The organism is Chryseobacterium sp., assembly GCF_008831505.1.
Lineage (GTDB): Bacteria > Bacteroidota > Bacteroidia > Flavobacteriales > Weeksellaceae > Marnyiella.
Map to the genome: position 1 here is coordinate 634,388 of NZ_CP044507.1, position 57,378 is coordinate 691,765.

Consider the following 57,378-nt stretch of genomic DNA (forward strand, 5'->3'; position numbering starts at 1 on the left):
AAAGCTGTTTCACACCCCTTTTTCCCAGAATCCGAAGTCCCAGAATAATAATCAGGAACATGATGACGGTTCTCAGGATGACTTCCGGCAGGAACGACCAGTCTTCGGACCCAAGTAACAGGTCCTTCCAGTCTATAACGGCAATTGTGTTCATAGAGTAGTGTTTCGGAACCTATAGCCAAAAGAATGCCTATTTGGAAAACACCGCTTGCGGATTAGGCAAAATGATTTCCGGGCAGCCGCTTTAACAAAGAAATCCTCCTGAACTTTGAAATTCAGGAGGATTTTATTGGAAATTATAAACTTGTTCAGCCAGTTATTTTTTAATGAAGTTAAGCGTTCTTGCTTCCACCGTTGGGCCACTTATCTCCAGAAAATAAACGCCTGCCGGCAAATCGGATACTTCCACCTTACCCTCTTTTATTACACGTGACCTGACCAGTTTTCCGTCCGCTGCGAAAATCTTAGCAGATGAATACCTGCTGATCTCTCCGGTGAGATGAATAATTTCCTGTGCCGGATTCGGGAAAATCTGCAGTTTTGATGCTGGGTCAGCATTAACTGTGCTCAGAAACACCTCGTTAAGAGCCTGTGCACCGGTGGTAGTCTGGTTAATGCCCAGCAGCGGAACACTTATATTGGCGCTGGTGTAGGAAAGTATAGGGAACTTGCGCACATTATCATAATAAGTGTAGGTAGTGTTCGTTACCGTACCTATCGGTACCAGGAAAAGGATATCACTGCTTTGGTGAAGGTTCAGATTCTGCACAGATTTCAGGCGCAGTACATTCGGATAGGTTTGGGATCCCAAAATCAGCGTGCCGGCAGCATCTGCAGTATTGGTGATGGTACCTTTAAAGATTCCTGACGCTGCAGACGAGGTGAAAGTCCCCTGAGCCTGATCTGTCTCATTATAACCAAAGGCGGCCGGATACGTGATCACTGTTCCGTTGTTCACTGAAAAGTTCAGCGTAGCATCGGGTGTAATAAGTCCCGTAATTTCCAGCTTGGTAGCTGTTTGCTTGTAAAGTACCGTATTTCCAAGGCCGTTCATCTTAATGGTGCTGCCCGGGAAAGTGGTAAGTTCCGACGCACTGGGCGCTGTGTAGGTGGTTGCCGCAGCTGCTCCCTGAGTAAGGCTGCCGTTCTGGAAAGTTACACCTGCGCCGGTAGCGGAATTATCTACAGTACCGTTCACGGTTACATAATTCACCGTTTCGCCCACAACAGGATCATTAAATGCTTTAGTTATGGTGGTTTGAGCGGAAACCATACCTGTAAACGCTGTAATAAGCAGTATTGATTTTTTCATCGAATATTTTTTGCAAATATAGACAAAAACTAAAATTAAGTTTGTAGTTTATCGATAATGTATAATATTATAAACTTAGGATGTGAAAAAGCCTGGCTGCATACGCGGACCTCTGACTTAGGAAACGGAGGCGTATAGAAATTGTGATGAATTTCCGTTAAAAAATTTCCATTGTTTGAGTGGCGGCGAGAAAAGAAATTTTGCAGCATTAGTGTATTTCCGCCCGAGTTTGGAAATTTTAGGAAATTCATTACAATTTTAGCCGAGTTTCCAGTCTTGAATTTTTGGTTCTTTTGTTTCAAGACTAAAGAACAACTATGTTTCTTCTACCAATAATACATAAAGAATCCTGGCGGTGTTGTATAAAGTGCCTTCTTACAAAATCATACTCAGCTGCACGCGCTTCCTTGCCTCATCAACCTCAGTCACCTTTACCTGCACATGCTGGTGCAGTTTCACCACCTCATTTACATCCGACACAAATCCCTCTTTCAGCTGTGATATGTGAACCAGGCCGCTTTCCTTGATGCCCAGGTCCACAAAGCAGCCAAAAGCCGTAATATTGTTCACGATTCCGGGCAAAATCATGCCTGGTTTTAAATCCTTAATGCCTTTCACTCCTGGGTCGAACTCAAAGACTTTCGCGGCTTTTCGCGGGTCCAGACCCGGCTTTTCCAGTTCTTTCAGGATATCTCTGATTCCCAGGATCCCGACTGTTTCAGTAATATAGTTCTCAGGATTAATTTGCACGATCTTCTCTTTGTTGGCAATAAGGTCTGCAGTTTTGAGGCCCAAATCTCTAGCCATCTTTTCAACAATGGGGTAGGCCTCCGGATGGACCGCCGAATTGTCCAGCGGATTCTTCCCGTTGGCAATCCTTACAAAAGCTGCCGCCTGCTGATAAGCTTTTTCGCCAAGCCTTGGAACTTTTTTAAGCTGCTTCCGGTCTTCAAAAGCACCGTTTTCCGCACGGAAATTCACAATGTTTTCGGCCATCTTTTCGCCGATTCCCGAAACGTAGCTCAGCAAAGATTTGCTGGCGGTATTCAGGTTAATGCCCACCGCATTCACGCAACTCATGACAGTGGAATCGAGGTCATTTTTCAGTTGGGTCTGGTCCACATCGTGCTGATACTGGCCCACACCAATGGATTTTGCATCGATTTTCACAAGTTCTGCCAGGGGGTCCGAAAGTCTTCTTCCGATAGAAATGGCACCACGCACGGTGACGTCGAAGGACGGGAATTCTTCCCGCGCAATCTTGCTCGCAGAGTAAACGGAGGCCCCCGCTTCCGAGACTACAAAGACCTGCGGCGGTTTATCGAAGGCAATTTTTCTGATGAAGAATTCCGTTTCGCGGCTGGCTGTACCGTTGCCGATGGATATTGCCTGAATATTATAGGCATTCACCATCGAGCGGATTTTCTTCATGGCCATGCCCGTTTCGTTCTGCGGTGCATGCGGATAGATGGTTTCGTTGTGCAGTAAATCGCCTTTCTCATCCAGACAAACCACCTTGCAGCCGCTTCGGTAGCCGGGGTCTATAGCCAGTATTCGTTTTTCACCCAATGGCGCTGCCAGAAGCAGTTGCCTTAGGTTTTCTGAAAATATGGAAATTGCTTTTTCATCGGCTTTTTCTTTTGCCTCCTGCAGCGTTTCATTGGCAAGTGCGGGTTCCTGCAGCCTTTTGTAACTGTCCTTTATGGCCAGCCTGATCTGCTCCGTACATTCGTTATGTGATTTAATGATGGCCTGTTCAATAAGGTTAATGGCTTCATCCTTATCAGTCTCAACTTTGGTCTTCACAAAACCTTCAGTTTCCGCTCTCAGCATGGCCAAAAGCCGGTGCGAGGGAATGCGGTTCAGGCTTTCTTCCCACTCGAAATACTGACTGTACTTTTGGGCGGCTTGTTCGTCTTTTTTGGTTTTCACTACCCTGGACGAAATCATGGCTTTCCTTTGGAAAAGCCGGCGCAGGTTTTTTCTCACATAACCGTTTTCATTGATCCATTCGGCCATAATATCACGGGCGCCCTGCAGTGCTTCCTCTTCTGTATTGACTTCTGAATTCAGATATTTCAGAGCCAGCGACTGCAGGCCATTTGCCTTCTGACTCATTATGATTTTGGCTAAAGGTTCCAGTCCCTTCTCCTTCGCCGCGTCGGCTTTGGTTTTGCGGCGTTTTTTATAAGGAAGGTAAAGGTCTTCCAGTTCCTGAAGGTTAAAACTGCTGTCAATGCGCTGTTTAAGTTCAGAAGTTAATGCGTCCTGTTCTGTAATGGATTTCAGGATGCTTTCTTTCCTTTTAATGATTTCTTCAAACTGCGTATTCAGTTTCGCGATCTGTTCAATCTGCACTTCATCCAGGTTTCCTGTAGCATCCTTTCGGTAGCGCGAAATAAAGGGAACAGTGCAGTCTTCCGCAAGCAGTTTTAGTGTTGCATTAATGTATTTATCAGAAATTTGAAGGGATTGTTGGATAAAACCGGTGGATGTCATTAGCAATTTTTGGAAATGCTAAAATAGGGATTTTAGTGATGTAAATCATCCGTGTGAGGTGTGCCTGCGTATTGATTTTACTTTTATTCCGAGAAGAATAGGGCGGGGACAATGAAATATGGATCAGCTGAAAATGTCAAAAAAAAATCACTACATTTGGATTAACTGATAATCTAATGCTCCACATCTGCATTGTCGAATATGGATTATAAGGTTATCACATCTGTTTCCAAATACAAAGCCAATACACAATGAAAAAGATATTTACCACTGTTTCAATATTCTGCGGATTGATCTCTGCTTTTGCGCAGAATTATACTCCGTCTAAAACCAAGAATGAACGCAAAGCCGATTATTCTGTTTCTGTTAAATCGGCTGAAGTTGATAACATCGACTGGAAGTCCATTAAGGATTTTTTCGCTGATAAAAAGGAGAATGATTCTGTTAAAATTTCAGTTAGAGTTATTGAGCCACAAATGACCAACCTGAAAACTGAAAAGAAATATACCACACAGGGAATAGTAAAAAATATTAATGAGCTGATTTCGGTTCTAAAAAATATGCTGAAATAGTTTGCAGCAACTAATCGTGAAGCCCGTTTTGTCGCAGAGCATAAAGTGAAAGATGCGCCCAAATTGCTTATCTGCTGCGGCTTTTATTAAAAATCTTTACTACTTAATCCAAAAAAACCGTTCCCACATCTGCGGGAACGGTTATCTTATATTTTATACTTCTATTTCTTAATAAATCTGCTGTTCAATACAGTTTCCTCTTTATCTTCAATGGTGATAAAGTAAACACCGGCTGAAAGCTCAGACACATCAACAGTTCCTCTTTTGGAAACTTCTCCTTTTTTTATCAAACGCCCGGCAGGGTCGTGAACTGAATATGCCGCATCAGCAGAAACTTTGGTTATGTGGAGAACGTCGGTTACTGGATTCGGATAAATTTTCAAGCCATTTTCTGCGCCTACTTCCGTGGTGGCCATGGCATTGTCCATATCGAAGCCCATAGTGGCCAACCTGTGCTGAACTGTACCGCTGGCATTATTCATATTGCCGAAGACCGTTCGCGAATTCACGTTTATGGAGCCCTGCATAATCTGAAATCCCGGTGAGTATCCCTCCTGCGAAAGCTCTACCATCAGGTTCTGTGTAGGATCATACGGGAAAGGCGTCTGAAGCGATATTTTGATATAATTACCGCTTATCACCGGCGTGTTATAATTGACGGAATACACGGTCTGTAGGCCTGTAATAAAAGTGGAAGTCGGGAAAATAGTCATTGTGGTCGTGCCCATCTTAACTTTCAGGTTGGTAATATTGGGCGACGCTGCCGTTGAGGCTTTAAGATAGATCGCGACAATATTTCCTGCCGGTGCGGTCGGGAAATCACTTGGGTAATATATGGATTGCCTGAAGTTACTTGATGAGTTCGCAAAGGGAATGGTATTGGCAATTTCAGTGGTCCCGGTGTACATATACTGCTGCGCAAAACCCTGTACAGCCATCGCAGCGACTAAAAAAAGGAAGTTGATTTTTTTCATAGCTAATTATTTTGAGGTTTGAAGTTATGAATTCAGAGACCATTATTCACTGTCTTAGATAGAGGTCTTTAACAAATCTACTTATTTTATAAGTATGTTGTACAGTAAAGGCTTTTATTTTTTTGATGTATTTAGTGTTTTACAATATATGTTGAATAAACTGTAAATAAATTTTGAAGAAGTGCGAAAAGACCTAGTTGGAAAAAGTCACCGGAATCTAGGAATTGGCATCATGGGTTGACGCTCTTTACTTTTACATTTATCCAATGACTGAAACTCAAAAGCAAATCCTGGAAGAAATTTCAGGATATGAAGCAAAATCCTGGACAGCGTTTTGCGCAGGTACTGTTTAACCTGGATATTACGCAGTTTAAACCCAGCTCCGGTGAAGTCCGGGACATCTTTTACGATAGGGATGAGGTAGTATTGGAAAGAATTAGAGAAAGGATTGTGCAGTTTAAGGAACCAAAATAGTAAGACACCCGGTTGTCATTCCAAAGGAACTTTGCAATACGCAGCAATTGTGAGGAAGCTGCACAATTTCAGTGTTGCTGGTTCTGTATGGATCAGTTGCACTTCAGGAAGTCGTCTAAGGTCTTTACCCATTAGGCATTCCAGCATTACTTATACTCCGGTCTCGCCTGAAAAATATTGATAGCGGCCTTCTTGGATTATTGTAGCGGCAGCGTAGAGTGGAGCGGGACTTGAATAAGGCCAAAGCTTCACATTTGGCGAAATCTGCTTCAGTATCCCGTTTTAAAAAAAGATTTACGAAAATATATTTTCCAGTTACGGTACATTGGGGGCATTATTGCATGAGCAGTAAAAGAAATTCGGTAGAGACTTTATCATCCTAATTATCAGGCAGCCGTAATCTCGGTAGCAGTCAATATAAATAGGATCCGTCAGGCTGGTAATCCTTTGAAACGAAATACGTCTGTTGGTACAATATTTCAGCGAGAATTCAGGAACAGAATCAGAAACCTTTTTACCACAACATTTATATCACTATAATGAAAAAAAGTCTTTTAGAATCAGTAGGCAGTTGGTCTTCGGAATGTGAGATTTGCTATGGCAACGAATCAGAGACTGTTCAGTTTGGTTGTGTACAGGGAAGAAATATATGTTTAACCTGCATTCAGAAATATGAGTTAAAAAATTCGGACAGGACCCTTAATGAAGAACGCTCCCAGGTGCTAGAGAAAATCAGGGAGGAAATAAATGAAGTGATGGACGGGCAACATGTTCTCCGCGAAAATTTAAACAGTTGTGACAGTGAAAAGCTGTCCAAGATGATCGAATATTTAAACATAATCTGTGAGACCAAAATTAAACTGTCGGAAATGATTGCAGTAGCTTCGGTGTTGGAAGAAGATATTCTGAAGTTAAGGCATTCAGCGCATACTGATCCTATGAGTTTAAGCCATAAGGTAAGCCGGCAAAAGGATATAGAAGCAAATCTTATCACACAGAAACAATTGCTGGATAAAGTTTTAATACTGGGAGTATGCGAAGGATTAAATTATTACAGATCGTCCCAAATCTGATTTCCGGTTTAATTCCGTTCTATATTCCGGCTAGACTAACAAATATTTAAGTTGGAGGCAAAGTCCGCGGAACTGTAGGCTGTCAGCCTCGGTTCAGCATACCTTTTCTTATTTTAAATCAGCCTGATGAAAGTATTTAGAGCGATTTTTTCCTTAAGATGCGTCCATTCCCTTTCCTCAGCCTGATTACAAAGCAAGACCTCCATCGTCTGTTCAGATGTTATAAACCCGAAGTGGGGGAAGCTGGAATTGCTGCTTCATTTTTGCCTCGCTGTTTCCGGAACTGGATATAAAGAACCGTTCCCGCGATAATTTCAACTGAAGCGCCGGCCAGAGTGGAGTAGAAGGCGCCGGCCTGGAGGGGAAAAAGTACAAAAGCTGCCGCTCCCAGCAGCGAACCCATCAGCCAGTAGACTTTCAGGCCGTATAGCGTGGTGAATGTAAGGTATCGTCCGCCAATGATCATGAAACCGGAACTAAATCCCACATTTTCCCTACTTTTGCCGCATGGATCACCAAACCACCTTTAACTACTTAAAGCGCTTTCTTACCGACGAAAGGCTGGCCAAAATTGAGCATTATGCGCCCGAAAGTTCGGATTTTGTGCTGCCCGTGATGGAGGATATTTTTCAGTTCCGGAATGCGGCGGCCATTGTAAGGTCGGTGGAGGCCTGTGGTTTCCACAAAATTGTGGCCATGGAAAGCATTAATGAGTTCAGCCCCAATCCCAAGGTGACCAAAGGTGCCGAAACCTGGGTGGAGGTACAAAAAATGCCGCATAACCTGGATTCACTGCAGAAAATTAAGGACAGTGGCTATAAAATCCTGGCCGTTTCGCCGGAGAATAATTCCACAATGCTCCCGGATTACGAACTGACGGCTCCTGTAGCGCTGGTGTTCGGCACCGAGAAAGAAGGCGTCACCGACGAAATCCTGAATTTTGCGGATGAAACGCTGGCCATTCCCATGTACGGTTTTACCAAAAGCTTCAATGTTTCGGTGGCGGCCGCCATCTGCTTTTATGAGCTCAAACAGAAGCTCATCAGGTCGGGCACGGACTACAAACTCTCCGGCGAGAAACTCTGGGAACTCAAGGTGCGCTGGGCCCGGAATTCCATTCCGCGCGGCCAGGAAGTCCTGGACAATTACCTGAAGTCATTGGAAAGCCAGATATAACCTTAAGCTTTTCATCATAAATACAAATGCTCCGAAGCCTGAACTCCGGAGCATTTTTGTGGACAAACACCTCTTATTTCATTTGGTAAAGGGTGTTGCTGCCGCTGCCCAAAACGGTGGTCGGCATTACGCCGTCCCATTTCAGCACGCGCTGGTATTCCACATAGGTAGAGGTGATTTCCTGCTGCTTCAGGCTGATGGCCTTGGCATCGGCCTGTGCACGGATCACGATGGAGGCGGAGTCACCTTTGGCCAGCTGGATTTTCCTTTGCGCATCGGCCTGGGCTACACGCGCCTGGGCTTCGGCTTTGATGGCATCGGCATCAGCGGTGGCCTTGTCTTCAATGGACTGGCGGATGGCTTTGGGCGGCTGGATATTGGTCTTCAGCTGGGATACCAGGAACCATTTTCCGATTCTTTTGTTCACCTCAGATAAAATCTCGGCTTCGTAAGTTTCCCTGTTATTGAAAAGGTAATCGATGGAGTGTCTGTTGGCCACATCATTGATCGCCCCGATGATGGCGTTGTTCAGCCAGCCTTCCTGTATGGCTTCCAGTCCGCCCTTGGTGTAGGTGGAACGCAGGTTGGTAAACATATCAGCGGCCGTACTTTCCTTCACCGAATAGTTGAAGGAAGGTTTGATGGGGCAGGGGAAACCGCCTTTGGCCACAATAATGGATTCCGGGTATTCGATATGACGCTGGTCCAGCGGGATTTCCTGGATTTCCTGGGTGTATTTATTGTAGAACACGACTCCTGAAACTTCCTCGGTGTAAGACACTCCACGCTTGTCGCCCAGCAGGTTGATGAGCAGTCCTTTGTGTCCTACGCTGATGACATCGTAGTTCATAGGTTGGAGCAGTGCGGCCACTATGGCTACAAAAATGAAAGTGGCGGGTTTCCACTTCATCCCTGTGGGTGTGCGCCGGCCGTTTTTGTCCGGCTCGGAGTAGGTGAGGAGATCCAGTTTGCGGGTGAAAATCCCGATAATGACAATGAGTGCAATAAGCAGCAATAGTAAAAATGTTAACGACATATAAATAGTTTTTAATGGTTTTGATTAATAATAAGGAAATTTTATGAAAAATCCAAGTATTTATATCAATAAACTATTAAAATGTGTTAATTCTATATCAATTAATTTACGATGATGATTTATGCTGCTTGTATTCAGGTCTTTAGGGGTTGGCCGTAGAGTCGGTCAGTAAATTGTTAAATTTAAGCTTCAAGTCTGGCTTCTTTGTCCAAATAAAAAACGCTCCTGAAAAGGAGCGCAGATGTTTTTATGTGGCTGTTCTTAAAAGTTCATAAACAGTTTGGGGTTAACCGGTGTATTGTTCTTGTGAACCTCGTAGTGAAGGTGTGGTCCGGTGGAGCGGCCGCTGTTTCCTGATTTGGCTATCACATGATTTACTTTTACCTTGTCATTGGTGCGTACCAGGATATCGGAGAGGTGCGCGTAAAGTGTGGCGAGTCCGTTTCCATGCGAAACAATCACACAGTTGCCGTAACCGCCTTTCTGGCCGGCAAAGATAACGGTACCCGCGGCAGTACATCGTACGTCGCTGCCATAAGACACAGCGAAATCCATCCCCTTATGAAACTGGATCTGGTCCGGTTCTGCCGGAGCGTTATTGACCTCGCGAACAGTCGATTTCTTAGCCGAAGCAGGAGCGCTGATAGTGGCTGAGGCAGCTGCTGAGGCAGGAACCGTAACATTGGCGTATACAGGTACTGTTTTCTTGCTGATATTACCGAGGCTGTCTTTTTCCTCCACTATCTTCACAGATACCACCTTGCGCTCCACAGTTGTGGTGGGCACAGCTGCTACAGGTGCGCTGGCCCTTGCGGTCGGCGTTTTTACAGAAGCAAGTACGGTGCGGAAAGGAATGGGGTTTTTCCTTTTGCCAAAATTAGAGGAGATATAACCGTCGGTGGGCATTCCCAGGGGCACCTGCATCAGTTTGTTCTGCAAATCCATAAGGTATTGGCTGTAACGGTTGGATTGTTTGGCCAGATAAACAGAACTTGCCAGACTGTCCTGATCCAGCTGTTCCACTTTCAGGTTGGAAACATTTCTGGACGCGAGAAAGGAATTGAGGTCGCGCACCGTATTGTCTACCTGAAGCAGGTCATTCTTCATTCTGGCATAATCCACACTGTCTTTCTGGGTGTTGATTTTTACAAGATTGACTTCATAATTCCGGTCGTCCCTGGTGGTCCACAGTTTGGCAATAATGAGTGACTGTGCAAAGATTACCGCGAGGAACCCGCCCAGCAGCAGCCTCATTTTCCTCTTTTTTGTAAATAACTTTTTCATTGTAAGAAATTGCGTGCTGTATGTTTTAAATAACAGTCGGCAAAATTAAAAAAAAATGAACATGACTGTCATTTTTTAACAGAACTTTAGTTTAGAGTAGTTTAAACGCAGAAAAAATGATTAAATTGTATAATCAGGCGTGTTTCGTTACATTAATCATAAAGAGACCACTCCGGCCTTTTGCCTATCTTTGCAAACTCGAATTGTGTTATGGTAAATAAAAATACAGCAGCAGAAAATTTGGCATCAGCCGCGCAGAAAGGATCTGCCGGCATACGCGTGGGGGTTGTCGGAAGCGGCAGTTTTGCTACTGCCATTGTAAAGATGCTGGTGGAGAACTGTGATAAGGTGCACTGGTGTGTACGCAGTGAGTTTGTGAAAGGTGCGGTTGAACTTCGCGGTCACAATCCCACTTACCTTACTTCGGTAAGTTTTGACCTCAATAAGCTCAATATTACTACAGACATCAACGAACTGGTAAGCGCCTGTGATATTATCGTACTGGCCACGCCGTCCATTTATCTTTCCGATGCGATGGACAGGCTGCAGGTAGACTATTCGGATAGGATATTCGTATCTGCGATCAAAGGTATTGTACCAAAGGTGAATGATGTGGTGGCACATTACCTTAGACAGGAATTCAACATCGGCTTCCGCAACCAGGCGGTGCTGGCAGGTCCCTGCCATGCCGAAGAGGTAGGGATGGAGAGGCTTTCTTATCTCACCATCGCCACCGTGGAAGATGAGGTTTCAGAGAAACTGAACAGCATCTTTGCCTCGTCATTTATCAAGGTGACTGCCAGCAAGGATGTCCTGGGCAATGAGTACAGCGCCATCCTTAAAAATATTTACGCGGTGGGAGCCGGTATCGCAAGTGGTCTGGGTTACGGCGATAACTTTACCGCTGTATTTGTGTCCAATGCGGTACGCGAGATGGAAACCTTTCTGGAGGCTATTTATGAGGCACCCCGCGACGTTAATGACAGTGCTTATCTCGGCGACCTCCTGGTTACTGCCTACTCACTTTTCTCCAGGAACCGAAGCCTGGGGAATCTGATCGGCAAAGGCTATACGGTAAAATCGGCGATTCAGTCTATGAATATGGTGGCCGAGGGCTACTATGCCGCCGACTCGATTTATGCCACAGCCAAGGAGAAGAACGTGAAGACACCCATCATAGATGCGATTTACAGAATACTGTATAATGAGGAAAACGCTGAAAATGTTTTTGCCGAACTTACGGCAGAACTGAATTAGGATTTCTTCTGAATATTATAATCAGGTTATCAATGAACGGTTCCGACACCATTACCGTACCCCGGCCCACAGTTGCACCTGAACTTTTGGAGCAGCTGCAAAACCTCACCGAAGTGGAGCGGCAGGTCATCGTGCATTGCTGTTTTCCGGCTACGCCCTTCTGGGGCAGCTTAATCCGCATCTGGCCCACCACTTATCTCATAGATGATGCGAGTGGCACCCGCAGCCAGCTCGTACATTCAGAAAATATCTCAATGGCACCGTACTGGACCGAAGTTCCGCCAATGAAAGATTTCTGGTTTACACTGATTTTTTCGGGCTTGCCAAAATCCTGTACCCAGTTCGACCTTAAAGAGCTGATTGCCGAAGAGGGCGGTTTCTGTGTGAGGAATATCAGGAGAAATGCTACTGATGTGTACCGTGTTAAAATTGAATAGATTTTTGCCAGATTGTCCCTTAACCGGCTTTTTGTTTTGAATGAAAAAATTAAGTTTACTGCTGCTCCTTTTTTCACAGTTTGTATTTTCACAATCGGTGGAAGAGCATGCAGTTGAAATCCTGAAATTCCAGGCCGAACTTAACCGTGAATACCGTGACGTGCGGGAGACCCCTTTGCGTGGGGTCAATTTCAAAAATTTTAAGGAACATCCTTTCTTCGCTGTTGATTTTAATTATAGAATTGCAGCAAAATTTAAAAGGATCGAAAATGCGCTGCCGTTTGAGATTTCTACATCGTCCGGGCATACAAAACCATACGTCGAGTTTGGAGAGGCAACTTTTGCTGTTGATGGTAAGAATTTTATGCTTAAGATTTACCAAAGTGTGCATCTTGTTCAGAAGCCGGAATATAAGAACCATCTCTTTCTGCCGTTTCACGATGCTACCAACGGAAAGGAAACTTACGGCGGCGGCAGATATCTTGATCTGGAGATACCTTCCGGTGATACGGTGGTCCTGGATTTCAACAAGGCATATCAGCCTTATTGTGCATACAACGCTTATGACTACAGTTGCCCCATCGTTCCCACAGAAAACACTTTGCCAGTGGCGGTTAAGGCAGGAGTAAGGTATGAGGACGTTTATTTTATTCATTAAACGATCCTGAAAATTTATGAAAAAGATGTTTATTTCCAGATTTGGAATCCTGAATATGAAAACATTTCTGTTTTTCAGTTCCATAGTCTTAGTTGCTAAAATAGGCTACAGCCTGATCATGGGCTTCCCCGGCGGCACCTTTGAGGATTGGAATATCGCAAAGAATCTTGCAGAACACGGGGCCTATGCGGAATTTACTGAAGTAGGTCCTACTGCCTATAAGTTGCCAGCCTATTCCTTTTTTCTGTCCGTCTACATTTATATTTTCGGAGAATTTGGTAAAGAAGCTGCGGTCATCGCTCAACATATCCTGTTCTTCCTGGTACCGCTGCAGATCATCAACATTTTCAGGATCTTCAACAAGACCAAGGCAGGAATATTGGCTGGCTATTTCTTTATTTTTTCACCGGTTTACTTTTACTATTCCAATGTCCTGGAGATCACCAATATTTTTATACCACTTTTCCTGTTGTGGATCCGGCAGTTTGTCATAATATACCGTTCAACCGAGGCTTCCCGCAAGAACATCATACTTTTGGGAATCATAACCGGTGTGCTTTTTCTTACCCAGGTCATTGTGGTACCGTTGGTATTGGTGCTGATCTTTGCACTGGTTTATCAAAAAAAGCTAAGGTTCTCAGGATTTGTGCTTCTGTTTGGACTGGCCTCCGTGCTGTACTCCCCGTGGATCATTCGAAATTATGTTGTTTTTGATAAAATTATCCTCACCAAAACTCCTTTCTGGCAAAATATCTATCTGAGCTTTATCCCTCTGGTGAATGTTTGCGACACGGTTAAACTAATCCCGGCAGAACATGACCTGTATACCTTTCATTTGAGAAAAACGGTTAATGAGTTTGAAATGGAAAAGATATACAAATCCAAGGTGGTGGAGGTGCTCCGGGGGAAGGAAGAGATGTTCGTCTTGAAAGCCATTCAGAATGCAGGAATTCTATGGTATGTGCCTTCACGCTATTTTTACGATAAACCAACCGCAATGTTTGGCCGGCAGATTTTTGTGATCTTGTTGAATATACTGACGCTGTTTGCCCTGATTTACTTTTTCAGGAGGAACAGGCTACTTTTATATGTTTCCCTGCTGCTTTTTGCAGCCTTTACCGCGCCCTATATGATAGGACATGCAGCGAATATGAGGTTTAAACTTGATTTCGAATGGTACCAGTATACACTGATTGCTCTCTTTCTGTATGAACGTTTCAGTTTCTTCCGGCTCAATGACCATCCGTCTGAAATAGTTGCTGCACAATCTCCAGCGAAGCCGGAATCCGGAAATCACTGAAATGATAATGGTTATACACCAAAATGCTGTCCATAAAAGCTTTGCGCTGCTGCGGCGCGATGGCAACAGTATATGGCGCAGTGCCGGATAATATTTCTTTCCAGATAGCGGACAGCTCAGCATCAAAAAGATCATGCACTTTATTTTCGGTAAAACTGCCGCTTTCAGGATCCAGAAAAGCGCCTGGACCAACCAGGGGCTGAACGCCTGAGATTTCAAGAAATCTTACCATAAAGATAAGGTGTGCACGGAAATTATTACCGTTCAGCTCTTCCAGGAAATGCGCCGTTTCAGCATAGATCCCCGGGTTCACGCCTTCGTTCCTGAGTACCTGATTCAGGAAATCGGCCACGAAGAATATGACCGAATTGGCCTTGATATTATGCGGAACCTTTGAGCCCTGAACCGGTTCCAGCCTGGAGACGGGTAACATGCTGCCAGCCACCGGGTTTTTGTACATGGTAAAGGATAGCTCCGCCAGCGGGTGCAGGTAAGCTTTCCGTTTGCTCTTTTTTCCGTAAACACCTTTCACGAAAAGACTTTGGTAACCTTTTTCACCTGTAAAACAGTGAAGCACACAGTCATTGTCGCCGTATTTCAGATAGGAAAGCAGGAAACCGTTAAGGTGCAGCATATTTTAATTTACCACCGCAATTTTGGCGGTTGCTTTATCTGTACCGTCGGCGTTGGTCATAAGCACAAAGTAAACTCCGGAGGCTACACGTTTTCCGCGCTGATTGTTGAGGTCCCACTGGTGAAAACCTCCGCGAGCAACAGCCTGATGAACCAGATTTCCGGCCGCGTCTACAATGCGGATATTTGTTCTTTCGGCCAGACCGCGGATGGTGACAAATCCCTTGAAATTTGCTGTTACCACCGGGTTGGGATATACCACCACATTTCCGAAGTTTGAAGTGACATCCACCACATCACCCTGATAAACCACAATTCCGTCAAAGGTCACAAAATAAACTTTACCTGTCCTGTTATCCACTTTAATGTCCGTGATACTGTTGGTAGGTATAGGCGAATTTTCGCGTGTAAACTGCAGCAAAGTCCTTTCACCGTTGGCACTCAGCAAATAGGCGCCACCACCGTCTACCGAAACCCATTTATAGTTTCCGGAGTCTACTTCAACCTGCAGTATGGCTCCGTCGCGGAAGAGTTCTTCCGGAATACCGTTCTGCTCAATAATAACGGGCTCAAGCTGTGGACTGTTCTTCACCTCGGTGGGTGCCGAGGGCAGGATCCTTAAACCGGTATCGGTTCCTATCCAGGCATCATCATTTTTATCGAAAGCGATGGAAATCGTACCTTCTGAGTTTGTGGGCAGTCCATTTTGGTCAGTGATATTGTACGGCACATCGTCCGAAAAGTTCAGCGGTGAATTTTTATAGTCATAGGCCATTAGGTCGGTGGTACGTGGCAGGGGAATCCACATCAGGTCGCCGTAAAAAACCGGTTTCTGCGTGGAGAAGCTTACGGGAAGATTTCTGGTCAGGAAGGTATCCGCGGCTTTGTCGTAGGCCATGATTCCGGCTGAAAATGAGTTGGTGGCATCGTTGAAAAGAAAACCTATGGTTCCCATCAGATTATTGTTGCCGTCGAAGGCCAGTCCCGTAGGCCGGTTATAGGAATGGATGGTGGAGGTGGGGTAGAATTTCTGAAGACTGAAATCCTTTGATGAAGCCTCGTATTTCATTCTGTAAATGCCCTGTCCGGGTTTTTCCGTGTGATTTGCAAAGAAAACTTCGTCAGTATCCGCGGGGTTGGTTACCACATCCATTACATTATATACGGTATCCGTATTGTCAATGAACATGGTGGGATATACCCACTGCATACCGTCAAAATGATAGAAACCAAGGTTGGCCGGGTCGGGCTGTGAACCGTTGTAACGGTCTTTACGCGCGCCCGAAGATACCCAGAGTTTGTTATTCCTGATTTCAATCTTATAGGACCTGTTGTTAAAGGGCCCGTCGGGCTTTATGGAACTTTTGGCGGCATTCATGATGCCTGAACGCTGAGTTCCGGCAAAGACCTGTCCGCCTATGTAAGTCCCCGTATTACAGGGCTGTGCAAATCCGGCACTGTTTACCGCCGCTCCGGCGGTCGTGAATACATAAATGCGCTCATTGTCTGTTACGGTGATGTGCTGATCAGTGACAACAACATCTGAAATTTTACCAAAAGCCTGTGTCAGTTGGGAAAAGGAGGTGCCGTTACCGTAATAAACGTTGTTGGCGGTGGCGTATACCGTTGTGTTTTCAGAATCTGCATGAATGAAATTACCGGCTGTCTGGGTATTCCAGGTGGAGTACACCGGGAAGGTTACATCAATCTCGTGTGTTTTTAGTCCGGTAGCGGTAGCGGCGTAAACGGTATTGTCCTTTATAGTGGCCTCATTGGCCGCTTCAAAACCGGTACCTGTGGTAAAGAAGGCCGATTGGGCAAATTCTTTTTTCTTAAGGTCAAATATGGAAACTCCGTAGCCAACGGAGATTACGGCCCTGTCACCGCTGATAGAAATATGGTTGATGCGCTTATCACCATTATAACCGGTAGCAATGGGAATATCCACCACATAGGTGATTCCCCCGGGTGTAATTACGTCCATGGAACCGTTTCTGTAGCCCACCAGGCCTATTCCGGTCTGAGGATTATAGTCGAATGCTGAGATCTTTACTTCGTGCAGGCCATTTGCCTTTGAAAGTTTGGTGATCTCGCCGGAGGAAAGGTTATAGTAAAAGATACCGTTCTCGGTGGCGGCCACGAGTTTTCCGTTATCCTCTTTTATGGCCAGCACATTGTTATATGAAAACAGGTCGCTCCATTTTTTTGATGAGATGGTTTGCCCGGTTACTAGGCTGCCGGCAGAAATTAGTACGGAAAACAGTATTGCTTTTTTCATTTGTATTTTTTTTTAAGCAGGGAGCTGCGCGTTGATGGGCTGGTTAAGCCAGGTGATTTTCTGTACCTTCCGCAGACGGTCAAATTCAAAATCAATTCTGCCAAGTAACAATCCGGCCCAGCCTACCTGGTTTACCAGCACTGTTTTGCCGGCTTTGTTCACGAGTTGTTGCGGCTCGGGCAGGAAGGTGTGCGTATGTCCGCCCAGGATAAGGTCTATTCCTTCGGTCCCGGCGGCCAGGATTCGGTCCGAAACCTTATTCGGATTGTCACGGTAATCGTAGCCTATATGGGAAAGACAGATTACCAGATCGCATTTTTTTTCTTCGCGCAGGATGCGGGTATATTCCTGAGCAGTTTCTATAGGATTCAGGTATACCGTTTCACCATAATGTGTTTTTCCTACCAGTCCCGCCAGTTCGATGCCTACGCCGAAAACACCTACTTTAATTCCGTCTTTTCTGAATATCCTGTATTTTTCTGTGTGGCCCTCCAGAATGGTGTTGCTGAAATCGTAATTGGAGCATATAAATGGAAATTTTGCATGCGGAAGTGCCTTCTTAAAACCTTCAAGTCTGTTGTCGAACTCGTGATTTCCCATGGTAGAGGCGTCGTATCCCATCATGGACATCAGTTTGAATTCCAGTTCGCCGCCAAAAAAATTGAAGTAGGGAGTTCCCTGAAAAACGTCGCCGGAATCAAGCAGCAAAACATTTTTTTCTTCGGAACGTATCTTCTGAATCAATGTTGCGCGTCTGGCAAAACCTCCCTGGTTGGGATTCCGGACATAGGAAGCGTCAAATGGTTCGATGCGGCTGTGCTGGTCATTGGTATGGAGTATTGTAAGACGTGTCCCGCCTTCCGGAACTGCCAGCTCAGAACCGCCTGCGAGCAGGAGCTGTGGTGCAAGTGTGAGTGCCAGGGTACCGCCTCCCAGGGTTTTTATAAAGTTCTTTCTATTCATTTTGGGTTCCGTTGGATTTGTTTTTAAACTGAAGCCGCAAGTCTTTAGGAGCAACTACCTGAGGCGTTGCTCTGAATTTCTCTATGAAAAGGTCGCGCATCTTAATTCCGGTAGGTATAAGTTCTGCTCCCGCGAAAAACTGCATATTATCTCCGCCACCGGCCAGATAGTCTGAAGTGGCTATGTAATAGGTTCTGTTTTTGTCGAATAATTCACCATTGATCCTGCTGGAGATCAGTTTGCTTCCGTCGGTTTCAATAAAAAGACCAGAAACAGGGTTGTTTTTCTGATACTTCCGGTAGAATTCAAAGAGATCCGCCATTCTTTTGCCGTCCAGTTTCATGATTACCACCTCATTTTCAAAAGGCATCACTTCGTAAATATGCCGTGTCAGGATATCACCTTTCCCTATGGAAGTCCGAATACCGCCAATGTTGATAACCGCGGCATCTACGGGCGGGCGGCCATTGCTGTTTGCCCATTCGGCGGCTCCCTGCAGGGTGAAGTCTGCCAGAAGGTTGCCCAGATTGCTGTTATCGCCCTGTTTGTTAAGATCTACAGAAGTGAAAGACAGGCGCGTGTTCATTTTGCTGTCCAGATCTTTTTTGTAAGGTGCTATTACAGCCATGTAATCTGCGTCCGGGGTGAGCGCATCGGTGATGGAAATGTTTTTCTGCGTCTGTACACCACTTATTGCCAGTGGTGCCCGACAGGCAGTAAGGGCGAGCAGCACCAGGGCTGAACTCCAGTATTTATGATTCATTATTTTTTTGGATATCACCTACAAATATATGATTTGAAAGCAAATTTTCACTTTATTTAACGAAAATTATTGCCTGAAAGGTGTAAATTTGAGACATTAAAATTTTAAAGCATGAGCAAACTAAAAGGAGTTGGGGTGGCATTGGTAACACCGTTCAATGAAGATTTATCAGTAGATTTTGATTCGCTTACCAAGCTTGTAGATTTCAATATTGACAACGGGACTTCCTTCCTGGTTGTATTGGGAACCACGGCTGAAGCCGCCACCCTGAGTGAGGAGGAAAAGCAGCAGGTCATCAGTCATGTTGTAAAAACGAACCGTAAAAGAGTACCGCTCGTGCTCGGTATTGGCGGTAATAATACTATGGAAGTGAAAAGGCAGATTGAAGAGGCCGACCTCACTGAATTTGAAGCGGTACTTTCGGTATCTCCCTATTATAACAAACCCAGCCAGGAAGGTCTGTATCAGCATTTTAAGATGCTGGCTGAAACCGGTAAACAGATTATCATCTATAATGTTCCTTCACGGACCGGCCAAAATATTGAGGCCTCAACCACACTTCGTCTGGCCAATGAGTTTCCGAATCTGTTCATGATTAAAGAAGCGGCGCCAAATATCCTGCAGTATTTTGATATCCTGAGACAGAAGCCGGATGGTTTCGGGTTGCTTTCAGGTGACGATGAATTTACCCTGCCGGTCACCCTCGCCGGTGGAGTGGGTGTAATTTCGGTGATCGGACAGGCATATCCTAAGGAATTCTCTACCATGGTGCAGCTGGCCTTTGACGGCAGAGTGAAAGAGGCTTATGAGATTCATAACCGTCTTGTAAATATAACGCGGCTTATTTTTGCTGAAGGAAACCCGTGTGGCATCAAGGCCGTACTCGCTGAAATGGGAATTGTGAAAAACCATCTGCGTTTACCCCTCATACCGGCGTCCGATGATTTGCATCACCGCATAAAAGCCGAAATGAAAAATATCTAGACTGAGAAATGGGCTCCGGCCCATTTTTTATTTGCAGCATCATGATAAAAATTTCAAAAGCATCACAAACTGATATTCAAACAATCCGGAAATTGGCAGAAGCCTCGTGGCGGGATAATTACCGAAATCTTCTAAGTCCTGACCAGATAGAGTACATGCTTAAAATGATGTATTCCGAAGAAGAACTTCAGAACCATTTCTCGCAGACCACCTACCCCTACTATATAATCCGGGACTCAGGCAAGCCGGTGGGTTTTTTGGGATTCGAATATGATTTTGAACCCGGCACCACCAAACTGCACCGGATCTATCTTCTGCAGGAATGCAAAGGCCTGGGATTCGGCAAACGGGCGCTTGACTTCTTAAAAGAAAAAGTGCGTAGCTACGGAAATTCACGTATCATACTGAATGTAAACAAAGGCAATCCCGCCCGCGGTTTTTACACGACCCAAGGATTTACCGTCTTCGATGATGGGGTTTTTGATATCGGCAACGGATTCGTTATGGATGATGTACTGATGGAATTTTTTGTTTAAATTTAGTTAATGAAAAGAAACCTTATCCTGCTCTGCTGGCTGAGCTTCCTGCCGCTGAATGCGCAGATACAGAAGGCCGTTACTGAATCCGGAAAAGAAGTTGTTCTTTTGGATGACAGGACATGGCGTTTCGTCCATGAGTCCGACAGTACTGCGCTCGAAACAATTGTACAGAATAAGGCTGAATTTACCCGCGATGCCAAAGCAACGTTTTCAGTACAGAGTGCCAACCTGAATGTTGCGGTGTACCATGATCCCAAAAAATGGAAAACTGCGGCCAGCGGTCTTCAGAATATTGAGTATCTGTTTATAGGTCCCGACCATATTTTTGCAACACTGACTGCCGACCGCTCCAGGATTCCCAACCTTCGGATTGTGAAGGATGTTGTGATTTCCAACGTCAGGCAGGCAACCGATTATTTCCGGCTGAAGGAATCCGAATACCGTACAGTAAACGGCAGGAGGATGCTTTATCTGCGCTATATAGCCAACCTTAAAGGTTTGGATTTTGAATATGCCGGTTATTATTTTATAAATGATTCGGGTTTTGCGATGGTGGTAGCTTACACCATGCAGCAGGATTTCGAAGCGAAATTTCCGGAAATACAGAAATTTCTGAATGGTTTTACGGAAATCAGTTATCAGCCGCCGCCACCTCCTATGAGAGTCCCCAAACTTTAATATTATAAAAGGCGCTTATAATTCTGTAAAGACCTGCTGTTCATAATTACGCATTTTTGTAAGGTAATTGTTTAACAGAAGAACGAATGAACAGGTTAGAAGTTTTTGAAGATTATTTTGTTTCACTGTACAAGAAATTTGGTATCGCAAAGGTGAACTATGACCGGGAACTGCACCTTGATGAAAAGGATATCCACAGGATGGTATTCTCATCTGACGATTTCAACCGTGATTACAGCCGCCTGAAATCCCACTGTAAAAAAGTTTATAAACTGCTCAAACGCCGTTACCACATTACTGTCCGTAAAGATTATGGCGATAATTATTATGTCACTGTCGATTAAAAAAACTCAAATTACTTTTCTTTTTTATCTATCGTTGGTTTCCTGCAGAAGAATCTGTGGGAAACCTTATTTTGAAGCCTGGTTCTCATAGCATTCGCGCAGCCATTTAAGCTTAAATTTGTTATCTTTACCCATATAAATAGTTCCTCATACAATGAAAATCTATCTCAAATTTGATTTTAATACCATCTGCAAATCCGTACTGGATCAAAAACTTGGCGAAAAAGGATGGAAGTACCGTATACTGAGTTTTGGCGAAGTGGAGTTTCTGGAACAGATTCCAAAGGAGCAGATGAAGGAGCTTACGGAATCGTTAAATGAGTATGGTATTGAGATTATTGAAAACCAGAAATCAGCCCTGGTGCAGAAAATCAAGGATGTGATCTACGACATGGTTTTTTCCGAGAAAGATGTTCATGTGAAGGCTTCGGTTTATCTGGCAGAGAAGCTGAACCACAGTTACGGTTATCTCTCCAATCTTTTTTCCGAGGTTACCTACACTTCCATAGAGAACTTCATTATTATGCAGAAAATCGATTATGCCAAACAGCTGATAGTGAACGATAAACTTACACTTACGGAAATTGCTTACCGACTGAATTATTCCAGTGTGGCTCACCTAAGTACCCAATTCAAGAATACCACCGGCATTACGCCTTCCCAGTTCCAGAAAATCATTGCCAAGAGGCGCGAACTGGCCAACTTAAAATAAATACAACAGAAATGGTTAAAGAATATATGCACATCATCCTGGCGGATGACGATGAAGATGACAGGCTTTTTTTTACGGATGCATTTGAAGAACTCAAGATAAATACGAAAGTCCGCACGTATAACGATGGCGCTGAACTCATGGATTATCTGAACGGCGATGATGCGGTTCTGCCCGAAATTCTATTTCTGGACCTTAATATGCCGAAGAAAAACGGTATCGAGTGCCTGGAAGAGATTAAAAACAACCCTAAACTGTCCAATATTGCCATTGCCATTTATTCCACATCTTCCTCGGAAGAGCATATTGAGGAGACATTTGTAAAAGGAGCCAATATTTACATCAAGAAACCCAGCGATTTCGGAGCCCTTAAGAAAGTGCTTTCCGATGTCGTAACCATTAACTGGCAGTATCAGACTTCGGGACTTAACAAAGACAATTTCCTGCTCAGAATGTGAAGATGAACAAACTCTTCCGGACGCGGTCCTCCTTCCTGCTCACAGTAATATTTATTGTGGCAACCGCCCTTATGTTTTTTCTGATGGCTGTAACTTATAAGCATCTCGAACGTCAGTCTGAAAACTCGGACTGGATGACGGACAGTTATGAAGTGTCGGTTAAACTGGAAAGGATCTACTCCAACCTGAAAGACATTGAAACAGAAAGGCGCAATTTTATCCTGACCGATGATCCCACCTCACGGCAAACGGTCTCGGCCAAAATGAAGGAAATAAACACTTTGCTTGCTGATCTGGATACTTTTTTCCGTGAGCACCCGGGACAGCGTGAAAATATGGACAGTCTGAAACTGATGATCAGGTACAAATATGATATTGTATCCGAAAGTTTCGACACCCATCTTTCCTATGACGAAATGGACGCGCTGAAGGAATCACTTATGACCGGCCAGCGCGTAATGGCCAGTATCAATGACAAAATAGAACAGATGCTGCAGGATGAAAAACACCTGCTCGAAAGCCGTAAAGCCGCTTTCATGTTCAGCCAGAAATCGACCCCGTTCTATCTTTACCTTATTTCACTTTTCGCGTTGGGTCTTCTTATTTTTATCTTTTATAAGGTTAATGCAGATATCAAGAACCAGCGAAAACTCAATTATGACCTTCAGGTCAGCCTGGATACGGCTCAGCTTGCGGAAAAAGTGGGCGGATACGGAATCTGGATTCTGGATTATCAAAGCGATTCCTATTATTATTCTGATAACCAATACCGTCTTTTAGGGTATGAACCGCAGGCTTTCAAGGCAGATTACGGCAGTTTTATGACCAATGTTCATCGGGATGACCTGCAAATGGTACGCACCAAATATGCGGAAATGGTACAGAACGGTAATATGGCACCCTTCCGCTACCGTATTGTAAGGGAAGATGGTGTGGTGAAGTACCTTCACGTGGTGGGGAAATCGGTACTGTCGCCTAATGACGAAAAAATTCTGCTGGGCATCACCATGGATGTGAGCAGTGAGATTGAAAATCAGCTGCAGCTTGAAAAAGTGAATGCCATCCTTACCGACAGGAATATCAATCTCAATGTGGCCAACAAAACCTTTGAGGAGGCGGAAAAGATTGGTATGTTCGGCACGCTGCAGTGGATTCTGGAAGACAACCGGTTTGTTTTTTCTGATAATCTGGTACGTCTCTTCGGTTTTGAAGCCGAGGATTTTGACCATCACCCACGTTCCTTTCTTAAAACCGTACATCCACAGGATATCAGGATGGTTGAAGACCGTATTGCAGCTATAGCTGAACTTCAGCATATCTCACCTTTTACCTTTCGTATTCTGCGCAATACCGATAAGAAGCTGCTTTATATTGATGTGACCTGTAAAATCATCCGTGATTCGGAGCTTGGCGATTATTTCCTTTTTATACTACAGGACGCAACAGAGGAAGTATTGGCCAAGAATGACATTGAAGAAAAAAACAGGATACTGGAAGCCAAAAATACAGAACTTCAGGCCTTTAACTATTTTGCGAGTCATGACCTGCAGGAGCCGCTTCGCAAGATTCAAACCTTTATAAGCCGGCTGAAAGACAAGGAATATGACCGTCTTTCCGATACAGGTAAGCAGTATCTGGAGCGGATTGAGTCCTCCTCGGGCCGTATGCGTTTGTTAATTAAGGACCTGCTGCAGTTCTCCCGCACCACAAGCGCCGAACAGGTATTTGAGACTGCGGACCTGAACCAACTTATGTATAATGCGCTGGAAGAACTTCATCATCCTATTGAGGAAAAGAAAGCGGTAATTAAAACAGAAAGCCTGCCTGTGTTGAGTGTGGTTCCTTTTCAAATCCAGCAGCTTTTCATCAACCTTATCAGTAACTCATTAAAATATTCGCGCGAAAATGTTACACCGGAAATAAAGGTGACTGTGGGACGTGTAGAATCCGGCGATGAGGGACTGCCCGTAAAGGCCGGAAATTATTTTTATAAAATGGTATTCAGCGATAACGGGATTGGTTTTGAACAGCAGTACGCCGAGAAGATTTTCACCCTGTTCAGCCGCCTGCACGGTAAACTGGAATATGAGGGTACCGGAATCGGACTGGCCATTTGTAAGAAAATTGCTGAAAATCACAGCGGTTTCATCAAAGCTGACGGCACACCGGGAGAAGGTTCCGTATTCACAGTTTATTTACCTGTACAGTAACACATTCCTTATATTCTGCAAGCTTTACGCTTCATGATGTAATATTTAGCCCACGACTCCTTGCGATATTTGTTCATTGAAGGTGAGACAACTGTTATTGGTACTTAAGCACCAAACTGTATAAACATATAATCTAATTTTATAATATCATGCTTCAAACTTTCAGGCATATTTGCACTGGACAATATATATAAAATGAAAGATAATATACTGTATATAATGGCGGCGGTTTTATTTTTCAGCTGGATGATTGGTTACATGCTGTTTGACATTGGAGGAGTATTTCACTTCATGTTTCTCTTCTCAGTGTTGGCTGTTCTTCTAAAACTGGTAAAAGACTATTCACGTTAATCTCAATTATAACCTAAAAATAAACTATTATGACAAAATTTCCTTTATTTACAAAAGTGCAGTTATTCGTTTACTCACTGTTCTTTTCAGCAATTGCATTCGCACAGAATTCCAGCCCGGACCTGGATGTAGATGTTGACGTATCAAAACCGGGTGATGCTATGGGTGGCGACTGGATGTCTAATCCATTGGTATGGGTGATAGGCGCACTGGTACTTATCGTAATTATCGCTTTGGTAGCCAGAGGAAATAACAATAACAGAGCTTAGTTTCTGCTACACCAAATCACAGAATGAGCTGCCTGCCGCGTGCAGGCAGCTTTTTTTATGATGCAGGAAAAGTGATGTAAGGCGACTTCCGTTCAGGACTCAGGAAATTTTCCCCCAACTTGTTTTACTGCGGAAATGAAGCAGGTAATAATTTTTTAGATTTTGGTGCTCAGGCAAGGCCAGGAACGGATCTTGCTGAAGAATGGCCGCCACGGCGTCCTTGGATGCCTGTATAATATTTGCATCTGTAGTAAGGTCCAGTTTCTTAAAGTCAAGGATTCCACTCTGCTGTGTACCCAGCAGATCACCGGGGCCCCTGAGCTGCATATCCACTTCCGAGATTTTAAAACCGTCATTTGTTTCCGTCATAGTTTTTATGCGGGTCCTGCTTTCCTTTGTCAGTTTGTCTGATGTCATCAGGATGCAGAAACTCTGTTCAGCCCCGCGTCCCACACGACCGCGCAACTGATGAAGCTGCGAAAGTCCGAACCTTTCCGCACTTTCTATGATCATTACCGAAGCATTAGGCACATTTACCCCCACTTCTATTACCGTGGTGGCTACCATGATCTGCGCCTTGCCGGAGGCAAAATACTGCATGGCCTCTTCCTTTTCATTAGGCTTCATTCTGCCGTGGAGCATTGTGACATTGCATTCCTCAAAAAACTGCATGATATGGTCGAAATTCTCCATCAGGTTTTTATAGTCCAGGGTTTCGGATTCCTCAATCAGAGGATAAACGAAATACACCTGACGCCCTTTCGCAATCTCTTCGCGGGCGAAACGGAAGACACTTAACCGGTCTTTTTCGCGGCGGTGTGCCGTGATAATTGGTTTCCTGCCTAACGGCATTTCGTCGATCACCGATACATCCAAGTCACTGTAGAAACTCATTGCCAGGGTCCGAGGTATGGGCGTGGCGGTCATTACCAGAATATGCGGCGGAATCCGGTTTTTGGCCCATAAACGTGCCCGCTGTGCCACACCGAAGCGGTGCTGTTCGTCTATGATGGCCAACCCCAGGTTTTTAAACTTTACGACATCCTCCAGAACTGCGTGTGTGCCTACCAAAATGGAAAGTTCCCCGCTGAGCAGGGAGTCATGAATCAATATTCGGTCTGACTTTTTTGTTGATCCTGTAAGCAAACTGATACGGATTCCGGCAGGTTCGGTAAGTTCTTTTAGCGAATTGAAATGCTGTTGGGCCAGAATTTCGGTAGGTGCCATCATCACACTTTGGAAGCCATTGTCCATGGCAATAAGCATGGCTAAAAGTGCCACGATGGTTTTTCCGGAGCCCACATCACCCTGTAGCAAACGGTTCATCTGTACAGGTCTCCGCATATCCATCCTGATTTCCCTGACGACTCTTTTCTGCGCATTGGTGAGGGGGAAGGGCAGGTAGTGCTTGTAAAATGTGGTAAAATAGTCTCCCACCAGCGTAAATGGATTTCCCACAGCATTGGCCTGATGGTGCTGCTTCTTAAGCGCATAACTCAGCTGGAAAAAAAAGGCCTCCTCAAATTTGATCCTGCGGCTTGCCTGCTCACAGATTCGGTGGTTGGCCGGAAAATGAATATTCAGGTAAGCGTCGGCGCGGGAAAGCAGTTTCAGTCTCTGGCGTAAAGAGTCGGGGATATTCTCGCTCAGAAGCAGGGGAATTTGCGAACAGAGGCCGCGCAGAATATTCTGAAAGAACTTTTGATTCAGGCCCCGCTTGCTCAGTTTTTCCGAGCCTGGATAGATCGGTACCACTGCGGAAGTCCTCTCTTTGATGTCCTCAGTTTCAATCTCCGGATGGGACATGGAGAATTGGCTGTTAAATAAATTTACTTTGCCAAATATAAAAACAGTTCGGTTTACCGGCAGTTGTTCTCTGAGCCATTTCGAATATTTAAACCACACAAGTTCCATAGTGCCTGTCTCGTCCTGAAACTTTGCAGAAAGTCTTTTGCTGCGGCCCTCGCCCAGTTCTCGTACCTCTATGATACGCCCTTTCAGCTGAACTTCAGGCAAATTGTCGGTAAGATCCGTTATACGGTACACTTTGCTTTTGTCCAGATAGCGCAGCGGAAAAAAGTTCAGGAAATCCGCAACTGTCGCAATGCCTAAAACATTCCGGATCAGTTTCGCACGTTCCGGACCTATACTTTTCAGATATTCTACAGGGGTATCTAAGGACAGCTGATTCATGGTGATGGCCAGACAATTTCCGAAAAAAAGAAAAGACTTCCAAAAAAATGGAAAGCCTTTCTTATTTAGCAAGTTTTCATCGATGTCTGTGGGGACTTTAGTCTTTTATTTTTGACTTAAATTTTTTCTGATAATTCTCCCATTCTTCTCGGGTCTTGATTTTCAGATGTTCATCGTTCGCAAAGAAGTAAATATAGGGTTCCAGTTCCTGGGCGGTAAGCGCACCCTGAAGCATCGTAATAGGGTTGGCCTGCTCGTCCAGAAATACAACGCTGGGTACCGCGTTTACATTCATGTACTGCGTAAGTTCGTGCATGGCATTGCGCCGTTTTTTATTGCCGAAATCCGGATTACTGAAGGTGCGCCCGTACATTTTAATTTTCTGATTTCCTTCCGCATCAAATTTCACAGGATAGTAATTCTGGTTCAGATATTCGGCAATCTGCGGATGGTTATAGGTTTTCTTCTCCATCACTTTGCAGGGGCCACACCAGTCGGCATAAAAATCAATCAGAATCTTCCGTGGAGCGACTTTCTGCGCGGCTATTGCCTCATCAAGAGTCATCCATTTCAGCTGAGCTGACGCTGTGGTAAAAATCAGAAGCAGTAACACTGCGGCAAACTTTCTCATAGTATATTAGATGTATAAAATCTGATAATGTTAAATGGGATTACCTTACTTCCTGCATCAGCTTTTTCACTAACGGCGATATGGCAATCAGGATTACACCGGCTATAACGGCATAAATGCCTAGCTGCCTGTAGCCCTCTGTATAAGCCAGGAGCGCGTCCATATTGGTTGAGCCTTCCTTGGCCGTAGCCATGCCGGCACCAATAATTCCGGCCACGTACTGTCCGTAAGCGGAGGCCAGAAACCAGAGACCCATCATCATTCCCTGCAGCTTTTCGGTTGAAAGTTTGGTCATGATACTGAGTCCGATGGGTGAAAGGCACAGTTCGCCAAAGGTGATGACGAGCAATGCGATGGTGAAAATATTAAGTGAGGTGATGCCCTGCAGGTCCGCGAAGAATCTGGTAGCAAAAAGTACGTAGTAACCGGCCCCTAGGAAGATAAAGCCAAGTCCGAACTTTATAACGGTATTAGGTTCCAGTTTTCTTTTGCTTAGCCAGATCCACAGCAGCCCTAATAGTGGTGCCAGAAAAATAATGAAGAAAGCACCACCGGAATTATTTACGCCGTTAGGATCCAGGCCAAGCAGGTCCTGGTTAAGGTTCTTGGCGGCAAATATGCTTAATGAGCCCCCAGACTGTTCATATATTCCCCAAAACAGGATGGAGAAGATAATGAAGACAAGTGCTGCCCAAAGTTTTTTGCGCTCTGCGGTATTCACCTTCGCCATCTCATAAAACAGATAGATCAGGGTTAGCGGCCCCACAGTATACATAAAATAATCAGTGTACTGGGGAACCGAGACCATGATCATGATTAACGGTACAAAAAGCAGGGTCAGGATATAGGTCCCAACTACTTTCCAACGGGGCTGGCTTTGAAGTGTGCCGTCGGCCGCCAAACTCTGGGGCATTAGACCAATGGGACCCAGGCGGCGCTGGGTGAAAATAAAGTTGATGAGGCTGATGACCATCACAACCGCGGCCAGGCCGAATGCAATATTCCAGCGAAGTGCTTCCGGAATAATGTTGGCAAACATCTCGCCTTTCCCAATGGCTATACAGATATAACCTCCAAGGAGTGCGCCCAGGTTGATGCCGGCATAAAACAGCGAAAAACCTGCATCCGTCCGCGAATCTCCGGCACGGTACAGTTTACCCACCATCGTTGAAATATTGGGTTTAAAGAATCCTGTTCCCACAACGGTAAATGAGATACCCAGGAAAAAGAAATCATGCGGATTTGCGGCCAGGATCAAACTCCCGACAATCATCAGCAAACCTCCCCAGAAAAGCGATTTCCTGAAGCCCAGAATTTTATCGGCAAAGAGACCGCCTACAAATGTAAAGGCATATACGAAGGCCTGGGTAGCTCCGTACTGAAGATTAGCCTGCTCGTCATCAAACTTTAATTGTGAGATCATAAAGAAAACCAGCATTCCCCGCATTCCGTAAAAGCAGAAGCGTTCCCACATTTCAGAAAAGAACAGGGACCATATTTGCCGTGGATATTTTCCTTTGAAATCCTGTATTTGTTCCAGCGTCAGATTCATAAGATTTATTTGGCACGAATGTAGTAAAAAAAACCACCGGAAGTCCGGTGGTCATCATATTATAGAATGATTTTCTTAATGAATACCCTTCATGAACTTGTTCAGAATCGGTGAAAGCAATAATAATGCGACACCGGAAATCAACATAAGTACCGTAATGAACGGATACAGCGAAAAGTCATAGGTTTCCAGAATTTGCTCCAGGGTTGCTGCCAGATAATTACCCAGTGCAAAACTGGCCATCCAAACTCCCATCATAATGGACGTAATGTTACCCGGAGATAGTTTTGTAACCATAGAGAGACCAATTGGCGACAGCATAAGCTCACCTATGGTCAGAAGTACGTAAACGGCTACCAGCCACATTGGACTCACCAGGTTTCCGGCATCGGCGCTGTTTTGCGCCTGAGTCATAATAAAGAAGGCGAAGGCACCAATAAACATGGCCAAGGCAAATTTCACCGGCGTCCTTGGGTTCAGTTTGCGGGCTGCAAGTTTGATCCACAGCAGTGAAAATAAAGGCGCCAGGGTTACAATGGCAATTGGGTTAATGTTTTGGAACCAGGTAGTCGGGATCTCAAACCCACCTACTACACGGTCCGTATTTTCCTGTGCAAAAAGGTTGAATGTTCCGCCTGCCTGTTCGAAACCTGCCCAGAAAACGATGTTAAAGAATGCAAGGATCAGAATTACAAAAACTCTTGTCCATTCTGTTGAACCATTGGTTCCTTTAAAGATGGAAAGGGCAATGAATCCGGTTCCGGCAATTCCCAGCACCCAAACCATAATGGTATGGATAAGGTCTGATGTGTTGTTCCAGATAAACATTACGGCAAATACAAAAGCTACATTTGCGATCGTGTACACGATAATGTCCCTCCAGTCCTTAGCTACAAGGTTGGTAATTCCCTTCTCTCTGTATCCCGGTGGCAGACCTTTGTCTCCAAGCGTGTTACGGCGTGCATAAAACCACAGCACACCGATCATCATTCCGATACCGGCAGCCAGGTATCCGTAGGGCCAACCTACTTTTTCACCAAGGGTTCCCGCAACAAACGGAGAAAGGAATGCACCTATGTTAATACCCATATAGAAGATGGTAAAGGCACCGTCTTTACGCGGGTCATCATTATCATAAAGGTCACCAACTATTGTAGAGATGTTTGGTTTGAAGAAACCATTACCCAGGATCAGGACACCCAACCCAAGATAGAAGAAATTCTTTCTTGTTTCCAGGTCGCCCATCATGTCTCCTGCCGCTCCCGCAGCCAGCATAAACTGCCCGATGGCCATAACCAGACCACCGATAAGGATTGATTTTCTCTGACCGAGGATCTTATCGGCAAACCATCCACCTAAGATAGGGGTGAGGTAAACCAGAGCGGTAAATATTCCGTAAACAGAAAGAGATTCTGCACGGTCCAGTCCGAAACCTCCGGTTGCCAGTTCTGCGGTCAGGAAGATGGTGAGCAGGGCGCGCATCCCATAATAGGAGAAACGTTCCCACATTTCTGTAAAAAACAGGGAATAGAGACCCTTTGGGTGCCCCTGCGTTGGTTGTGTTGTATCCATAGTTAAATTAAAAATTATTTGTAACAGGAGCAAATATAGTTTTTTTTCGCTTCTGTACTTAGTGATTGTTATATTTTGAGGTAGATTCAGCCTAATGAGTCATAATATTCCCCATTATACCACAGCATCCTGAGATCCTGAAAACGCTAAGAGAGCAGGTATTATCTCACGGAATGTGTATGACCAGACTTACATGTCTAAATTTCTCAATTCAGCATACAAAACGGGGCAAAAATTTTGCCCCGGTTATAAAATAAAAACTGTTTTCTTACTATTTTGTAAATCTTACAGACATTTTTCTGTCTTTAGCTCGTTCAGCATCAGATGCGGAGGCATCAACTACGGCCTGCTCGCTGCCGTAACCTTCAGCACCGGTTACCTGTGCACCCACACCCAGTTTTGTAAGCTCAGACTTAATGAAATCTGCTCTGTCCTGAGAAAGTTTTTTGTTTGTTGCGGCATCGCCTGTTTTATCGGTATAACCACCAATCTTTATTTTTGCATCAGGGTATGCCTTCAGGATTTCCGCAAGATTCTGGATCTGTCCTTCAGAGCCTGGCTCAAGAGCGGTTGCAGATCCCATTTGGAAGTTTACATTGTCAAAATCGTACCATGTGGTTTTCAAAGCTTCATCATCAGCGGCATTCGTATACCCTCCGGAACGTAAAAATTCGATCATGCGGGATTCCATACCGTTGGCATAACCCTGCAAGGGTGTTCCGTTAAGATCGATTGCTGTCATTTCACCACGGTCCGCCGTCGTCATTGTTGTGTCCACCATTACGTTTGCAGAGTCCTCCACTATCACTGTAGAATCGGAATCAGTTGTCGTGACGGTTTCTTTATTATCACACTGTTTCATCAGGAACCATCCAACGAGAAGCAGGAGAAGTAGGGGAAGAAGCCATTTCCAGATGGAACTGCCTTCCGTCTTTACTTCGTCCCGGTCTACATTTACGTGGGTGGCCCCGGCGCGTGTCACCTCTACGTGAGGCTCGGTAGCGGTAGCGGTAGTGGCAGTCGCAGCTGCTTTTTCGGAGTAGCTGTCTCCGAACCAATCACCTAATCCAAGGCTGGCCATTGATAGACCCGCAGGCAAAAGTGTTGAAACTATCCCTTTCTGATCAGACAGTAATCCTGAGATTGCGCTGCGGTCCAGATTATTGTCGGCAGCGTATTTTCCCACAGAGCCGAGTGTCGCTCCTGTAACCATATTCAGCAAGGTGGAGGTAGTACCTGTACCAATCCCGGCGTAGCCTGAAATGGCATTGATGATGCCGGCAACCTTGTCTCCGAAAATACTTGCCAATACGTTCGAAATATAAGTGTTGTTCGCAGACCCGCCCAGCAAGTCGCCCAACAGCCCACTGTTTGCAGAGCCCGTAATCGAATCGAGTACTGTAGGATTGGAAGAATGGTTAGCAAAACCACCCACTACCGCAGGCAGCAGACCACTGATCGCTTTGGAAATTCCGGATTCACTTTCTCCCAGCTGCGTAGCAGCCTGTGTAACGAGCGCAGGACCTAACTGTCCTCTGATAAGATCAAGAATGTTTAATGACATAGTAGTTAAATTTTAATGTTTATCCGCAGGATGATGCAAGAATTAATCCAAATTTAAAACAGCCAAAAAACGCTCGCCTCGGGGAGAAAGCTTAGAACTTAAGGATATTAATAAGCCTTGGCAAAAATGACGCGCCGGGTTGAAGGTTTACCGGAGATCAGAGAAACTCCAGCCTCTTCTTTAGCATCCAAAGGAATACAGCGGATGGTTGCTTTTGTGAGATTCTTGATTTCCTCTTCTTCCTCAGCGGTGCCATCCCAGTGCGCAGAAATAAAGCCGCCTTTTTCTTCAAGTACCGATTTGAATTCCTCAAAAGTGTTTACTTCGGTAATGTTCGCATTCTTATAGTCCAGCGCTCTGTTATAGATGTCTTTCTGTATGCTCTGCAGCAGTTCTTCAATATAAACCTCAAGGTTTTCAATCGGCTGGACTACCTTTGTCAGCGTGTCGCGGCGTGCCACCTCTACGGTACGGTTTTCCAGGTCCCTGGCACCCATGGCTATCCTTACAGGTACTCCTTTCAATTCATATTCAGCAAACTTCCAGCCCGGTTTGTTCTGATCATCATCATCAAATTTAACGGAAATATTTTTTGCCTTAAGTTTCTGTTGAATTTCATTTGCAACAGTACGGATGTTTTCCAGCTGTTCCTCTCCTTTAAATATTGGTACGATTACAACCTGAATCGGTGCTAGTGTTGGAGGCAGCACTAAACCGTAATCATCAGAGTGCGCCATGATCAGTGCGCCCATCAGTCGTGTGCTCACACCCCAGGAGGTAGCCCAGGCATATTCTGATTTACCCTCACGGTTAGTGAACTTTACATCGAAAGCTTTTGAGAAATTCTGACCCAGGAAGTGCGAGGTTCCGGCCTGCAGGGCTTTACCGTCCTGCATCATGGCTTCAATACAGTAAGTTTCCTCTGCCCCGGCAAAACGCTCTGTGGGCGTCTTGATGCCACGGATAACCGGCATTGCCATATGATTTTCGGCAAAAGTGGCGTAAACTTCAAGCATTTTTTCTGTTTCCTCCAGCGCTTCTTCCCTGGTGGCATGTGCAGTATGTCCTTCCTGCCACAAAAATTCGGTTGTACGCAGGAATAATCGGGTTCTCATTTCCCAGCGTACGACATTGGCCCACTGGTTAATCAGTATGGGCAGGTCGCGGTAGCTCTGGATCCAGTTTTTATAGGTACTCCAGATAATAGCTTCGGATGTTGGACGTACAATGAGTTCCTCTTCCAGTTTGGCTTCAGGATCCACAATAAGTTTCTGCGGATTGTTAGGGTCGGTTTTCAGTCTGTAATGAGTCACCACAGCGCATTCCTTGGCAAAACCTTCAGCATTCTGCTCTTCAGCTTCAAAGAGGCTTTTCGGTACAAACAACGGGAAATAAGCATTCTGGTGACCTGTTTCCTTAAACATCCTGTCCAGTTCATCGCGCATTTTCTCCCAGATCGCGTATCCGTATGGTTTGATCACCATGCATCCGCGAACCTGCGAGTTCTCCGCCAGATCAGCTTTTACCACCAATTCATTATACCACTTGCTGTAATCCTGTTCTCTCGAAGTTAATTTTGCCATTTTTTTACGTAAATTTTTATAAAACCCTATTTAACTTTTACCTTTTTCCGAATCTAAAATAAACACGTATATTTACGATATTAATTACGTTTGAGACCGCAAAAGCGGTGCAAAGATATTTAAAATTAAAATTTTTATATGCTATGAAAAAATATATAATTGAAAATCTGACCCGTAGCTTGCGCTCCAATATGGTGCTTGCCGTAGCGGGTGGATTTATATTGATGTCCTGTGGTACACAGATGGGCGGCTACAGTGAAACCGACGGAGTGTATTACGATCCAGCCCGGGACACACTGCCTGAAGGTGTGGTGCTTGATAACCGTGGAAATCAGGTAGGTGAATATTACGATTACACGGACACTCAGATAGTAGAGGATGTGCGTGAGCGCAGCTGGCAGGAGAACAGTAAATATTGGGACGATAACGTATCCGATTCGGACTGGGGCGTTTATGCAGGCTCTGAGACCAATTTCTATCAGGATAATTGGGGCTGGGGGATGCCATTCGGTTTCTACAGTCCTTACTATGGGCATGGTTTTCGTGTAGGAATGTCCTGGGGCTGGGGTTCGCCCTGGGCTTGGTATGACCCGTTCTGGGGTTTCAGCCCATATTCAAACTGGGGATGGTACAACGGTTTTTATCCGTATGGATGGTCCTCTCCGTATTACGGATTTTACAGCCCTTATTATTATGCACCAACCTATCGCTACCAGCGTAGCGGTGCAAACGGAAGGTTATATAACTCCTACCAGGGATCACAGGGTCTTCTGAAGCAGGGTGCCAACAATGGTTTCAGAAACCAGGGTGCGTCGGGCCGTATATCAAATCAGCAACCGGTGAATAACACGCCACGGTTCCGGACACCAACTCAAACCCGCGATATACAGCAAACACAGCCTCGCTCCGTTCCCAGAAACAGACCATATATGAATAATCCGCAAAGTGCTCCGCGGACTTCTGAGCCTCGAATCAGATCCAATGAAAACGGTGGTTTCAGATCAGGTGGCTTTAACAGTGGAAGTTCATCTTCCGGTGGTGGTTTCAGATCGGGTGGCTCTACCGGTGGCGGTATGCGTTCCGGAGGGAGATAAATTTTACTAACAGAGAATAACAATGATAAAAAAATCTTTAGCGGTCTTTACCGTAGCTGCGGCTTTCTTTGCGCAGGCGCAGGATGTCTCTACTTTAAGAAACACAGTAGATGTTTACTCAAACAGTTCGCTGGGCAGTTCGGCCAAATGGAACGCCATGGCAGGTTCGGCTGGAGCACTGGGTGGCGATGCAACCTCGCTTCTGAATAACCCTGCAGGTTTAGGAGTGGCCATCTCAAGTAATATTGGGGGAACGCTGGGGTTAAGCAACTATAAAAACGTTAGCAGTTCCGGGAACCAGTCTACTTCATTCAGTAATACTATGGCGGATCTGACGAATGCGAACGGTGTTGCCTCCTTCCAGTTGCTTACGGAAACTCCCTGGAAGTTTGTTAACCTGGGGGTGAACATCAGCAGCCGTAATCTGGATTCCTACGTCGAAACGCCGGGGAATGCGAACATCATCATTCCAAAAGACCTGGAAGACAGCATGGGCACTCCGCTTGCCGGTAACCTGAGTTTCCTGGGGCATGGCTATGACCGCACGGGGCTGCAGACTAAAATGAGTGTGGGAATTGGGGCTAACTATAATAATTCACTTTTCCTAGGTGCCGGACTAAATTTCCATTCCAGCAATCTGGAGCAGTTTGATACTGCAAGGTTCGGGCTGGATCTGGATAATTCGGTGGCTCAGTATGATAAACAGTACACGCCTTTCAGTGAACTTGGCAGTGGATTTTCGGCCAGTGTAGGTATCATAGGCAAACTGAATAATCAGTTCCGTGTAGGTGCGGCTCTGGAAACACCCACATGGTGGCAGGTTGAACGTGTTTACACAGATTATTTCACAGATGCGGACGGGTATATTTCCTATGAAACCCTGGCGGAAGACAGAACTTTCACTTCACCGCTGAAAGCTACCTTGAGTGCGGCATTTGTTCCCAATAAAAATTTCTCGCTGAATGTTGATTATGGTATTGGTCTAACTAAACCAAAATATAAGGTTCAGGGCCCGGCTGAAACTGAGTTAAATGATTTCTTTGACGATCACAGCACATCGGGTTCAGAAATTAAAGTAGGTGCGGAGTACCGGATTAAAGCTTTAAGGCTGAGAGGTGGTTTTGCACACGCGAGTAATCCTTTTGATGCAGTAACTTTATCTGCATACAATAACAGTGGTGCGATATCCAACCAAACTTTTGATAATCTTATTCTGGGCAGCAGGAACACGGTAGGACTTGGTGCAGGTTATGATTTTAAGTCATTTTACATAGACCTGGCGTACCAGAACATGAATTCCGAATATTCCAATCCTTTCCTTTTCGGGAGTGTTGTTAACGGTTCGCCCCGATATGCGACCGGATATCATTCCGGTAATTTTGATGTCTCTGAAGAAGTGTCGGCGGTTTCCAGCGTGAAGAACAGTCAGAACAACCTTTTCCTTACCCTGGGTTGGAAGTTTTAAGCAGTACACAAGCCATAACATAAATTAAATACTCCGGTTCTGCCGGAGTATTTCTTTTAATGATGGTGGAAACTGTGACCCAGCATCGCAAGTGCAACACCCAGAATGACGAGTCCAATCTTAGACCAGTTCACGTTGTGGTTTCTGTTGCTTTCAAAAATAATCACAGAAGATATATGAAGGAAAATTCCCCCTACCACAGCCATGAAATAGGGTTGCAGTTCCGGATCGAAATAAGCGCCAAAAATCATCCCCAGGGGTGATGCCAGTGCAAACAGGGTAATGACTACCCATGAGTTGCGCGAAAATTTCTTGCTTTTGAACAGAAAGGCTCCCAGAATAAACGAGATGGGCAGATTATGAAATATAATTCCCTGCAGATAGGGCGAAAACATATCGGTTTCATAAGCCAGCGGAAAACCTTCAATAAAAGCATGTACAAACATTCCCAGGATTAGTGCCATCGGCAATATGCCATGCTCTGAATGATGGTGAAAATGTCCGTGCTCAAAGCCTTTTGTAAGGTGTTCCAAAACCATTTGCAGCAGAACGCCGCCAATAACCCAAATTCCGATATTTTCCACATCTGCAGTGTATACGGAGGGGAACACTTCGTTCACGCAGATGGTAATCAGAAAACCTGCGCTCAGAATAAGGAGGTTTTTCGCAAACTTTTCTTTGGTACCGAAGAATTTTCCAAGCAAAAACCCGGTCACTACACTGAGGATGAGCAGTAAGATAATTATCATAATGAGGAGCAGTCCGATTTTTTTCTGAAGACGTTAATGCAGCGCGGAGATGTTTCCGGATCAAAAGGTTCAAGATGGTAATTCCCGTAAACTTTAACCAGCTCAAACCCAAACTCCCTGCCGTAATCTTCTATCTCGGAGGGCTCGTGAAGTTTCACCTTCTCATAGAAATGATGCTTCTTTCCGTTGTCCGTAAAGTTGATGTCTTTAATGACATGCTGATCAACAATCCGTTTATTAATATTGAAATCGATGTGACCTTTGGTCTGAATTTCCTGAGGTACCAGTGTTTTCTTTACCCAGGTTTCATTCAGAAAATCAAGGACAAAATAACCTCCATCATTCAGTGTATTGCAGACCGAACGGAATACCCTGCGGTCGTCATTTTCATCTTCAAAGTAGCCAAAACTGGTAAACAAGTTAAGTACGGCATCCACTTTAGCGGATGAAACGGCCGGGTAAATATCGTCGCGCATATCGTGAACCGCAAACTTAAGTTCGGGCTGCCTGTCACCATTTTCAGGGTGGATTTCGAACTGTTTGTTGTGTAAAATGCTTTCTTTCGAGAGGTCCAGACCCAGCACATCATAACCTGCTTTATTCAGAAAAACGGAGTGGCGTCCTTTGCCGCAACCCAAATCAATGATTTTTGACCCTGCGGGCAACTGCAGTTCTTTAAGCAGTAATGAGATAAAATTTTCCGCTTCTTCAAAATCGCGGTCTTTGTAGAGTATATGATAATAAGGGGTATCAAACCATGTTTCGAACCATGCCATTCTGCAAAAATAACTAAATTTGCACTCGGTAACCACAAAGACCCGGTTTTTTAAGAAAGCATCCGGCAATAAGCATGCATAATGGGTCTGCAATCAGGTGTTACCGCCACGCAATTATGGATACAGAAAATTTACAGATACAGATCAAAACGTTTTTCGGTCTGGAACAGGTGCTTGCCGAAGAGGTGAGGAAATTAGGCGGCAGAAATGTTGAAATAAAGAACCGTGCAGTTAACTGCGAAGGCGACCTGGGATTTCTGTACAAAATAAATTACTCGGCGCGTACGGCGCTTAAAATCATGATTCCGGTGCTTACTTTCAAAGCCTGGGACGAAAACCGTTTCTACGATAAGCTTTTTGACTTTCCGTGGGACGACTTTATGCGTGTAGACCAGACTTTCGCGATTGATACCACGATCTATTCCGACCGTTTCCGCCATTCACAGTTTATGGCGCAGAAGATGAAAGACGCCATTGTAGACAGTTTCAAATTCAAATACAGAAAAAGACCGGATGTAGATGCCCGCGATCCTGATATTAAATTCCATCTTCATATAGACCGCGAACTGGTTACGGTATCCATTGATTCTGCCGGAGATCCGCTGTTCAAGCGCGGTTACCGCCGCGAGCAGGGCGAAGCTCCGATCAACGAAGTGCTTGCATCAGGAATGCTTCAGTTGGCTGGCTGGGACGGTAAAGGGAATTTCCTGGACCCGATGTGTGGTTCCGGTACACTACTTATAGAGGCTGCGATGATCGCTATGGATTTGCCGGCGCAGATTTTCCGTAAAAAATTCTCCTTCCAGAACTGGAAAAATTATGATGATGAATTATTCCAGAAGATCAAGGAGGTCCGTATTGGGCGCATCCGGGAGTTTACCGGAAAAATTGTAGGTTACGACCTGGATCCCGATATGCTGAATGCCGCGCATCTTAATATTGAAGCGGCCGAAATGGAAGATTTAATTGAGGTGAGAAGACAGGATTTCTTTGAATCGAAGAAGGAACTGTTCCCGCTGCTGATGGTATTTAATCCGCCTTATGACGAGAGAATTGAAATCACCGAAGACGATTTCTACAGAAAGATAGGCGATACCTTCAAGAAGAGCTACCCGAATACCCTGGCCTGGTTTATCTCATCTGATCTGGACGCGGCCAAGAAAGTGGGTCTAAGGCCTTCCAGAAAAATAAAACTGTACAACGGCAAGCTGGAATGCCGATTCCTGCAGTTCGAGATGTACGAAGGTACCAAGAAGATCCATAAACTGGCCGGCAACCAACCGGAGTAAATTTTGGCAGCATTGATAAACGTTTCGGTCATCATCGCCATCTACAACCGTAAGGAAGAACTTTACGAGTTGCTGAAATCCCTGTCCCTGCAAATAGATCCCAATTTTGAGGTAGTGATTGTGGATGATGGCTCGCTGCTGGACCTTCGGCCCACGGTTAACCTGTTCGCTGAAAAACTGGATATTAAATTCTTCAGAAAAGATAACTCGGGACCCGGACTTTCCCGCAATTACGGTGCCCGACGTGTAAGTTCCGCGAACGATGAAAATCACTGGCTGGTTTTTGTAGATTCAGACGTCATTGTGGAGAAGGATTATATTGCAAACATTAAAAGCAATGTGATTACCTCCGAATGTGATGCTTTTGGAGGTGCCGATAAGGCGCATAAGGGCTTCAATCTAATGCAAAAGGCTATTTCCTATTCCATGACCTCGGTCTTTACAACAGGCGGAATCCGCGGTTCCAAGAAGGCGGTAAGCCGCTTCCAGCCGCGCAGTTTCAATATGGGTGTGAGGAAGTCAGCCTTTGATAGAGTAGGAGGTTTTTCTGAGATGCGCATCGGCGAAGATCCGGACCTTTCCATGACGCTTTGGGAAAACGGTTTCAAAACTGCTTTTTTTGATGACATTGGTGTGTATCATAAGCGGCGCGTTGACTTTGGTAAATTCTCCAAACAGGTGTATCAGTTTGGCTGTGCCAGACCGATTCTCAATCAGAGGCATCCGGAGTATGTGAAAATATCATTCGCATTTCCGACTTTATTCCTGCTGGGTTATATTTTGGGTTTTATTGAATATTTTATTCTGGGCAAGGGTTTCTTACTCACCATGTACGGTTTGTACACCTTTGTAATATTTTTCCATGCTTTATACAAGACCCGCAACCTCAGCGTAGCCTCTATGGCCATCATTTCTACCTACATCCAGATGTTTTCTTACGGGTATGGATTCCTGAAATCCTGGTTCCTGCTTAATATTTTAAGGATGAAGCCTGAAGAGGCTTTTCCTAGGCATTTTCATAAAAACTAAAAGGGACACCTCGCGGTGTCCTAATTTTTAGTCATTCAGCAGTCTTTCAATTTTCTGCGAAAGTTTATCGGCATTGGGCAGCATTTCCTTCTCAAGCACCAGGTTGATGGGGACAGCCGGCAAATTCAATGAGCCTACGGCCTCAACCGCGGCATCCAGATGTTTGAAACAGTTGTTCGTGATCCTATGCGCAAATGCTTCCGCAGATGAGTTCTGGATTTGCTCTTCGGTAAGGACGATACATTTTCCGTGGAGTTTTACCCTTTCGAATACCAGGTTTTCATCCAGAGGAATAAGAGTTCTAAGGTCGATGATCTCCACACGGCCGGCAAATTTCTTAGCGGCTTCTTTCGCCCAGAAAACGCCCATCCCGTACGTTACAACAACCATTGTCCGGCCTTTTTCAGTTTCTGAAGCGTCGGCTTCAAGCAGGATATTCCCTTTACCTAACGGCAGGATATAGTCCTCATCCGGTTCTAGTGTCTTTGCATCTTCAGTTCCCGGAACCTTGCTCCAGTACAGCCCTTTGTGTTCCAGCATAATCACTGGATTAGGGTCGTAATATGCGGCTTTCAGCAAGCCTTTAAAATCGGCAGCGTTACTTGGATAGGCAATCTTGATTCCTTTGATATTTGCCAAAATGCTCTCCACACTTCCGCTGTGGTAAGGGCCACCTCCGCCATAGGCACCGATAGGTACTCTGATGATATTGCTTACGGGGAACTTGCCCTGCGAAAGATAGCAGGATTTTGATATTTCGGTGATCAACTGGTTGATTCCGGGGTAAATATAATCGGCAAACTGAACTTCTACGATCGGCTTCAGTCCAACGGCACTCATTCCCGCGGTGGATCCGATGATGTATGCTTCCTGGATTGGGGTATTGAAGACACGTTTCTTTCCAAATTTCTGACCCAGCGTCACCGTTTCGCGGAATACGCCGCCAATCCTTTCACCAACGTCCTGGCCGTAAAGAAGTGCTTCCGGATGTTTCCACATCAATTCCTGTATGGCATGTATTGCTGCATCCACCATCACGATTTTCTCGCCGCCTTCAGGTTCACGGATACCGCTTTCTTCTGTAACAGGTGTGGGAGCAAAAACATGGTCTGCTACCGTTTCGGGTTTTGGATCTTCGGCAGCGACGGCTTTCTGGAATGCTTCTTCGGCCTCAATACGTGCCTTTTTTGTAATCTGCTTAAGTACATCCTCCGTAACGCCTTCCTCCAACAGGTAATTTCTGAGGATATCACCCGGATCTTTTGCGCGGTGCTTCACAAGGTCGGCATCGTCACGGTAGAATTCACGCCGTACACCGGAAGTGTGATGACCTATAAGCACAGTTTTTGCGCACACCAGCATGGGTTTACGTTCCGTACGTACGAAATCCACCGCTTCTTTCATCGCTTCATAACTGGCCACGAAGTCGGTTCCGTCTACACGCATTCTGTTAAGACCTACAAATCCGGCCGTAAAATCATAAGCATCTGAAGTACGGGCTTCCTCCTTGGTTACAGAAATTCCCCATTCATTATCCTGCACCAGGAAAATAACAGGAAGCTGATGGAGCGCTGCAAACTGGAAAGCCTCAGAAACTTCGCCTTCCGTAACGGAGTTGTCGCCGAAACTGCACACAACAACCGGATTGTTTTCAAATGTTTTCAGGTTAAATTCCTCAATGTATTTTATTCCCTGAGCTACGCCTGTGGTTGGGATGGCCTGCATACCGGTAGCTGAGCTCTGGTGGATAATCTTTGGTTTATCCTCTTCCAGGCTGGAAGGGTGGGAGTAGTATGAACGTCCGCCGGAAAAAGGATCACCGGCTTTTGCCAGTAACTGAAGCATAAGCCTGTAAGGTTCAAACCCAATTCCCATCAGTATACTTTCGTCACGGTAGTAAGGAGACACCCAATCGTCTTTAGTTAACTGATAGGCCGTGGCCAGCTGTATGGCTTCGTGACCCCGCGAGGTGCTGTGTACGTATTTGGTAATGGTACGGTTTTCCTCGTAAATGTCTGCCATTGCCTTGGCAAGCATCATATGGTTATAGGCTTTAAGCAGAATGTCCTGCGAAATTTTCTCTTTAGTCGTAATCTCCATAGAAAGCAAAGATAAGGATTTTGTTAAAATGATTTTAGAACGGAAATGCAGATGATTTTTACGTTTCACAATTTTCATTTTGATTTATATGATGTTTCGCACCACACCTGATTTAAAAAATATGGTTAGTTCTTTGATATAGCCATTTCAACATTTTAAAATTCATAAGCATGAGATACATTCTTCCATTCACCGTCCTGTTTTTAGCGTCCTGCGAGAGTTCCAACGACAAATGTGACTGTACCCAGCAGCGTTGGGAACGAACTGCAGAGTATCAGGGAACCAGCCAAACTATTGTAGCAGCTACTCCGTGGAGTGGAATGGGCACAGAAGAACCAATTGGCAGTAACGACTGTTCGCTGGACGGTAGCTTAGCGTCGGCAGGTGTACAGACTTCCACTGTACTGCCCAACGGAAATACCCGTAAAGAAGAATACGAATACAGAATTACCTGTTATTAATAAACCATTTCATTGGGTATCTGTCATCTTTTTGAAATCTCACTTATTTCAATGAAAAAGCAATCCGCTTCGGTTACCGAAACGGATTGTTTAATATGAATCTAGGGGCTTTTACTTCACGCCTTTCTCGCGCATAACCTTGTTAAGGTTTTTCAGGATAGCTAATCCCAGGAGTGTCGCTACAAGCAGCAGTCCGAAGTTTACCCAGAAGAAATTGGCTTTATCTTCATAATTGTACCACATACTTGCCAGTACGCCTGAAAGTTTATTTCCGATTGAGGTGGACAGGAAAAAACCTCCCATCATAAGCGCAGTAATCCTTGGGGGAGACAGTTTGGAAACCAAAGAAAGTCCCATAGGCGAAAGGCAGAGTTCACCTACTGTAATAACTCCGTAGGCTGCAATTAGCCACCAGGAGGAAACTTTCTCCAGACCGTTTCCGCCGGCATATACTGCACCTACCATCACAAGACATGAGAGTGCGGAGATAAAAAGACCAAGGACGATCTTGGAGGGTGTGCTTGGTTCTTTGCCACGCCTTCTCAGGAACATGAAAACTCCAACTACAACAGGTGTAAGAACAATAACCCAGAATGGATTTACGGACTGGAACAATTCTGTATTGAAAAGGTAAATGTTCTTATCTGAGGCTGCCTCCAAAGACTGTCGCTGTTCCGGGCTGATATTCCGGAAATAGACATCTTTTCCCATAATGCGCAGTGGCTCACCTGCATCGTCCTTAAGACCTACAAACTGATCGTCATAGGAAGTTACTTCCTGATCTATATATTCTTTATTTTCAACCAGTGAGAAGGCCTTCAGCGGCTCTTCCAGAAATGCCGGAGCGGTACGGTCCGTATAATTCTCTGCCCAGTTGGTCAGGGCGGTACCATTTTGCTTAAAAATTGCCCAGAACATCAAACATACAGCAAAAATGGTAAGCAAAGCCCCAATAGGTCTCTTGTCCTCCTGATTAGCCTTGAAATAAAGGCTCATATAGAAGTAAACCACAGGAATACATGCAAAAAGGAAGGCGTCGTCAGTCTGTTTTCCAAAAATGGTGTCGCCTAAAATCATACCCGGCAAGAACCATCCTATAACTCCGGCGATTACCGCTGGCAAGAATACCTGAAGCAATACGGTGGACAGTTTTGTATCACCCTCCTGCACAGGTTTCATCACATTTGCCTTGCGAACATGTTTCATGCCTACTGTAAACACAAGCAGCCCTACCAGCATTCCTACTCCCGCGGTGATGAATGCTGGTCCCCATCCATATTCGTTACGCATATAGGCAGCCACGAAGTTACAAATCAGCGCTCCGATATTGATCCCCATATAGAAAATATTGTAACCGGCATCTTTGTTGGCGGTATAGGGCTCTTCGGAATACAGATTCCCCAAAAGCGTTGAAATACTGGGTTTAAAGAAGCCGTTTCCAAGGATTACCAGTGCCAGAGAAAGGTAAAACAGGGGTAACTGCTGAAAAAGTCCAATGCCAATATAACCGGCTGCCATCAATATACCGCCAATATAGATCGCCTTTACGTAACCCAGAACCCTGTCCGCCAGAAATCCACCCAGGAATGGCGTTAGGTAGGTCAGCGCTATGAAAGTCCCGAAAATATCGTAGGCATCTTTTGGTAAGAAATTCATACCACCCGTATCCTTGGGGTCAATCATATACAGAACAAAGATTCCGAGAATAAGATAATATCCGAACCTTTCCCACATTTCCGTGAAAAAGAGATAGGGAAGCCCCTTGGGGTGCTTGTTGTTGCTTGTCGCCATATTTAATTTTTAGTTGTTTTATAAATTCTGCAGGATAAAGTCGGTCATTTTCTGGTAGAGCTGCGGTCTTGTATTTCCACCGAAAATGCCATGATTTTTGTCTGGATACGCCATAAATTCAAACTGCTTCTTATTTTGAATCAGTGCCTCAGAGAATTCCAGGGCATTCTGGAAATGAACATTGTCATCCGCCGTTCCGTGGATCAGTAAAAATTTGCCTTTCATCAGTTCAGCATATTCAGTAGGACTGTTTTCGTCATAACCTTTAGGGTTTTCCTGAGGAGTCCTTAAGAATCTTTCGGTGTAAACGGTGTCATAATAGCGCCAGTTGGTTACCGGGGCTACGGCAATACCAACTTTAAATACGTCTGCCCCTTTTGTAAGCGCCAGACTGGCCATATAGCCGCCGAAACTCCATCCAAAAATACCGATTCGGTCTGCATCGATATAGGATTGCCTGCCAAACCATTGTGCAGCGGTGATCTGATCTTCAGTTTCATATTTGCCCAGGTTCAGATAGGTGGATTTTTTGTACTTGGTGCCTTTATAACCTGTTCCACGGCCATCTACACAGGCAACAATATATCCCTGCTGTACGAGATGGTTGAACCAAAGGCCGTTTCCACCGTCCCAGGAATTGCTTACACTTTGGGAGCCGGGTCCGGAATACTGAAACATGAACAGCGGGTATTTCTTGTTTGGGTCAAAGTTTTTTGGCTTCATTACCCAGGCGTTCATCTGGTCACCGGCATTGTTCGGAATGGTGAAGAATTCCCTGGTCACCATATTATCTGCCTGCAGCTTCTGCAGTAGTTGGTTATTGTTCTGCAGTTCCTTCACCGTTTTGCCGTTCCCGTCTTTCAGAATATAAGTAAAAGGACGGGCCGCTGTTGATGAGGTCTCGATGAAGTACTGATAATTTCCGCTGAAATTCGCGCGGTTGTTGCCTTCGGTATTGGAGATGATCGCCGATTTTCCGTTTTGGATGTTAATTTTGGAAACTACCTTGTTGATGCTTCCTTTTTGTGTAGTTTGAACCAGCACCTCCTTAGTTTTAGGGTTATAACCGTAGTAGTCCGTTATCTCCCAGTTTCCTTTGGTTATCTGCTTTTTCAGCTTACCGTCGGGCGTATACCAGTACAGATGGCGGAAACCGTCACGTTCGGAGCCCCAGATAAATGAGTTGTCCTCCAGGAATTCCAGCGTCACATTGTCGGTGTCCACCCACTTCTCATCAGTTTCTGTGAACAGTTTGGTTATCTTTCCTGTTTTGGTATTGACTTTAAGTACATCTGACGCATTTTGAGTCCGTTCGGAGGTAATAAGGATGATCTCATCAGACTTGGCGGTGCGGAAGACATTGGGCAGGTAGTAATTTTTGAATCCAGACAGGTCAAGTGCGGTAACTTTTCCCGAATCCAGTCTGTAAAGCTGTGCGGAAACCGTAGAGTTGGTTTCGCCGGCTTTAGGATATTTGAACCGCATTTCGGAGGGATACAGCTGCTTGTTATAGATTGGGATGTACATTTCGGGTACTGCAGTTTCGTCAGATTTGATGAAAACGATAGCATCCGAGTTTTTAGTCCACTCGTACTGCCGGGCGTGCCCGAATTCCTCTTCATATACCCAGTCGGCCAGACCGTTAAGTATGGAATTTTTTTGTCCGTCTGCAGTGATTTGGGTTATTTTCTGTGAGTTCAGGTCCTGATAGTAAAGATTATTATCTGCGATGAAAGCCACCTTGGTTCCGTCCGGAGAGAAAGTCGGTTCCTGAACGAAGTCTCCATTGTTAAGGCTGATGACTGTACCCGACTTCAGGTCCTTGACATCAAATTTGCCCAGGAATGAATGTCTGTAGATGGGTTCACTTTCCTTCAGCAGTAAGATCTTACTTTCATCATCACTGAAAATATAGGATTCAAAACTGCCGTCAACAATATTTCCTGCTTTCTGTGAGGTTTTGTAGCAATATTTAGCAATTCCAGTGGGTTCAATTACAGCATAGTTTTCGCCGCCTTTCAGCGAAGCTATGCCTGCAATACCGTTGCCCCTGTAATACCCAGAGTAAATTTTATCCAAAGTAATTTCCTGTCCGGAAAGTGCCATTGTACCCAACAGACAGAGCGATATAATGATTTTTCTCATGAAAATTTGATAAGATTTCAAAGATAACAAAATTCTCAATTTGAAGATTTAACTCCGGAAATAAGTTGAGTTTAGCTTAATTTAGTTGTAAATTTACTGTAGTAATCTAACACCTAAGGCATTATGGAAACTTACAATCAGAAAAAACTCAGTAAATACCGGCTGGCTGGTCTTGAGATCACAGTTGGTTTCCCCAGGTACCGCGATGCGGAAAGTTATGCAGTATCACAAGGCGGCGAAGTGGTGGAAGTTGGATTCCTGGACGGCAATGATAATCCCGAAATTACCAATGAAGCAGGGTTAATTGAAAAAAAACTGCATTTTTATGCTGATGCGGGACCTGAATATAAGTTCATACATTCATCTGATCCGGGTTTCAGGCGTTATGCCGACGATCTGCAGCGGTTAAAATCATCTGCTGACCGTATGAGCTTTGAAGAGAAATACATTACAAATGCGGAACTTGAGATTTCGGAGGATCCTATCATTGTTCTGCGCGATAACCGGTTTGAATCGGTGACCTCGCGCGAACGTGCCAAGTATCTTAAACATACCAAGGTATATGAAATTGGAGTTGCACGCAAAATTTAGATAGAAGTAAAAGTGCATTTACCTCCTTCTTATTTGCCGTTTCAGCCTTCTTAGTCTGCGGCCTCTTTTTATTTGTAGGGATTGGGTTCGTACTGGATTAAGAAACCAGTTAAAGGTTCGGGAAAAACGGCCGTCGTTGGGATAGACGCGCTGTGAGGTAATGTTATTTACCAGCAGGGCCACGAGTAAAAGAATAATGACACCGGCCAGCACCGGATACAGTACGTACAGATAACCCATTGCTTTTATCTGTTCCGACCCGCTTACGGCAATAAGTGCGGTAGCACCGCCGGGTGGATGCAGGGTCTTGGTGAACTGCATTCCCAGGATAGACAGCGACACCGCCAATGGTGCGGTAATCCAGAGAATGTCGGGTAGCACCTGTGCAACTGTCACTCCAACCAGGGCACTCACCAGATGGCCTCCAAGCAGATTTCGCGGTTGGGCCAGCGGGCTCTGTATTACTCCGTAGATCAGCACACTGCTGGCACCGAATGACCCTATGAGAAAGAGGTTGTCATGAGCGTTTAGAAAAAAACTCTGTATGGCTGCAATGGTACCGATCCCCACAAAAGAACCCACAAAGGACCACAATTTTTCCCTGTAATCGATCAGCGTTTCTTTGTAGACCACATACCTGCTGATCCTGTAAGAACGTTTAAGCTGTTTTCTCACGATGGCTTCCTCTTCTCATCATAAACTGTAATTGACCCTGGCGTCTCCTGAATATCACCCCGCTCATCCAGTTACGGTTTTGTTTCGTAAATTTTCTTATAATATTCATCAGCCATACGGTCACTGTTAAAGGCGTCTTTCACGTCATCCATGGCTTGCCACTGGATTTGCCTCCATTTTTCGGGATGCTCATAGTAGGTGGGTACGATTTCATTTTCCAGCAGATCATACAGTTTCTGCATATCATAACGGTCCTGTTCATATACACTCATTTCAGTATAGTCTGCCTTGGGAACTACAAATGAGTTCTCACCATGTCGCGCGAATTCCGGAATCCAGCCGTCGTCTGTTGATAAGTTTACCGACGCGTTCATTGCCGCGGTCATTCCGGAAGTCCCGGACGCTTCCCGCGGTACACGAGGATTGTTCAGCCACAGATCTGAACCCTGTTTCATCAGTTTGCTCAGGGCCAGTTCATAACCTGTAAGTACGGCCATATTCTTGAAATATTTACTTTCCTCCACCAGTGTGTTGAACATGGAGATGGCTGAATAATCCATAGGATAGGGTTTTCCGGCCCAAATAATCTGCACAGGATACTTTGGGTGGTTCAGCAGTTTTTCAAATCTTGCTCTGTCGTGCAGCAACAGATCTGCACGCTTATAGCCGGCAAAACGTCTTGCCCAAACAATGGTAAAGACTTCCGGATCAAAAAGTTTTCCGCACTGGTCTGCCACAGTTTTGAACAGCCGTTTTTTTATGTGCTTCTTTCTCAGGTCAAAAAGGCCGTGATCGTTATTTTGCCTGGCATCGTAAAGCGGTTTGTCTGACCAGTACCTGAATTCCTGGGCATTGGTAATGGACGTTATTTCGCAGATTCCCTGATACTTGCCCCACATGGCGCGCGAAACATGACCATGCAACTCGGAAACTCCGTTGGCGATTCTTGCAAGCCTAAGCGCACAAAGTGAATGGTTAAATAACTCAGGATCACTACCTCCCTCTATCTCTTTTACCTTTTCCTTACTGAGACCGGAAAAATAAGACATGTCATAACACATCTGGAAGTTGTGCTTTTCATTACCTGCTTCTTCGGGGGTGTGGGTAGTGAAGACCAACTTTTCCCGAACCTTGCCAAGATCACCACCATATTTTTTCAGCAGGTGAAAAGCAGCGGGCAGTCCGTGTGCTTCATTCAAGTGATAGACATCTCTGTCAAGATTCAGTTCTTCCAGGAGTCGGGCCCCACCTTTACCAAGTAAAATATACTGCGCGATTTTTGTGGATTCGTTGGCATCGTACAGTCTGTGACAGATCGTTTTTGAAAGATGATCGTTTTCCGGCACATCTGTCGAAAGAAAGAATATGGGCGCGGTGTTAAAGATTTCAGGATCCAGATAAAATACTTTAACCCACACCTTGGCCGAATGTATTTCGATCTGGAATTTCAGTTCGGTGTCTGTAAGAAAGGTGTACATTTTCCGCGTCCAAGTGGGCTGAAGGGTTTGGTCGTGATTTCTTGCCTGATCGTAATATCCGAATTTCCACAGGATTCCTATACCAACGAGATTCTGTTTCAGGTTGTACGCACTTCGCATATGGGAGCCTGCAAGAAAACCAAGTCCACCGGAATAGATTTTAAGCGCCTGGTCAATCGCGAACTCCATTGAAAAATAGGCTGTCTTTTTCGAGTATCCGCTGTTTACCTCATACGGTAGTACGTAGTTCTTAAAATCCATAGTTCGGTTCTTTTGTGTAATTAGACCTGCAAATATAAATAATTAATGGAGCCGGCCGCTTTAGAATGCGACTGTACACTGGTTACCATGTCTTAATAAGTTCGGGAAGCAGTCCCGTATATCCGTAACGCAGTAAGCCAATAAATGCCAGGAGGAAGATCGCCAGAATAATATAAATTAAGGCAATGATGTAGGAAAGGAACATGGACCAGAAGGACCGCAAAACGATGTAGCGTTTTTTGGTACCTTGGCAGAACTGAATCAGTGAAGCCGTAATCAGCAGCCAGGAAATAAAATAGAACCAGAATATGCTGATGCCTGCGAGCACTCGAAAAGGTATAAAGAATACATACACAGCCAGTGACTGCGCTGTAAGGAAGAGCAGGATTAACAGCCACTCTGCGTAATTATATTTATATTTCCGGAATCCCAGATAGAATCCAAATGCTGCGGCGGGCAGCATCAGTAGGACGGTAATGGCAAAATGCCCGCCCAGCCAATTGAAAATTTCTCTGAAATATTCAATAAAACCCTGGAAGTCCATATAATCGCCCGCAGAATTCTCGGTAATTTCCGTTGTGATCAGGTCATTGTCCTCAACCTTCGATTTTTCCGGTTTAAGAAGATATTGAATAAGAGAACAAAGAGATCCCAGAATGACCACTAGAAGCAACGGTTTAAAACGCTGCTGCCTTTTGCCGTTCAGATAATCCCTCAGCATATGTCCGGGCCGCGTGAAAAGCTGTTTCAGGGTATAGAAGATACCGCTGTCTACGTGGAAAATTCCGTGCTGAATTTCGTGAATGAGAAAATGAAAATCAATGCGTTGTGTGGCAGTCTTTTGGCCACATTGGTGGCAGAACTTCTGATGCAATAGCAGGTGTTGTCTACAGTTCTTGCATCTTTTTTCAGGTTGGATCATCAGTTTGTTTTTATCAAAATTAATAAAAGTGATGCAACACTGTTGTGATATTTTGATGAATTATGGGATTATAATGAAGATTAATCAGTTATGCATAGGGTCGGAAAGGGTATATTTTGGTGTCATCAGCTCACACCGCCCCGGTCTTGCCTGAAATGCGCCTCATGTCAGGTAGGTGAAATTGACGTGTTGATAAATATCACAACTGATTTAAATCACTAATAATTAAAGTATTATGATATGCTTCAGCTGTAAATTTACATACCTAAACCTGTAGCAATGAAAAGTGCTGAAAAGAGTGTACGCCTGGCAGGAATTCTCCGGCAACTCGCAGACCGCGCCCCACAGGATTTTGAGGAATTCTGTAATATGTTTTTGAATCTCAGTTATGCTGATTTTGATGACTGCTATGGGCTGTCTGACATCAGTGTCAAAACTGAAGAATGCCTCGCGGTTCCGGTTTTCCGTGGTCCCTATATCGCTGAGGTGCTCCTCTGGGGTCCGGACGCTTATACCCCTGTTTTCGATTTCCGCAAATTCAAATTCAGAATTATGGTGCTGCAGGGTGCAATTACAAAAGTGCGCTATCGTAAAAATGAAACCTATTTAGACTATGACGGTGTGGACTCCTGGTTTTGCGGTCAGCGTTTCCAGGTAAACGGTACTTTCGTACAATCCCTTCTGAACAATTTTTATGGAAGGTCTGTCACTCTTAATTTTTATGATACCTCTGAATTTAACCTGTCTGATATACGGGTTTTTGATACTTTACAGAGGAAGGTTTTTCAGTTAAGTGGCGGGTCCTTTTCCTGTCCGTGGTATCAACCCGATGCTTTAACTGCAACCTAGCTGCCTTTTGAGGTGGATCAGGTTGTTAGTGTGAATGTTAGGCTAAATTGACCATTGTGCTGTTTTTGTGAGATATAAGGTGATGAATAGAGAATAAATTGCTAAATTTGCAGTCCAGAAAGAATGAGGTCCATGATCACCAAAACAGCAGCGTATCATACATTGGGTTGCAAGCTCAATTTTGCTGAAACATCAACGATAGCCAGGCAGCTTACGGCGGCAGGTTATACGCGGGTGGATTTTGACCAGGCGGCGCAGGTCTATGTTATTAATACCTGCTCTGTTACGGAGAATGCGGACCGCGAATGTAAACTGCATGTAAAGCGTGCTATGAAAGCCAATCCGGAAGGTCTGGTGGTTGTGGTAGGTTGCTATGCACAGCTTAAGCCGGGGGAAATCTCACGGATAGATGGAGTAGACCTCGTTTTGGGTGCGCGCGAAAAATTCAATATTCTGAGTTATCTGGATGATTTGCAGAAAACTGCGCAGGAAGGTATTGTACATTCCTGCGAAATTGAAGAGGCAGATTTCTTTATCGGAAGCTACTCCATCGGCGACCGTACGCGTGCTTTCCTGAAGGTGCAGGACGGCTGCGACTATAAGTGTACTTACTGTACCATCCCTCTCGCTCGTGGCATTTCCCGTTCTGATACCATTGAGAATGTGGTGCGGAACGCTGAAGAGATTTCCCGCCGGGGGATTAAGGAAATAGTTCTTACTGGCGTTAACATTGGCGATTATGGAAAAGGTGAATTCGGCAACAAAAAGCATGAACATACTTTTCTGGACCTTATTTCGGAACTGGACTGTGTGGACGGTATTGAAAGAATCCGGATTTCATCCATCGAGCCCAATTTACTGAAGGACGAGAGTATTGCGTTAGTGGCTGCCAGCCGCAGTTTCGTACCGCATTTCCATATTCCGCTGCAGTCGGGCAGCGATGACGTGCTGAAGAAAATGAAGCGGCGTTATCTAACCGGACTGTATGAAGACAGAATAAACAGCATCCGCAGCCTCATGCCCGATGCTGCAATAGGTGTGGATGTTATTGTAGGCTTCCCCGGAGAAACCGAGGCTCATTTTATGGAAACATATCAGTTTATAAACAGGTTGCCGGTGAGCTATCTGCATGTGTTCACCTATTCTGAAAGAGAAAATACCGAAGCTGCATCAATGGAAGGTGCAGTGCCCGTACAGGAACGCAAAAGACGTAATAAAATGCTCAGAATCCTTTCTGAGAAAAAGAAGATGGCTTTTTATGAAAGTCAGCTTGGGAAGTCCTTCCCGGTGTTGTGGGAGCATGAAGAAAAGGACGGAATGATGTTCGGTTTTACCGAAAACTATATCCGTGTAAAAAAACCGTTTGACAAAAACTCTGTCAATCAAACAGAGACTGTAAAACTGTTCAGAACAGAACAGGATGGAACAGTTACAGTCATTCCGACATTCGAGAATTTCCTGGTCAGCGTTTAAAATTAATTTATTTACTTTTATTCCGCTGGACTATACCAGCGGAATTTTGTTATATACCAAAACCATTCAATGAAAATCAGTTTATTAATCAATACAATTTTATTTAAATCATGAGAGATAAGTTTTTAGTCTGGGGAGCCGTACTGGTAGTCGGAACACTGGTAGTATCACTGCTGATCCGGGCACATTACTGGATTCCCATTTTGCTGTTGTGCTTATATCTGCTGGGGCTGTATAATATTACCCAGTCCAAACATGCCATACTGCGTAACTTTCCTGTTTTGGGCTATTTCCGTTATTTTTTCGAGGGTATTTCACCGGAAATGCAGCAGTATTTCATCGAAAGAGAAACAGATGGAAAGCCTTTTCCGCGCAATGAGCGTTCAGCTGCTTACCGCCGGGCCAAAAACCTGGGTGATACCGTTGCATTTGGAACACAGCTGGACATCAACCACAGAAAATATGAAGGTATTAAGCACTCTATCTATGCAAAATCGCCTAAAGAGGAACTGCCAAGGGTTATTGTAGGTAATGAACAGTGCTCAAAGCCATACAGCGCTTCACTTTTCAATATTTCCGCAATGAGTTTTGGCTCGTTGAGTGACCGAGCCCAGCTTTCCCTGAACAGAGGAGCAAAGAAAGGTCAATTTTACCACAATACCGGTGAGGGAGGTATATCATCCTATCACATGGAAGGCGGCGACCTTTGCTGGCAAATAGGTACCGGCTATTTTGGATGCCGGGACGAACATGGGAAATTCTCGCCTGAGCTTTTCGCGCAGAAGGCCAGTATTGAAAATGTAAAGATGATTGAAATTAAACTGTCGCAGGGAGCCAAGCCTGGTCATGGTGGTGTTCTTCCCGGAGTTAAAAATACACCGGAGATTGCCAAGATCAGACACGTTATGCCGGGTATGACCATTATTTCGCCACCGGGACACTCTTCATTCTCGGATGCTGCCGGTCTGCTGAGGTTTGTGCAGCAGCTTCGTGACCTTTCCGGAGGTAAACCTATTGGTTTTAAACTTTGTATTGGTGATACAAAAGAGTTTGAAGACATCTGTGTGCAGATGAACGAACTGAAAATTTATCCGGATTTTATAACCGTAGACGGCGCGGAAGGTGGAACGGGAGCAGCCCCACCGGAATTTTCCGACGGTGTGGGAATGCCTCTGGAGCCTGCTCTTATATTCGTAAATTCTACACTTACCAATTTTGGTTTGCGTGATAAATTAAGAATCATTGCCAGCGGTAAGGTGCTTACCAGTCTGGATATCCTGCGTGCAGTAGCCATGGGTGCCGATATCTGCAACAACGCGCGCGGTTTTATGTTCGCGCTGGGCTGTATACAGGCGCTGAGATGTAATACGAATGCTTGCCCTACTGGGGTGGCTACACAGGATAAGATGCTTATTAAGGGTCTTGATGTTACGGATAAATCCGAGAGGGTATATCACTTCCATAAAAATACCTTGAGAACCTGTAATGAGCTTATAGCAGCTGCCGGCCGTGAAACCTACGAAGAGGTGGATGCCAGCATGTTCATGCGCGGTGATGAGTTTGAACATCTGTCCGATATTTATTTCCCGGATATTTTGGGTAATGTGAAGAAGAGAAATCACTGAGAAGTTTATTCTGCTCTAGACAATCCCAGGTAAATGAACCTGAGAGTAAATAAAAAAGGCTGTTTCACCCGGTGAAACAGCCTTTTTTATTTACATATTGTTGCTTAAGGTCTTGGCGTGGTTTTATACACCTGGAAATTGAAAACGACACTGCGGTTACGCATAGAATACCCGCTGTGGTTATAATGTGGATCTCTTGCAAAAGCCGCGCGCGAAGGAACAATAATGACACCCTGCAGATTATATCCGCTGTCATCAGTGAGGTCAAAAGCTCTGAAATGCTGCAGTGCCTCACGGAATCCTTCAATCTCATAATAGCTTCTCTGCTTTGCCACATCAGCAGTCGCGGCATCCAGCACCGACTGTTTTACATAGTAGTAGGAGGGATCAACCTCAGGCACACCTGCGCCGTCTATCGTGCTTTTGAACATAAACGGTGCTGCAAACAGCACGTTGCCGTCCGTACTGGCGGCCAGATAGGAGTGTGATCGGGACATCAGTCTGATAATATCTGAAGAACCAATGGCTGTGCCCGGGTCAGGCTGAGCGCCTGGACGAACAATATATACCACACCAGACGGGAGGGTCACGGGGCCCATATCGCTGAGTTTGGTGTAATTATCGTCAGCCGGATCAGTCTCGCTAAAAGCTTTAATGTTTCCTTGAGTGTCCAGATAGTGAGCGGTCAGGAATTTCTGAATGGCCTGATCGTCATAGGAATTCTGAACTTCCAGAGTTTCGGGTTCCTTATAGGTTTCCGTAGGCTCATCCTCTTTTCTGCATGAGGATAGGGCCAGCAGGAGCGCAGTACTATATAACAGGATTTTTTTCATTTTAAATTATTGGTTAAATTGCTGAAAATTTGTTTGACACAAAAGTATAAAAAATAATGAGAATCGATAAGTTTTTGTGGAGTGTGCGCTTTTACAAGACCCGGAGCATAGCGGCAGATGAGATAAAGAAGAACAGAGTTTCCGTGGGGGAGAATATTGTAAAATCTTCCCGTGAGGTGAGGGAAGGCGATGTGATTAAAATCCGCAAAAATCAGATAAATTATAAGATTAAGGTGCTGCAGATCCCTAAAAGCCGCCTGGGAGCCAAGCTCGTACCGCTTCATATAATAGACCAGACGGATAAACAGGAATATGAATTGCTGAAACTCCGCAGGGACGAGCAGAACTATTACCGCTTAAAAGGCGAGGGCAGGCCAACCAAAAAAGACAGACGGGATATAGACGGATTCACTGTGGACGACAGCAGCAGTGCTGAGGATACCGAATGGAACGATTTCTTCAGCGGTTTGGAAGATGATGGTGAGGAGAATTAGAAAACCAACGAGGAAATCTCCTTTGATATCTGTTCCGGCGTTTTGGAAGTACAGTTCACAAGGTATCTGGCCTGGCTGTAGTAGGGATTACGTTCAAAAAGATGTTTGGCAATGAATTCCTGCAAATCTTCATCAGGTATATTTGCAATCAGAGGTCTTTTGTGTTTATGTCTGCGCAGGCGCTCAGCAAGTACAGGTACGGATGTCATAAGAAAGAAGCTGAGGGAACCGTGATTTATTGCTTCCATATTATTGTAGTAACATGGTGTTCCGCCGCCCAGGCTCAGTACGGTGTCTGTTTTGGAGGCTAATAGTTCCTCCAACACCTCCCGTTCCTGTTTGCGGAAGTATATTTCACCTTTTTTTTCAAAAATCTCACTTACCGGCATCCTGTTCTTCCTGGATATTTCAAAATCAAGGTCCACATACTCAAAATCCATTTTTTTGCTTACTAATTTGGATATGTGAGTCTTACCGCAACCCATGTAGCCTAGCAGACTTATGATCATATTTTTAATTTGTACAAAGTTGTAAATTTATTTTGAGAGTTTAAAAAAAATCATATCTTTGCACCACTTTTTAGAACAGGATATCTGTGATGAAAATGGAAGACTTGGTAGCTCAGTTGGTAGAGCAATACACTTTTAATGTATGGGTCCTGGGTTCGAGCCCCAGCCAAGTCACAAACAGGAAATTCCCGCAGTAATAACGGATTTTTTGCCTGTGTGGTGAAATTGGTAGACACGCCATCTTGAGGGGGTGGTTTCCTATGGATGTGCTGGTTCGAGTCCAGTCGCAGGCACACAAATAAAATGACGGTAAACCGTTCAGATTACAGACCGACCTGGTAGCTCAGTTGGTAGAGCAATACACTTTTAATGTATGGGTCCTGGGTTCGAGCCCCAGCCAGGTCACAGATTTGCTGCAAAGTAAATTTTTTTCATATTAA

54 protein-coding genes and 3 tRNA genes (1 of these 57 running past the window's edge) are annotated in these 57,378 nt (G+C 44.9%); 30 read left to right on the top strand and 27 right to left on the bottom strand.

What is annotated here, in order from left to right; all coding sequences use genetic code 11:
• From F7R58_RS03005 to F7R58_RS03015, 3 genes are all read right to left on the bottom strand, one after another.
• A protein-coding gene (locus F7R58_RS03005) for a DUF421 domain-containing protein (protein WP_158063479.1) crosses the window boundary here: on the bottom strand, positions 1 to 154 show its 5' portion. It extends 548 nt beyond the left edge of the window; only the first 154 of its 702 coding nucleotides appear in the window; it begins with the start codon at positions 152 to 154; the stop codon falls past the left edge of the window.
• A 162-nt stretch (positions 155 to 316) separates the two neighbouring features.
• Complete coding sequence (locus tag F7R58_RS03010) at positions 317 to 1,312, bottom strand: T9SS type A sorting domain-containing protein (RefSeq protein ID WP_187695252.1); 996 nt, start codon at positions 1,310 to 1,312, stop codon at positions 317 to 319.
• A gap of 375 nt (positions 1,313 to 1,687) precedes the next feature.
• Complete coding sequence (locus F7R58_RS03015) at positions 1,688 to 3,811, bottom strand: Tex family protein (RefSeq protein WP_158063481.1); 2,124 nt, start codon at positions 3,809 to 3,811, stop codon at positions 1,688 to 1,690.
• A gap of 251 nt (positions 3,812 to 4,062) precedes the next feature.
• Between F7R58_RS03015 and F7R58_RS03020 the strand changes: the two genes are divergently transcribed.
• Complete coding sequence (locus tag F7R58_RS03020; protein WP_158063482.1) at positions 4,063 to 4,383, top strand: hypothetical protein; 321 nt, start codon at positions 4,063 to 4,065, stop codon at positions 4,381 to 4,383.
• A gap of 161 nt (positions 4,384 to 4,544) precedes the next feature.
• Here the strand turns inward: F7R58_RS03020 and F7R58_RS03025 are convergent, their stop codons facing one another.
• The gene (locus F7R58_RS03025) at positions 4,545 to 5,357 is read right to left on the bottom strand and encodes a T9SS type A sorting domain-containing protein (RefSeq protein ID WP_158063483.1); all 813 of its coding nucleotides are present in this window, start codon (positions 5,355 to 5,357) and stop codon (positions 4,545 to 4,547) included.
• 309 nt (positions 5,358 to 5,666) lie between these two features.
• Between F7R58_RS03025 and F7R58_RS12910 the strand changes: the two genes are divergently transcribed.
• Together F7R58_RS12910 and F7R58_RS03030 are read left to right on the top strand one after the other, a co-directional pair.
• Positions 5,667 to 5,831, top strand: a complete 165-nt coding sequence (locus tag F7R58_RS12910; protein WP_187695253.1) for a hypothetical protein — start codon at positions 5,667 to 5,669, stop codon at positions 5,829 to 5,831.
• A gap of 539 nt (positions 5,832 to 6,370) precedes the next feature.
• On the top strand, positions 6,371 to 6,904 hold the full coding sequence (locus F7R58_RS03030; protein WP_158063484.1) for a hypothetical protein: 534 nt from the start codon (positions 6,371 to 6,373) through the stop codon (positions 6,902 to 6,904).
• A gap of 220 nt (positions 6,905 to 7,124) precedes the next feature.
• On the opposite strand, the gene F7R58_RS03035 is transcribed toward F7R58_RS03030, so the two are convergent.
• Positions 7,125 to 7,391 (bottom strand): DUF7010 family protein, encoded by a 267-nt coding sequence (locus F7R58_RS03035; protein ID WP_158063485.1) that lies wholly within the window; start codon positions 7,389 to 7,391, stop codon positions 7,125 to 7,127.
• 20 nt (positions 7,392 to 7,411) lie between these two features.
• On the opposite strand from F7R58_RS03035, the gene F7R58_RS03040 reads away from it, so the two are divergent.
• The gene (locus tag F7R58_RS03040) at positions 7,412 to 8,080 is read left to right on the top strand and encodes a TrmH family RNA methyltransferase (protein WP_158063486.1); all 669 of its coding nucleotides are present in this window, start codon (positions 7,412 to 7,414) and stop codon (positions 8,078 to 8,080) included.
• 73 nt (positions 8,081 to 8,153) lie between these two features.
• Here the strand turns inward: F7R58_RS03040 and F7R58_RS03045 are convergent, their stop codons facing one another.
• Both F7R58_RS03045 and F7R58_RS03050 read right to left on the bottom strand, forming a co-directional pair.
• Complete coding sequence (locus tag F7R58_RS03045) at positions 8,154 to 9,116, bottom strand: SPFH domain-containing protein (protein WP_158063487.1); 963 nt, start codon at positions 9,114 to 9,116, stop codon at positions 8,154 to 8,156.
• Positions 9,117 to 9,377: 261 nt separating this feature from the next.
• On the bottom strand, positions 9,378 to 10,400 hold the full coding sequence (locus F7R58_RS03050; protein ID WP_158063488.1) for a M23 family metallopeptidase: 1,023 nt from the start codon (positions 10,398 to 10,400) through the stop codon (positions 9,378 to 9,380).
• 210 nt (positions 10,401 to 10,610) lie between these two features.
• On the opposite strand from F7R58_RS03050, the gene F7R58_RS03055 reads away from it, so the two are divergent.
• From F7R58_RS03055 to F7R58_RS03070, 4 genes are read left to right on the top strand one after another with little or no spacing between them, the layout of a single operon-like run.
• Complete coding sequence (locus F7R58_RS03055; protein ID WP_158063489.1) at positions 10,611 to 11,657, top strand: NAD(P)H-dependent glycerol-3-phosphate dehydrogenase; 1,047 nt, start codon at positions 10,611 to 10,613, stop codon at positions 11,655 to 11,657.
• A gap of 32 nt (positions 11,658 to 11,689) precedes the next feature.
• Entirely contained in the window at positions 11,690 to 12,094 is a 405-nt protein-coding gene (locus F7R58_RS03060; protein ID WP_158063490.1) for a hypothetical protein, read from the top strand.
• Between the two features lie 40 nt (positions 12,095 to 12,134).
• Positions 12,135 to 12,752, top strand: coding sequence for a DUF1684 domain-containing protein (locus F7R58_RS03065; RefSeq protein WP_158063491.1), 618 nt, complete (start codon positions 12,135 to 12,137; stop codon positions 12,750 to 12,752).
• A 16-nt stretch (positions 12,753 to 12,768) separates the two neighbouring features.
• Positions 12,769 to 14,052: a glycosyltransferase family 39 protein gene (locus F7R58_RS03070; protein ID WP_158063492.1), complete on the top strand. Its 1,284-nt coding sequence runs from the start codon at positions 12,769 to 12,771 to the stop codon at positions 14,050 to 14,052.
• On the opposite strand, the gene recO is transcribed toward F7R58_RS03070, so the two are convergent.
• The 4 genes from recO to F7R58_RS03090 are packed head-to-tail and all read right to left on the bottom strand — an operon-like array spanning position 13,985 to position 18,689.
• A complete protein-coding gene (gene recO, locus F7R58_RS03075; protein WP_158063493.1) occupies positions 13,985 to 14,686 on the bottom strand; it encodes a DNA repair protein RecO in 702 nt (233 codons plus the stop codon). The genes F7R58_RS03070 and recO overlap by 68 nt on opposite strands.
• A 3-nt stretch (positions 14,687 to 14,689) precedes the next feature.
• Positions 14,690 to 16,963 carry a T9SS type A sorting domain-containing protein gene (locus tag F7R58_RS03080; RefSeq protein WP_158063494.1) on the bottom strand — a complete coding sequence of 758 codons (2,274 nt, stop codon included), beginning with the start codon at positions 16,961 to 16,963 and terminating at the stop codon, positions 14,690 to 14,692.
• Positions 16,964 to 16,975: 12 nt separating this feature from the next.
• A complete protein-coding gene (locus F7R58_RS03085; RefSeq protein WP_158063495.1) occupies positions 16,976 to 17,926 on the bottom strand; it encodes a bifunctional metallophosphatase/5'-nucleotidase in 951 nt (316 codons plus the stop codon).
• Positions 17,919 to 18,689: a 5'-nucleotidase C-terminal domain-containing protein gene (locus tag F7R58_RS03090; RefSeq protein ID WP_158063496.1), complete on the bottom strand. Its 771-nt coding sequence runs from the start codon at positions 18,687 to 18,689 to the stop codon at positions 17,919 to 17,921. Before F7R58_RS03090 ends, F7R58_RS03085 begins: the two co-directional genes overlap by 8 nt.
• A 111-nt stretch (positions 18,690 to 18,800) precedes the next feature.
• Between F7R58_RS03090 and dapA the strand changes: the two genes are divergently transcribed.
• The 9 genes from dapA to F7R58_RS03135 all read left to right on the top strand — a co-directional run bounded on the left by dapA (position 18,801) and on the right by F7R58_RS03135 (position 25,234).
• The gene (gene dapA / locus F7R58_RS03095; RefSeq protein WP_158063497.1) at positions 18,801 to 19,673 is read left to right on the top strand and encodes a 4-hydroxy-tetrahydrodipicolinate synthase; all 873 of its coding nucleotides are present in this window, start codon (positions 18,801 to 18,803) and stop codon (positions 19,671 to 19,673) included.
• A 41-nt stretch (positions 19,674 to 19,714) separates the two neighbouring features.
• Positions 19,715 to 20,209: a GNAT family N-acetyltransferase gene (locus tag F7R58_RS03100; RefSeq protein WP_158063498.1), complete on the top strand. Its 495-nt coding sequence runs from the start codon at positions 19,715 to 19,717 to the stop codon at positions 20,207 to 20,209.
• A 9-nt stretch (positions 20,210 to 20,218) separates the two neighbouring features.
• Positions 20,219 to 20,890 carry a hypothetical protein gene (locus tag F7R58_RS03105; RefSeq protein ID WP_158063499.1) on the top strand — a complete coding sequence of 224 codons (672 nt, stop codon included), beginning with the start codon at positions 20,219 to 20,221 and terminating at the stop codon, positions 20,888 to 20,890.
• 86 nt (positions 20,891 to 20,976) lie between these two features.
• Positions 20,977 to 21,234: a hypothetical protein gene (locus F7R58_RS03110; protein WP_158063500.1), complete on the top strand. Its 258-nt coding sequence runs from the start codon at positions 20,977 to 20,979 to the stop codon at positions 21,232 to 21,234.
• 154 nt (positions 21,235 to 21,388) lie between these two features.
• Positions 21,389 to 21,946 carry a helix-turn-helix domain-containing protein gene (locus F7R58_RS03115; RefSeq protein ID WP_158063501.1) on the top strand — a complete coding sequence of 186 codons (558 nt, stop codon included), beginning with the start codon at positions 21,389 to 21,391 and terminating at the stop codon, positions 21,944 to 21,946.
• An 11-nt stretch (positions 21,947 to 21,957) separates the two neighbouring features.
• Positions 21,958 to 22,404, top strand: coding sequence for a response regulator (locus tag F7R58_RS03120; RefSeq protein WP_158063502.1), 447 nt, complete (start codon positions 21,958 to 21,960; stop codon positions 22,402 to 22,404).
• Between the two features lie 2 nt (positions 22,405 to 22,406).
• Positions 22,407 to 24,614: a PAS domain-containing protein gene (locus F7R58_RS03125; protein ID WP_158063503.1), complete on the top strand. Its 2,208-nt coding sequence runs from the start codon at positions 22,407 to 22,409 to the stop codon at positions 24,612 to 24,614.
• 195 nt (positions 24,615 to 24,809) lie between these two features.
• The gene (locus F7R58_RS03130; protein ID WP_158063504.1) at positions 24,810 to 24,965 is read left to right on the top strand and encodes a lmo0937 family membrane protein; all 156 of its coding nucleotides are present in this window, start codon (positions 24,810 to 24,812) and stop codon (positions 24,963 to 24,965) included.
• Positions 24,966 to 24,994: 29 nt separating this feature from the next.
• A complete protein-coding gene (locus F7R58_RS03135) occupies positions 24,995 to 25,234 on the top strand; it encodes a hypothetical protein (RefSeq protein WP_158063505.1) in 240 nt (79 codons plus the stop codon).
• A 99-nt stretch (positions 25,235 to 25,333) separates the two neighbouring features.
• Here the strand turns inward: F7R58_RS03135 and recG are convergent, their stop codons facing one another.
• From recG to proS, 6 genes are all read right to left on the bottom strand, one after another.
• A complete protein-coding gene (gene recG, locus F7R58_RS03140; RefSeq protein WP_158065362.1) occupies positions 25,334 to 27,418 on the bottom strand; it encodes an ATP-dependent DNA helicase RecG in 2,085 nt (694 codons plus the stop codon).
• A 106-nt stretch (positions 27,419 to 27,524) separates the two neighbouring features.
• Positions 27,525 to 28,058, bottom strand: coding sequence for a thioredoxin family protein (locus F7R58_RS03145; RefSeq protein WP_158063506.1), 534 nt, complete (start codon positions 28,056 to 28,058; stop codon positions 27,525 to 27,527).
• Positions 28,059 to 28,098: 40 nt separating this feature from the next.
• Positions 28,099 to 29,610 carry a peptide MFS transporter gene (locus tag F7R58_RS03150; RefSeq protein WP_158063507.1) on the bottom strand — a complete coding sequence of 504 codons (1,512 nt, stop codon included), beginning with the start codon at positions 29,608 to 29,610 and terminating at the stop codon, positions 28,099 to 28,101.
• Positions 29,611 to 29,685: 75 nt separating this feature from the next.
• Positions 29,686 to 31,182, bottom strand: a complete 1,497-nt coding sequence (locus F7R58_RS03155) for a peptide MFS transporter (protein WP_158063508.1) — start codon at positions 31,180 to 31,182, stop codon at positions 29,686 to 29,688.
• Between the two features lie 271 nt (positions 31,183 to 31,453).
• Positions 31,454 to 32,746, bottom strand: coding sequence for an OmpA family protein (locus F7R58_RS03160; RefSeq protein ID WP_158063509.1), 1,293 nt, complete (start codon positions 32,744 to 32,746; stop codon positions 31,454 to 31,456).
• A gap of 107 nt (positions 32,747 to 32,853) precedes the next feature.
• Entirely contained in the window at positions 32,854 to 34,329 is a 1,476-nt protein-coding gene (proS, locus tag F7R58_RS03165; RefSeq protein ID WP_158063510.1) for a proline--tRNA ligase, read from the bottom strand.
• 143 nt (positions 34,330 to 34,472) lie between these two features.
• Between proS and F7R58_RS03170 the strand changes: the two genes are divergently transcribed.
• Entirely contained in the window at positions 34,473 to 35,423 is a 951-nt protein-coding gene (locus tag F7R58_RS03170) for a prolyl-tRNA synthetase (protein ID WP_158063511.1), read from the top strand.
• Positions 35,424 to 35,445: 22 nt separating this feature from the next.
• Complete coding sequence (locus F7R58_RS03175; RefSeq protein ID WP_158063512.1) at positions 35,446 to 36,888, top strand: OmpP1/FadL family transporter; 1,443 nt, start codon at positions 35,446 to 35,448, stop codon at positions 36,886 to 36,888.
• A gap of 56 nt (positions 36,889 to 36,944) precedes the next feature.
• On the opposite strand, the gene F7R58_RS03180 is transcribed toward F7R58_RS03175, so the two are convergent.
• Positions 36,945 to 37,637, bottom strand: a complete 693-nt coding sequence (locus F7R58_RS03180; protein ID WP_410493609.1) for a ZIP family metal transporter — start codon at positions 37,635 to 37,637, stop codon at positions 36,945 to 36,947.
• Complete coding sequence (locus F7R58_RS03185; RefSeq protein ID WP_158063513.1) at positions 37,634 to 38,413, bottom strand: SAM-dependent methyltransferase; 780 nt, start codon at positions 38,411 to 38,413, stop codon at positions 37,634 to 37,636. Before F7R58_RS03185 ends, F7R58_RS03180 begins: the two co-directional genes overlap by 4 nt.
• A 116-nt stretch (positions 38,414 to 38,529) precedes the next feature.
• Between F7R58_RS03185 and F7R58_RS03190 the strand changes: the two genes are divergently transcribed.
• Both F7R58_RS03190 and F7R58_RS03195 read left to right on the top strand, forming a co-directional pair.
• A complete protein-coding gene (locus F7R58_RS03190; RefSeq protein WP_158063514.1) occupies positions 38,530 to 39,702 on the top strand; it encodes a class I SAM-dependent RNA methyltransferase in 1,173 nt (390 codons plus the stop codon).
• A gap of 3 nt (positions 39,703 to 39,705) precedes the next feature.
• Positions 39,706 to 40,731, top strand: a complete 1,026-nt coding sequence (locus F7R58_RS03195) for a glycosyltransferase (RefSeq protein ID WP_410493610.1) — start codon at positions 39,706 to 39,708, stop codon at positions 40,729 to 40,731.
• Between the two features lie 27 nt (positions 40,732 to 40,758).
• Here the strand turns inward: F7R58_RS03195 and F7R58_RS03200 are convergent, their stop codons facing one another.
• A complete protein-coding gene (locus tag F7R58_RS03200) occupies positions 40,759 to 42,831 on the bottom strand; it encodes a thiamine pyrophosphate-dependent enzyme (protein ID WP_158065368.1) in 2,073 nt (690 codons plus the stop codon).
• 170 nt (positions 42,832 to 43,001) lie between these two features.
• Between F7R58_RS03200 and F7R58_RS03205 the strand changes: the two genes are divergently transcribed.
• Positions 43,002 to 43,292 carry a hypothetical protein gene (locus tag F7R58_RS03205; RefSeq protein WP_158063515.1) on the top strand — a complete coding sequence of 97 codons (291 nt, stop codon included), beginning with the start codon at positions 43,002 to 43,004 and terminating at the stop codon, positions 43,290 to 43,292.
• A 111-nt stretch (positions 43,293 to 43,403) separates the two neighbouring features.
• Here the strand turns inward: F7R58_RS03205 and F7R58_RS03210 are convergent, their stop codons facing one another.
• Both F7R58_RS03210 and F7R58_RS03215 read right to left on the bottom strand, forming a co-directional pair.
• Complete coding sequence (locus tag F7R58_RS03210) at positions 43,404 to 45,083, bottom strand: peptide MFS transporter (protein ID WP_158063516.1); 1,680 nt, start codon at positions 45,081 to 45,083, stop codon at positions 43,404 to 43,406.
• Between the two features lie 18 nt (positions 45,084 to 45,101).
• Positions 45,102 to 47,228 (bottom strand): S9 family peptidase, encoded by a 2,127-nt coding sequence (locus F7R58_RS03215; RefSeq protein WP_158063517.1) that lies wholly within the window; start codon positions 47,226 to 47,228, stop codon positions 45,102 to 45,104.
• Between the two features lie 123 nt (positions 47,229 to 47,351).
• Here F7R58_RS03215 and F7R58_RS03220 point away from each other — a divergent pair, with 123 nt between their 5' ends.
• Entirely contained in the window at positions 47,352 to 47,819 is a 468-nt protein-coding gene (locus tag F7R58_RS03220; RefSeq protein ID WP_158063518.1) for a hypothetical protein, read from the top strand.
• Between the two features lie 18 nt (positions 47,820 to 47,837).
• On the opposite strand, the gene F7R58_RS03225 is transcribed toward F7R58_RS03220, so the two are convergent.
• The 3 genes from F7R58_RS03225 to F7R58_RS03235 form a co-directional block, all read right to left on the bottom strand.
• Positions 47,838 to 48,494 (bottom strand): HPP family protein, encoded by a 657-nt coding sequence (locus F7R58_RS03225; RefSeq protein WP_410493611.1) that lies wholly within the window; start codon positions 48,492 to 48,494, stop codon positions 47,838 to 47,840.
• 71 nt (positions 48,495 to 48,565) lie between these two features.
• The gene (gene glgP / locus F7R58_RS03230) at positions 48,566 to 50,233 is read right to left on the bottom strand and encodes an alpha-glucan family phosphorylase (protein WP_158063520.1); all 1,668 of its coding nucleotides are present in this window, start codon (positions 50,231 to 50,233) and stop codon (positions 48,566 to 48,568) included.
• Between the two features lie 82 nt (positions 50,234 to 50,315).
• On the bottom strand, positions 50,316 to 51,107 hold the full coding sequence (locus F7R58_RS03235) for a DUF3667 domain-containing protein (protein WP_187695254.1): 792 nt from the start codon (positions 51,105 to 51,107) through the stop codon (positions 50,316 to 50,318).
• Between the two features lie 327 nt (positions 51,108 to 51,434).
• Between F7R58_RS03235 and F7R58_RS03240 the strand changes: the two genes are divergently transcribed.
• The 3 genes from F7R58_RS03240 to F7R58_RS03250 all read left to right on the top strand — a co-directional run bounded on the left by F7R58_RS03240 (position 51,435) and on the right by F7R58_RS03250 (position 55,102).
• Complete coding sequence (locus tag F7R58_RS03240; protein WP_158063522.1) at positions 51,435 to 52,004, top strand: hypothetical protein; 570 nt, start codon at positions 51,435 to 51,437, stop codon at positions 52,002 to 52,004.
• 132 nt (positions 52,005 to 52,136) lie between these two features.
• Positions 52,137 to 53,477 carry a tRNA (N(6)-L-threonylcarbamoyladenosine(37)-C(2))-methylthiotransferase MtaB gene (gene mtaB, locus F7R58_RS03245; protein WP_410493612.1) on the top strand — a complete coding sequence of 447 codons (1,341 nt, stop codon included), beginning with the start codon at positions 52,137 to 52,139 and terminating at the stop codon, positions 53,475 to 53,477.
• Between the two features lie 110 nt (positions 53,478 to 53,587).
• Entirely contained in the window at positions 53,588 to 55,102 is a 1,515-nt protein-coding gene (locus F7R58_RS03250; protein ID WP_158063524.1) for an FMN-binding glutamate synthase family protein, read from the top strand.
• 104 nt (positions 55,103 to 55,206) lie between these two features.
• Here the strand turns inward: F7R58_RS03250 and F7R58_RS03255 are convergent, their stop codons facing one another.
• Positions 55,207 to 55,935 (bottom strand): hypothetical protein, encoded by a 729-nt coding sequence (locus F7R58_RS03255; protein ID WP_158063525.1) that lies wholly within the window; start codon positions 55,933 to 55,935, stop codon positions 55,207 to 55,209.
• A gap of 56 nt (positions 55,936 to 55,991) precedes the next feature.
• On the opposite strand from F7R58_RS03255, the gene F7R58_RS03260 reads away from it, so the two are divergent.
• Positions 55,992 to 56,429 (top strand): RNA-binding S4 domain-containing protein, encoded by a 438-nt coding sequence (locus tag F7R58_RS03260; protein WP_158063526.1) that lies wholly within the window; start codon positions 55,992 to 55,994, stop codon positions 56,427 to 56,429.
• Here the strand turns inward: F7R58_RS03260 and F7R58_RS03265 are convergent.
• A complete protein-coding gene (locus F7R58_RS03265) occupies positions 56,426 to 56,938 on the bottom strand; it encodes a shikimate kinase (RefSeq protein WP_158063527.1) in 513 nt (170 codons plus the stop codon). The genes F7R58_RS03260 and F7R58_RS03265 overlap by 4 nt on opposite strands.
• Before the next feature lie 101 nt (positions 56,939 to 57,039).
• Between F7R58_RS03265 and F7R58_RS03270 the strand changes: the two genes are divergently transcribed.
• The 3 genes from F7R58_RS03270 to F7R58_RS03280 all read left to right on the top strand — a co-directional run bounded on the left by F7R58_RS03270 (position 57,040) and on the right by F7R58_RS03280 (position 57,343).
• Positions 57,040 to 57,112: transfer RNA gene (locus tag F7R58_RS03270), tRNA-Lys, on the top strand.
• A gap of 36 nt (positions 57,113 to 57,148) precedes the next feature.
• Positions 57,149 to 57,231, top strand: a tRNA-Leu gene (locus F7R58_RS03275).
• Between the two features lie 39 nt (positions 57,232 to 57,270).
• A tRNA-Lys gene (locus F7R58_RS03280) sits at positions 57,271 to 57,343 on the top strand.
• Positions 57,344 to 57,378 lie beyond the last annotated feature (35 nt).

Excerpts from the sequence above, each read along its gene's own strand:
- F7R58_RS03060 (WP_158063490.1), top strand. The coding sequence starts at position 11,690 with ATGAACGGTTCCGACACCATTACCGTACCCCGGCCCACAGTTGCACCT.
- F7R58_RS03040 (WP_158063486.1), top strand. The coding sequence starts at position 7,412 with ATGGATCACCAAACCACCTTTAACTACTTAAAGCGCTTTCTTACCGAC.
- F7R58_RS03100 (WP_158063498.1), top strand. The coding sequence starts at position 19,715 with ATGATAAAAATTTCAAAAGCATCACAAACTGATATTCAAACAATCCGG.
- F7R58_RS03250 (WP_158063524.1), top strand. The coding sequence starts at position 53,588 with ATGAGAGATAAGTTTTTAGTCTGGGGAGCCGTACTGGTAGTCGGAACA.
- F7R58_RS03010 (WP_187695252.1), bottom strand. The coding sequence starts at position 1,312 with ATGAAAAAATCAATACTGCTTATTACAGCGTTTACAGGTATGGTTTCC.
- proS (WP_158063510.1), bottom strand. The coding sequence starts at position 34,329 with ATGGCAAAATTAACTTCGAGAGAACAGGATTACAGCAAGTGGTATAAT.
- F7R58_RS03090 (WP_158063496.1), bottom strand. The coding sequence starts at position 18,689 with ATGAATCATAAATACTGGAGTTCAGCCCTGGTGCTGCTCGCCCTTACT.
- F7R58_RS03265 (WP_158063527.1), bottom strand. The coding sequence starts at position 56,938 with ATGATCATAAGTCTGCTAGGCTACATGGGTTGCGGTAAGACTCACATA.
- dapA (WP_158063497.1), top strand. The coding sequence starts at position 18,801 with ATGAGCAAACTAAAAGGAGTTGGGGTGGCATTGGTAACACCGTTCAAT.
- F7R58_RS03130 (WP_158063504.1), top strand. The coding sequence starts at position 24,810 with ATGAAAGATAATATACTGTATATAATGGCGGCGGTTTTATTTTTCAGC.
- F7R58_RS03085 (WP_158063495.1), bottom strand. The coding sequence starts at position 17,926 with ATGAATAGAAAGAACTTTATAAAAACCCTGGGAGGCGGTACCCTGGCA.
- F7R58_RS03105 (WP_158063499.1), top strand. The coding sequence starts at position 20,219 with ATGAAAAGAAACCTTATCCTGCTCTGCTGGCTGAGCTTCCTGCCGCTG.
- F7R58_RS03120 (WP_158063502.1), top strand. The coding sequence starts at position 21,958 with ATGGTTAAAGAATATATGCACATCATCCTGGCGGATGACGATGAAGAT.
- F7R58_RS03190 (WP_158063514.1), top strand. The coding sequence starts at position 38,530 with ATGGATACAGAAAATTTACAGATACAGATCAAAACGTTTTTCGGTCTG.
- F7R58_RS03255 (WP_158063525.1), bottom strand. The coding sequence starts at position 55,935 with ATGAAAAAAATCCTGTTATATAGTACTGCGCTCCTGCTGGCCCTATCC.
- F7R58_RS03145 (WP_158063506.1), bottom strand. The coding sequence starts at position 28,058 with ATGAGAAAGTTTGCCGCAGTGTTACTGCTTCTGATTTTTACCACAGCG.
- F7R58_RS03030 (WP_158063484.1), top strand. The coding sequence starts at position 6,371 with ATGAAAAAAAGTCTTTTAGAATCAGTAGGCAGTTGGTCTTCGGAATGT.
- F7R58_RS03025 (WP_158063483.1), bottom strand. The coding sequence starts at position 5,357 with ATGAAAAAAATCAACTTCCTTTTTTTAGTCGCTGCGATGGCTGTACAG.
- F7R58_RS03020 (WP_158063482.1), top strand. The coding sequence starts at position 4,063 with ATGAAAAAGATATTTACCACTGTTTCAATATTCTGCGGATTGATCTCT.
- F7R58_RS03160 (WP_158063509.1), bottom strand. The coding sequence starts at position 32,746 with ATGTCATTAAACATTCTTGATCTTATCAGAGGACAGTTAGGTCCTGCG.
- recO (WP_158063493.1), bottom strand. The coding sequence starts at position 14,686 with ATGCTGCACCTTAACGGTTTCCTGCTTTCCTATCTGAAATACGGCGAC.
- F7R58_RS03185 (WP_158063513.1), bottom strand. The coding sequence starts at position 38,413 with ATGGCATGGTTCGAAACATGGTTTGATACCCCTTATTATCATATACTC.
- F7R58_RS03045 (WP_158063487.1), bottom strand. The coding sequence starts at position 9,116 with ATGTCGTTAACATTTTTACTATTGCTGCTTATTGCACTCATTGTCATT.
- glgP (WP_158063520.1), bottom strand. The coding sequence starts at position 50,233 with ATGGATTTTAAGAACTACGTACTACCGTATGAGGTAAACAGCGGATAC.
- F7R58_RS03110 (WP_158063500.1), top strand. The coding sequence starts at position 20,977 with ATGAACAGGTTAGAAGTTTTTGAAGATTATTTTGTTTCACTGTACAAG.
- F7R58_RS03115 (WP_158063501.1), top strand. The coding sequence starts at position 21,389 with ATGAAAATCTATCTCAAATTTGATTTTAATACCATCTGCAAATCCGTA.
- F7R58_RS03215 (WP_158063517.1), bottom strand. The coding sequence starts at position 47,228 with ATGAGAAAAATCATTATATCGCTCTGTCTGTTGGGTACAATGGCACTT.
- F7R58_RS03155 (WP_158063508.1), bottom strand. The coding sequence starts at position 31,182 with ATGGATACAACACAACCAACGCAGGGGCACCCAAAGGGTCTCTATTCC.
- F7R58_RS03015 (WP_158063481.1), bottom strand. The coding sequence starts at position 3,811 with ATGACATCCACCGGTTTTATCCAACAATCCCTTCAAATTTCTGATAAA.
- F7R58_RS03220 (WP_158063518.1), top strand. The coding sequence starts at position 47,352 with ATGGAAACTTACAATCAGAAAAAACTCAGTAAATACCGGCTGGCTGGT.
- F7R58_RS03125 (WP_158063503.1), top strand. The coding sequence starts at position 22,407 with ATGAACAAACTCTTCCGGACGCGGTCCTCCTTCCTGCTCACAGTAATA.
- F7R58_RS03135 (WP_158063505.1), top strand. The coding sequence starts at position 24,995 with ATGACAAAATTTCCTTTATTTACAAAAGTGCAGTTATTCGTTTACTCA.
- F7R58_RS03205 (WP_158063515.1), top strand. The coding sequence starts at position 43,002 with ATGAGATACATTCTTCCATTCACCGTCCTGTTTTTAGCGTCCTGCGAG.
- F7R58_RS03175 (WP_158063512.1), top strand. The coding sequence starts at position 35,446 with ATGATAAAAAAATCTTTAGCGGTCTTTACCGTAGCTGCGGCTTTCTTT.
- F7R58_RS03260 (WP_158063526.1), top strand. The coding sequence starts at position 55,992 with ATGAGAATCGATAAGTTTTTGTGGAGTGTGCGCTTTTACAAGACCCGG.
- F7R58_RS03050 (WP_158063488.1), bottom strand. The coding sequence starts at position 10,400 with ATGAAAAAGTTATTTACAAAAAAGAGGAAAATGAGGCTGCTGCTGGGC.
- F7R58_RS03150 (WP_158063507.1), bottom strand. The coding sequence starts at position 29,610 with ATGAATCTGACGCTGGAACAAATACAGGATTTCAAAGGAAAATATCCA.
- F7R58_RS03080 (WP_158063494.1), bottom strand. The coding sequence starts at position 16,963 with ATGAAAAAAGCAATACTGTTTTCCGTACTAATTTCTGCCGGCAGCCTA.
- F7R58_RS03180 (WP_410493609.1), bottom strand. The coding sequence starts at position 37,637 with ATGATAATTATCTTACTGCTCATCCTCAGTGTAGTGACCGGGTTTTTG.
- F7R58_RS03055 (WP_158063489.1), top strand. The coding sequence starts at position 10,611 with ATGGTAAATAAAAATACAGCAGCAGAAAATTTGGCATCAGCCGCGCAG.
- F7R58_RS03170 (WP_158063511.1), top strand. The coding sequence starts at position 34,473 with ATGAAAAAATATATAATTGAAAATCTGACCCGTAGCTTGCGCTCCAAT.
- F7R58_RS03200 (WP_158065368.1), bottom strand. The coding sequence starts at position 42,831 with ATGGAGATTACGACTAAAGAGAAAATTTCGCAGGACATTCTGCTTAAA.
- mtaB (WP_410493612.1), top strand. The coding sequence starts at position 52,137 with ATGATCACCAAAACAGCAGCGTATCATACATTGGGTTGCAAGCTCAAT.
- F7R58_RS03240 (WP_158063522.1), top strand. The coding sequence starts at position 51,435 with ATGAAAAGTGCTGAAAAGAGTGTACGCCTGGCAGGAATTCTCCGGCAA.
- F7R58_RS12910 (WP_187695253.1), top strand. The coding sequence starts at position 5,667 with ATGAAGCAAAATCCTGGACAGCGTTTTGCGCAGGTACTGTTTAACCTG.
- F7R58_RS03070 (WP_158063492.1), top strand. The coding sequence starts at position 12,769 with ATGAAAAAGATGTTTATTTCCAGATTTGGAATCCTGAATATGAAAACA.
- F7R58_RS03210 (WP_158063516.1), bottom strand. The coding sequence starts at position 45,083 with ATGGCGACAAGCAACAACAAGCACCCCAAGGGGCTTCCCTATCTCTTT.
- F7R58_RS03065 (WP_158063491.1), top strand. The coding sequence starts at position 12,135 with ATGAAAAAATTAAGTTTACTGCTGCTCCTTTTTTCACAGTTTGTATTT.